The sequence below is a fragment of the Ruegeria sp. CDSB029 genome (assembly GCF_059611125.1).
This window is the reverse complement of the sequence record NZ_JBXWOX010000026.1, coordinates 1-56,802: the sequence shown is the minus strand read 5'-3', so window position 1 is coordinate 56,802 and position 56,802 is coordinate 1. Positions and strand designations below refer to the sequence as shown.

54 protein-coding genes, 1 tRNA gene and 1 pseudogene (1 of these 56 only partly in view) are annotated in these 56,802 nt (G+C 55.2%); 37 read left to right on the top strand and 19 right to left on the bottom strand.

What is annotated here, in order from left to right:
• The 3 genes from AC2FI8_RS21885 to AC2FI8_RS21875 form a co-directional block, all read left to right on the top strand.
• Positions 1–674, top strand: partial view of a 5-oxoprolinase subunit C family protein gene (locus AC2FI8_RS21885; RefSeq protein WP_496780944.1) — the 3' portion only. It extends 325 nt beyond the left edge of the window; the window shows 674 of its 999 coding nt (coding positions 326–999); the start codon falls outside the window, past its left edge; its stop codon occupies positions 672–674.
• 12 nt (positions 675–686) lie between these two features.
• The gene (locus AC2FI8_RS21880; protein WP_496780943.1) at positions 687–1,448 is read left to right on the top strand and encodes a LamB/YcsF family protein; all 762 of its coding nucleotides are present in this window, start codon (positions 687–689) and stop codon (positions 1,446–1,448) included.
• A 145-nt stretch (positions 1,449–1,593) separates the two neighbouring features.
• Positions 1,594–2,841, top strand: a complete 1,248-nt coding sequence (locus AC2FI8_RS21875; protein ID WP_496780942.1) for a hypothetical protein — start codon at positions 1,594–1,596, stop codon at positions 2,839–2,841.
• A 59-nt stretch (positions 2,842–2,900) separates the two neighbouring features.
• Here the strand turns inward: AC2FI8_RS21875 and AC2FI8_RS21870 are convergent, their stop codons facing one another.
• Positions 2,901–4,286 carry a D-alanyl-D-alanine carboxypeptidase family protein gene (locus AC2FI8_RS21870; protein WP_496780941.1) on the bottom strand — a complete coding sequence of 462 codons (1,386 nt, stop codon included), beginning with the start codon at positions 4,284–4,286 and terminating at the stop codon, positions 2,901–2,903.
• Positions 4,287–4,567: 281 nt separating this feature from the next.
• Entirely contained in the window at positions 4,568–5,269 is a 702-nt protein-coding gene (locus tag AC2FI8_RS21865) for an HAD family hydrolase (protein WP_496780940.1), read from the bottom strand.
• Positions 5,270–5,360: 91 nt separating this feature from the next.
• Here AC2FI8_RS21865 and clpS point away from each other — a divergent pair, with 91 nt between their 5' ends.
• The 4 genes from clpS to hemF are packed head-to-tail and all read left to right on the top strand — an operon-like array spanning position 5,361 to position 8,428.
• A complete protein-coding gene (gene clpS, locus AC2FI8_RS21860; RefSeq protein WP_058271961.1) occupies positions 5,361–5,702 on the top strand; it encodes an ATP-dependent Clp protease adapter ClpS in 342 nt (113 codons plus the stop codon).
• A gap of 32 nt (positions 5,703–5,734) precedes the next feature.
• Complete coding sequence (locus AC2FI8_RS21855; protein ID WP_496780939.1) at positions 5,735–6,700, top strand: class I SAM-dependent methyltransferase; 966 nt, start codon at positions 5,735–5,737, stop codon at positions 6,698–6,700.
• 37 nt (positions 6,701–6,737) lie between these two features.
• Positions 6,738–7,538, top strand: a complete 801-nt coding sequence (locus AC2FI8_RS21850; RefSeq protein ID WP_058271963.1) for an SDR family NAD(P)-dependent oxidoreductase — start codon at positions 6,738–6,740, stop codon at positions 7,536–7,538.
• Between the two features lie 5 nt (positions 7,539–7,543).
• Entirely contained in the window at positions 7,544–8,428 is an 885-nt protein-coding gene (gene hemF, locus AC2FI8_RS21845) for an oxygen-dependent coproporphyrinogen oxidase (RefSeq protein ID WP_496780938.1), read from the top strand.
• A gap of 4 nt (positions 8,429–8,432) precedes the next feature.
• On the opposite strand, the gene AC2FI8_RS21840 is transcribed toward hemF, so the two are convergent.
• The gene (locus AC2FI8_RS21840) at positions 8,433–8,843 is read right to left on the bottom strand and encodes a hypothetical protein (protein WP_058272063.1); all 411 of its coding nucleotides are present in this window, start codon (positions 8,841–8,843) and stop codon (positions 8,433–8,435) included.
• Between the two features lie 180 nt (positions 8,844–9,023).
• On the opposite strand from AC2FI8_RS21840, the gene AC2FI8_RS21835 reads away from it, so the two are divergent.
• Together AC2FI8_RS21835 and AC2FI8_RS21830 are read left to right on the top strand one after the other, a co-directional pair.
• Positions 9,024–9,536 (top strand): toxin-activating lysine-acyltransferase, encoded by a 513-nt coding sequence (locus tag AC2FI8_RS21835; protein ID WP_058278492.1) that lies wholly within the window; start codon positions 9,024–9,026, stop codon positions 9,534–9,536.
• 1 nt (position 9,537) lies between these two features.
• On the top strand, positions 9,538–10,431 hold the full coding sequence (locus tag AC2FI8_RS21830; protein WP_496780937.1) for a Hint domain-containing protein: 894 nt from the start codon (positions 9,538–9,540) through the stop codon (positions 10,429–10,431).
• Here the strand turns inward: AC2FI8_RS21830 and modC are convergent.
• Genes modC through modA form a run of 3 tightly spaced genes read right to left on the bottom strand, consistent with a single transcriptional unit; the run spans position 10,428 to position 13,061 of the window.
• Positions 10,428–11,525: a molybdenum ABC transporter ATP-binding protein gene (modC, locus tag AC2FI8_RS21825; protein WP_496780936.1), complete on the bottom strand. Its 1,098-nt coding sequence runs from the start codon at positions 11,523–11,525 to the stop codon at positions 10,428–10,430. The two genes, AC2FI8_RS21830 and modC, sit on opposite strands and share 4 nt — an antisense overlap.
• Complete coding sequence (modB, locus tag AC2FI8_RS21820; protein ID WP_058278495.1) at positions 11,522–12,214, bottom strand: molybdate ABC transporter permease subunit; 693 nt, start codon at positions 12,212–12,214, stop codon at positions 11,522–11,524. Before modB ends, modC begins: the two co-directional genes overlap by 4 nt.
• A gap of 4 nt (positions 12,215–12,218) precedes the next feature.
• The gene (gene modA / locus AC2FI8_RS21815) at positions 12,219–13,061 is read right to left on the bottom strand and encodes a molybdate ABC transporter substrate-binding protein (protein WP_496780935.1); all 843 of its coding nucleotides are present in this window, start codon (positions 13,059–13,061) and stop codon (positions 12,219–12,221) included.
• Positions 13,062–13,254: 193 nt separating this feature from the next.
• Between modA and AC2FI8_RS21810 the strand changes: the two genes are divergently transcribed.
• A tRNA-Val gene (locus AC2FI8_RS21810) sits at positions 13,255–13,330 on the top strand.
• Positions 13,331–13,464: 134 nt separating this feature from the next.
• Here the strand turns inward: AC2FI8_RS21810 and AC2FI8_RS21805 are convergent.
• From AC2FI8_RS21805 to AC2FI8_RS21790, 4 genes are all read right to left on the bottom strand, one after another.
• The gene (locus AC2FI8_RS21805; protein ID WP_496780934.1) at positions 13,465–15,315 is read right to left on the bottom strand and encodes an amidohydrolase family protein; all 1,851 of its coding nucleotides are present in this window, start codon (positions 15,313–15,315) and stop codon (positions 13,465–13,467) included.
• Positions 15,316–15,384: 69 nt separating this feature from the next.
• Positions 15,385–16,563, bottom strand: a complete 1,179-nt coding sequence (locus tag AC2FI8_RS21800; protein ID WP_496780933.1) for a carbohydrate porin — start codon at positions 16,561–16,563, stop codon at positions 15,385–15,387.
• Positions 16,560–17,324, bottom strand: coding sequence for a DUF3299 domain-containing protein (locus AC2FI8_RS21795; protein ID WP_496780932.1), 765 nt, complete (start codon positions 17,322–17,324; stop codon positions 16,560–16,562). Before AC2FI8_RS21795 ends, AC2FI8_RS21800 begins: the two co-directional genes overlap by 4 nt.
• A gap of 26 nt (positions 17,325–17,350) precedes the next feature.
• On the bottom strand, positions 17,351–18,748 hold the full coding sequence (locus tag AC2FI8_RS21790) for an amidohydrolase family protein (protein ID WP_496780931.1): 1,398 nt from the start codon (positions 18,746–18,748) through the stop codon (positions 17,351–17,353).
• Between the two features lie 132 nt (positions 18,749–18,880).
• On the opposite strand from AC2FI8_RS21790, the gene AC2FI8_RS21785 reads away from it, so the two are divergent.
• From AC2FI8_RS21785 to AC2FI8_RS21770, 4 genes are all read left to right on the top strand, one after another.
• Positions 18,881–19,891, top strand: coding sequence for a helix-turn-helix domain-containing protein (locus tag AC2FI8_RS21785; protein ID WP_496770651.1), 1,011 nt, complete (start codon positions 18,881–18,883; stop codon positions 19,889–19,891).
• 400 nt (positions 19,892–20,291) lie between these two features.
• Positions 20,292–20,633 (top strand): copper resistance CopC family protein, encoded by a 342-nt coding sequence (locus tag AC2FI8_RS21780; RefSeq protein ID WP_496780930.1) that lies wholly within the window; start codon positions 20,292–20,294, stop codon positions 20,631–20,633.
• Positions 20,634–20,635: 2 nt separating this feature from the next.
• Positions 20,636–21,502, top strand: a complete 867-nt coding sequence (locus AC2FI8_RS21775; RefSeq protein WP_496780929.1) for a CopD family protein — start codon at positions 20,636–20,638, stop codon at positions 21,500–21,502.
• A 184-nt stretch (positions 21,503–21,686) separates the two neighbouring features.
• Positions 21,687–21,875, top strand: coding sequence for a hypothetical protein (locus AC2FI8_RS21770; protein ID WP_496725946.1), 189 nt, complete (start codon positions 21,687–21,689; stop codon positions 21,873–21,875).
• A 410-nt stretch (positions 21,876–22,285) separates the two neighbouring features.
• On the opposite strand, the gene AC2FI8_RS21765 is transcribed toward AC2FI8_RS21770, so the two are convergent.
• Positions 22,286–23,002 carry a helix-turn-helix transcriptional regulator gene (locus AC2FI8_RS21765; RefSeq protein WP_496780928.1) on the bottom strand — a complete coding sequence of 239 codons (717 nt, stop codon included), beginning with the start codon at positions 23,000–23,002 and terminating at the stop codon, positions 22,286–22,288.
• An 88-nt stretch (positions 23,003–23,090) separates the two neighbouring features.
• On the opposite strand from AC2FI8_RS21765, the gene AC2FI8_RS21760 reads away from it, so the two are divergent.
• Both AC2FI8_RS21760 and AC2FI8_RS21755 read left to right on the top strand, forming a co-directional pair.
• A complete protein-coding gene (locus AC2FI8_RS21760; RefSeq protein ID WP_496780927.1) occupies positions 23,091–23,324 on the top strand; it encodes a RidA family protein in 234 nt (77 codons plus the stop codon).
• A gap of 349 nt (positions 23,325–23,673) precedes the next feature.
• Positions 23,674–24,186 (top strand): carboxymuconolactone decarboxylase family protein, encoded by a 513-nt coding sequence (locus tag AC2FI8_RS21755; protein WP_496780926.1) that lies wholly within the window; start codon positions 23,674–23,676, stop codon positions 24,184–24,186.
• A gap of 110 nt (positions 24,187–24,296) precedes the next feature.
• Here AC2FI8_RS21755 and AC2FI8_RS21750 read toward each other — a convergent pair whose 3' ends face one another.
• Together AC2FI8_RS21750 and AC2FI8_RS21745 are read right to left on the bottom strand one after the other, a co-directional pair.
• Positions 24,297–24,713 carry an acyl-CoA thioesterase gene (locus AC2FI8_RS21750; RefSeq protein WP_496780945.1) on the bottom strand — a complete coding sequence of 139 codons (417 nt, stop codon included), beginning with the start codon at positions 24,711–24,713 and terminating at the stop codon, positions 24,297–24,299.
• Positions 24,714–24,937: 224 nt separating this feature from the next.
• Positions 24,938–25,816, bottom strand: a complete 879-nt coding sequence (locus tag AC2FI8_RS21745) for a LysR family transcriptional regulator (RefSeq protein ID WP_496780925.1) — start codon at positions 25,814–25,816, stop codon at positions 24,938–24,940.
• 75 nt (positions 25,817–25,891) lie between these two features.
• On the opposite strand from AC2FI8_RS21745, the gene AC2FI8_RS21740 reads away from it, so the two are divergent.
• The gene (locus AC2FI8_RS21740; protein WP_496780924.1) at positions 25,892–26,809 is read left to right on the top strand and encodes a DMT family transporter; all 918 of its coding nucleotides are present in this window, start codon (positions 25,892–25,894) and stop codon (positions 26,807–26,809) included.
• A gap of 208 nt (positions 26,810–27,017) precedes the next feature.
• On the opposite strand, the gene AC2FI8_RS21735 is transcribed toward AC2FI8_RS21740, so the two are convergent.
• From AC2FI8_RS21735 to AC2FI8_RS21720, 4 genes are all read right to left on the bottom strand, one after another.
• A complete protein-coding gene (locus AC2FI8_RS21735; protein WP_496739001.1) occupies positions 27,018–27,797 on the bottom strand; it encodes an IclR family transcriptional regulator in 780 nt (259 codons plus the stop codon).
• A gap of 11 nt (positions 27,798–27,808) precedes the next feature.
• Complete coding sequence (locus AC2FI8_RS21730; protein ID WP_170561336.1) at positions 27,809–29,167, bottom strand: TRAP transporter large permease; 1,359 nt, start codon at positions 29,165–29,167, stop codon at positions 27,809–27,811.
• Positions 29,167–29,832, bottom strand: a complete 666-nt coding sequence (locus tag AC2FI8_RS21725) for a TRAP transporter small permease (protein WP_058276699.1) — start codon at positions 29,830–29,832, stop codon at positions 29,167–29,169. The genes AC2FI8_RS21730 and AC2FI8_RS21725 overlap by 1 nt, the downstream gene beginning before the upstream one ends.
• A gap of 66 nt (positions 29,833–29,898) precedes the next feature.
• The gene (locus tag AC2FI8_RS21720) at positions 29,899–31,137 is read right to left on the bottom strand and encodes a TRAP transporter substrate-binding protein (RefSeq protein WP_282169735.1); all 1,239 of its coding nucleotides are present in this window, start codon (positions 31,135–31,137) and stop codon (positions 29,899–29,901) included.
• A gap of 109 nt (positions 31,138–31,246) precedes the next feature.
• Between AC2FI8_RS21720 and AC2FI8_RS21715 the strand changes: the two genes are divergently transcribed.
• The 14 genes and pseudogenes from AC2FI8_RS21715 (at position 31,247) to AC2FI8_RS21650 (ending at position 47,483) form a co-directional block, all read left to right on the top strand.
• Entirely contained in the window at positions 31,247–32,842 is a 1,596-nt protein-coding gene (locus tag AC2FI8_RS21715; RefSeq protein ID WP_496780923.1) for a GMC family oxidoreductase, read from the top strand.
• Positions 32,843–33,627: 785 nt separating this feature from the next.
• Positions 33,628–34,497, top strand: a complete 870-nt coding sequence (locus AC2FI8_RS21710) for an AfsR/SARP family transcriptional regulator (RefSeq protein WP_496780922.1) — start codon at positions 33,628–33,630, stop codon at positions 34,495–34,497.
• A 318-nt stretch (positions 34,498–34,815) separates the two neighbouring features.
• The gene (locus AC2FI8_RS21705; RefSeq protein WP_496767331.1) at positions 34,816–35,748 is read left to right on the top strand and encodes a hypothetical protein; all 933 of its coding nucleotides are present in this window, start codon (positions 34,816–34,818) and stop codon (positions 35,746–35,748) included.
• Positions 35,745–36,236: a hypothetical protein gene (locus AC2FI8_RS21700; RefSeq protein WP_496725934.1), complete on the top strand. Its 492-nt coding sequence runs from the start codon at positions 35,745–35,747 to the stop codon at positions 36,234–36,236. The genes AC2FI8_RS21705 and AC2FI8_RS21700 overlap by 4 nt, the downstream gene beginning before the upstream one ends.
• A complete protein-coding gene (locus AC2FI8_RS21695; protein WP_496725933.1) occupies positions 36,233–37,048 on the top strand; it encodes a hypothetical protein in 816 nt (271 codons plus the stop codon). Before AC2FI8_RS21700 ends, AC2FI8_RS21695 begins: the two co-directional genes overlap by 4 nt.
• Positions 37,049–37,060: 12 nt before the next feature.
• Positions 37,061–37,462 (top strand): hypothetical protein, encoded by a 402-nt coding sequence (locus AC2FI8_RS21690; RefSeq protein WP_496767340.1) that lies wholly within the window; start codon positions 37,061–37,063, stop codon positions 37,460–37,462.
• Positions 37,463–37,528: 66 nt separating this feature from the next.
• Positions 37,529–38,146 (top strand): helix-hairpin-helix domain-containing protein, encoded by a 618-nt coding sequence (locus AC2FI8_RS21685; RefSeq protein ID WP_496780921.1) that lies wholly within the window; start codon positions 37,529–37,531, stop codon positions 38,144–38,146.
• Positions 38,147–38,148: 2 nt separating this feature from the next.
• On the top strand, positions 38,149–39,909 hold the full coding sequence (locus AC2FI8_RS21680; protein ID WP_496780920.1) for a S8 family serine peptidase: 1,761 nt from the start codon (positions 38,149–38,151) through the stop codon (positions 39,907–39,909).
• Between the two features lie 101 nt (positions 39,910–40,010).
• On the top strand, positions 40,011–41,246 hold the full coding sequence (locus AC2FI8_RS21675; RefSeq protein ID WP_496780919.1) for a tyrosinase family protein: 1,236 nt from the start codon (positions 40,011–40,013) through the stop codon (positions 41,244–41,246).
• A gap of 29 nt (positions 41,247–41,275) precedes the next feature.
• Positions 41,276–41,365: pseudogene (locus AC2FI8_RS21670) on the top strand (IS5/IS1182 family transposase); the annotation flags it as partial.
• Positions 41,366–42,093: 728 nt separating this feature from the next.
• Positions 42,094–42,843, top strand: coding sequence for a Tll0287-like domain-containing protein (locus tag AC2FI8_RS21665; RefSeq protein ID WP_496780918.1), 750 nt, complete (start codon positions 42,094–42,096; stop codon positions 42,841–42,843).
• A gap of 14 nt (positions 42,844–42,857) precedes the next feature.
• Positions 42,858–45,545, top strand: coding sequence for a response regulator (locus AC2FI8_RS21660; RefSeq protein ID WP_496780917.1), 2,688 nt, complete (start codon positions 42,858–42,860; stop codon positions 45,543–45,545).
• Between the two features lie 18 nt (positions 45,546–45,563).
• Entirely contained in the window at positions 45,564–45,929 is a 366-nt protein-coding gene (locus AC2FI8_RS21655; RefSeq protein WP_496725926.1) for a response regulator, read from the top strand.
• 6 nt (positions 45,930–45,935) lie between these two features.
• Entirely contained in the window at positions 45,936–47,483 is a 1,548-nt protein-coding gene (locus tag AC2FI8_RS21650) for an adenylate/guanylate cyclase domain-containing protein (RefSeq protein WP_496767350.1), read from the top strand.
• Between the two features lie 609 nt (positions 47,484–48,092).
• Here AC2FI8_RS21650 and AC2FI8_RS21645 read toward each other — a convergent pair.
• Positions 48,093–48,995, bottom strand: a complete 903-nt coding sequence (locus AC2FI8_RS21645; protein WP_496725924.1) for a LysR family transcriptional regulator — start codon at positions 48,993–48,995, stop codon at positions 48,093–48,095.
• A gap of 122 nt (positions 48,996–49,117) precedes the next feature.
• Here AC2FI8_RS21645 and cuyA point away from each other — a divergent pair, with 122 nt between their 5' ends.
• Positions 49,118–50,131: a D-cysteate sulfo-lyase gene (gene cuyA, locus AC2FI8_RS21640; protein ID WP_496780916.1), complete on the top strand. Its 1,014-nt coding sequence runs from the start codon at positions 49,118–49,120 to the stop codon at positions 50,129–50,131.
• A gap of 3 nt (positions 50,132–50,134) precedes the next feature.
• On the top strand, positions 50,135–50,851 hold the full coding sequence (cuyB, locus tag AC2FI8_RS21635; RefSeq protein ID WP_496725922.1) for a cysteate racemase: 717 nt from the start codon (positions 50,135–50,137) through the stop codon (positions 50,849–50,851).
• 143 nt (positions 50,852–50,994) lie between these two features.
• Here the strand turns inward: cuyB and AC2FI8_RS21630 are convergent, their stop codons facing one another.
• Positions 50,995–51,879, bottom strand: coding sequence for a LysR family transcriptional regulator (locus AC2FI8_RS21630; protein ID WP_496780915.1), 885 nt, complete (start codon positions 51,877–51,879; stop codon positions 50,995–50,997).
• A 267-nt stretch (positions 51,880–52,146) separates the two neighbouring features.
• Between AC2FI8_RS21630 and AC2FI8_RS21625 the strand changes: the two genes are divergently transcribed.
• The 4 genes from AC2FI8_RS21625 to AC2FI8_RS21610 all read left to right on the top strand — a co-directional run bounded on the left by AC2FI8_RS21625 (position 52,147) and on the right by AC2FI8_RS21610 (position 56,536).
• A complete protein-coding gene (locus tag AC2FI8_RS21625; RefSeq protein ID WP_496780914.1) occupies positions 52,147–53,112 on the top strand; it encodes an ABC transporter substrate-binding protein in 966 nt (321 codons plus the stop codon).
• Between the two features lie 96 nt (positions 53,113–53,208).
• Positions 53,209–54,273, top strand: coding sequence for a quaternary amine ABC transporter ATP-binding protein (locus tag AC2FI8_RS21620; protein WP_496738984.1), 1,065 nt, complete (start codon positions 53,209–53,211; stop codon positions 54,271–54,273).
• On the top strand, positions 54,270–55,820 hold the full coding sequence (locus AC2FI8_RS21615) for an ABC transporter permease subunit (RefSeq protein ID WP_496767366.1): 1,551 nt from the start codon (positions 54,270–54,272) through the stop codon (positions 55,818–55,820). Before AC2FI8_RS21620 ends, AC2FI8_RS21615 begins: the two co-directional genes overlap by 4 nt.
• A complete protein-coding gene (locus AC2FI8_RS21610) occupies positions 55,817–56,536 on the top strand; it encodes an alpha/beta fold hydrolase (RefSeq protein ID WP_496725917.1) in 720 nt (239 codons plus the stop codon). The genes AC2FI8_RS21615 and AC2FI8_RS21610 overlap by 4 nt, the downstream gene beginning before the upstream one ends.
• The last annotated feature ends 266 nt before the right edge of the window (positions 56,537–56,802 follow it).

Sequence of the window (56,802 nt, the reverse complement as noted above, 5' to 3'; positions counted from 1 at the left end):
GGACCTATGGCTACCTGCATGTCAGCGGTGGGATCGCGTCCGAAGCCTTTCTGGGATCACGCTCAGCGCATTTGACCGCCAAGATCGGAAGCACCATTCAGACCGGAGATACATTGCCTGTCGCCGACGGATCAGGCGTGACGGGCATGAAGCTTAACCCGGATGATCGCTTCTCGGGTGGCGTTCTACGCGTGATCGCCAGCTTTCAGACCCCCCTGTTCGATCAGGAAACGTTGGACCGCTTTGTGCAAACCGAGTTTCGGCGTGGCAGTCGGGCCAACCGAATGGGGATGCAGTTGGATAGCGAGGGCGAAGGTTTCGCGGCTCAGGGTCAGCTGAACATTCTGTCCGAGGTCATTACCCCCGGTGACATACAGATGACCGGAACAGGCAGCCCCTTTATCCTGTTGCCTGAATGTCAGACCACTGGAGGTTATCCCCGTATCGCGACGGTTCTGCCTTGTGACCTTCCGCGCGCGGCACAAACCCCGGCGGGCGGGCGGATCAAGTTCGAATTCGTGTCACTGGACGAGGCCACAGCCCTGCAAACCGCCCACAATGCCGAACTTGCCCGGCTACCTATGCGAGTCGAACCGCTGGTCCGCGATCCGCATGACATCCCGAACCTCTTGTCCTACCAATTGATCGGCGGAATGATCTCCGCCACCGACTAGGGAGTACCACGTATGCCAAGCGTCGATCTGAATGCCGATATGGGCGAAAGCTTTGGCCCCTGGAATATGGGCGATGATGAATATCTGCTTAAGATTATCACCTCTGCCAATATCGCTTGTGGCTTTCACGCCGGCGACCCGGATGTGATGGCCAAAACGATGACACTGGCTGCGGAAAACGGCGTCGGGATCGGCGCGCACCCGGGCTTTCCTGACCTGCAGGGATTTGGCCGGCGGAATATGAAAGTTCCCCATGATTCCTTGCGCAATCTGGTTCGTTACCAACTGGGCGCTGCGATCGGCATGGCCAAGGCCGTTGGCACCAAAGTGCGGCACCTGAAACTGCACGGGGCGCTGGCCAACATGTGCTCGATCGATATCGACATGGCCCGGGCCTGCTATCAGGGCGCACTGGATGTCGATCCGGACATCATCATCATGGTTCTGGCTGTTACCAAACAAGAAGAAGCCGTGCGTGAATTGGGGTGCAAGTGGGTCGGCGAGATCTTTGCGGACCGGGCCTATAACGACGACGGAACCCTTGTCGATCGCAGCCTGCCCGGCGCGGTTATTCATGACCCCGAAATTGCCGGACTACGCATCCTGAACATGGTGCGCGAAGGTGCCATCATCACCGAAAGCGGATCGCGACTGGAAACGTCGATCGATACGATATGCCTACATGGTGATGGCCCCACTGCGGTGCAGATTGCACGTTCGGTTCGGGCATGTCTGATCGAGGGCGGGGTCGAGGTAACAAAATTCATGCGGTAGAAAGAAGGCCTTAAACCTGACGATCTATCCTATGACTGTTGCCTGCACGGAATTCAGACCCTAGCATGACCAGCAAGTGCATGTTCTGAATACCACAATTCCAAGCAACGCCATGCCGAACCGGTATAGGCAAGGAGGTTGGCCAATGTCTTTCGATCTGATGAATTACGAACCGCGCGGCGACAAAAAGAACTCTGAGTTTTTCCACCAATATCTGCCGATGATCTACGAACGCCGCCAAAGCTCGGGCGTGGCCGACCAGGTTGGGGCGATGCAGGCGATCGTCATTCAGGTTGAACCGGACGCGTTGTTCGACACGCTGATCGAGCTTTATGTCATGACACCCTACCGGCATACGGCCAGCTATCTGGGCCAGACGCACAAATTTGCGGTGCTGCATTCGCACTCCGATTATCCCACGATGATCGTCATGGCTCCGCTCAGCGCGACCTTCGAAGACTTTATCCCGCGCATCAACCGTATGTACCCGCTGGCCCGCAACACCCCCCAGACCCGCTATGTCGGAGAGGTTTATGGCGCCACGGACCTCAAGACCCTGACCAAAACGCTTGAAGATCAGAACATCAGGTTTGAGTACAAGGGAGACACCGAAAACCCGTTCTACACATCGGACGGGTTCAGATTTACGTCTCCGTCCGATTTCACCTGTAACAGGGTTGGCTACTCATCCTTGGATTTCAACGACACCGACAGCCTTGGTTTGGGTGACCGGATATTGCTGAGCAATGACGAACAGGCGCGACTGGATCAGGCGGCGGCATTCGGGGCAGACAGCAAAATCGCGCCTTTGATGCTGGGGGTCGACCACCTTGCAACACGCATTCTGGCTGGTGAGCGTGAGGACGCGATCCTCGAGTTTTTGACCATGGTGCCCTATTACTTTTGGGGCGCGTACAACATCTTTGACATGAACTCGTCGACCAATGTGAACCGGAACGCGAATGTCGACGATGATAAGAAATCCCCCGCCAAGGTCTTCACCGCGAACAACACGCCCTCTTTCGTCAATTCCTTTGAACAGTTGCCGATGCCGACCGAGGATTTCGTGCGGAACTTTGGCCGTCGCCTGCACCACATGGCGATCGAAATTCAGGACGGCGACCACGGCGCGGGTGAAAAGAACGTCGATTTTGTAGTCAACACACTCAAAGATGAAGGTGTGCCGTTCCTGGCCCATGTGGTGGGCGAGTGTAAGGATGATCCGAACCTCAAGCAGATCTTCTCAAAGCATTCGAAGTACACGCTGTTGATCACTGAGTATATCGAGCGCTGCCACCACTATGACGGGTTCTTTACCAAGGATAACGTTGCCGCCCTGACCGCGGCGGCAGGTCAGGATGAACAATACGAACACGGCCACGTCTTCGACTGACAAAAAAAGGCTGCGAGTTTCCTCGCAGCCCAGATCCATTCAGGAGAGTATGCCGAGCCTTATGACGGCCCGATCATGAAACAAGTGACATTCCGGGCCTGCAACCGGCGACAAGCCAGATCGGCCTGTTCGCGGGTCATGCCCTGGAATGTCGCGTCGAAGCCGCGCGAGCTTTGGTTTACCTTGCGCAGCGTGCCTTCCAGAGTGGTCATTTCCGACAGAGCGGTTTTCAGTAAGATCTTTTCCGCCTCATATCGGGTGGTATAGCGGCCTACGTTCACACCCCATAGTCGCCCGCCCGATGTGGACAGGCGGGTGACGATCTCTTGCTCGGGTTCAGGCTGGGCTGCCGGATCAGTCGAGGCCAGAACCAAATCAGCCGGCCGTGCCGCGGGACGGGTTGAGTCCCCGTCACCAGACGGTTGGATGTCGGCCGCCGCAATCGCCGCGGCGATACCATCCTTGATACGCGTGCCATTTTTGGCAGCCGTCTCAGCCACGGCGCCAGCAACCTGAACTGCAGCACCCGGTCCGGGGCGCAGAACGGGGCGCAGGCTGGATTTTGGCGCATTGGTCAGGGCCGCGACGGTTGCGCCCAATCCCGCATTCCCGGCATAGGTGGGGCGGGCCGGCTTGCGGATCGGGGCACGCGAGGGGGCTCGGCGGAACCCCATATCCAGCAATTCGGCCACTCGGGCGTTACGCGATGCACCGGACTTGCCACCAAAGACAGTTGCGATAATGCGTTCGTCCTTGCGTTTGGCCGATGCAACCAGGTTAAAGCCAGCAGCCCGCGTGTATCCGGTCTTGATCCCGTCCGCGCCCTTGTAAGCTGCCAACAGACGACGGTTCGTGTTTGGAACCGTCTTGATCCCGGCATGTGTGGATTGGCGCGAAAACAGGTTGTAGTACTGCGGGTAATCATAAAGCAGATGGCGACCCAACGTGGTCATATCCCGCGCGGTCGACAAGTGACCTGATTCCGTCAGGCCATGCGCGTTCTTGAACGTTGTGCGGCTCATACCCATCGACTTGGCCGTGCGCGTCATGCGACGGGCGAATGCCGCCTCGGAACCGCTGATCGCGATACCAATGGCCGTGGCGGCATCATTGGCCGACTTCACCGCAGCTGCCCGGATCAGATATCGGAACGCAATCGTTTGCCCGGTACGCAGGCCTAACTTAGAGGGGGGCTCGGAAGAGGCCTTTTTTGTGATTCGAACCGGCGTGTCCAAGGTGATCTCACCGTTCCGCACCGCCTCAAACGCGATGTAGAGGGTCATCATCTTGGTCAGAGATGCCGGATGCAATCGGGTGTCGGCATTGCGCGAATGCAGAACCTCGCCTGTCCGCGCGTCGATGACCATCGCCGCATATGGTGCCGCAAATCCCTGCAACGGCGCGAAGGAGAGCAGCCACAATAATGCTAAAAGAAATAAGCCCATTCGGGCCGGAACTGTCCGCCGAACCTGCACGATCTTTGCCTCTGTCTACCTCAGGCCGCCGGGTTTTCCCGGTCAGCGCTCATTATATTTTATTACTGACAAGGCTAACACAGAGACCCCATGAAATAAACCGAAAGCGTGCAAATTCGCTGTTTTGTTAAGAGTCCGAAACGGCACTACATGTAGACACGCACAGTCCGTGACCTACCACATCCACGCAAATTGAACCCCTTAACGTAAATCCTGTCTCGTTTTTTGAAAACTGAGGCCAATTGGCAACATCAACTTAGGCGCTGAACCAGATCAGCAAGTTCGCCCAAGTCCCGCAGTTCGCTATAGCGCGGATTGTCCGCAGGGGTTTCGGCCTTCTCAATCTCCCAGACCAACCCATGGGGCACATAGACGCCCCAACACCCGGCCTGAATTGGGGCGACAACATCGGATCGCATCGAATTGCCCACCATCATTGCAGAATCACAACCTTCACCATGTCGCGCAAAGATTTCACGGTAGGTTTGAGCCAATTTTTCGGACACGATCTCGACCTCGTCGAACAGCTCACCCAACCCCGATTGCGCCAGCTTTCTCTCTTGATCGATCAGGTCGCCCTTGGTGATCAGAATCACCCGATGCGTATCAGACACCGCTTCGATGGCCTCCCGCGCGTGAGGTAACAGCTCGATCGGGTGGGCCAGCATGTCCTGCCCTGCTTCGACCAACTGGCGGATCACCGAGGCAGGAACACGGTCCTCGGTCACCTCAATAGCGGTTTCGATCATCGACAGGGTGAAGCCTTTGATTCCGTAGCCGTACTGCCGGATATTGCGTTTTTCCGCAGCAAGCAGCCGATCCAACAGGTGATCGCGATCGGCGTGATCGGCCAGCAATTCTGTGAAATGCGTCTGTGTCAGTTTAAAAAACCGCTCGTTGTGCCAAAGCGTGTCATCGGCGTCGAACCCGATTGTGGTCAGCGCTTTTTCCATTTCGATTACGTCCTGCTGGCTCTTTTCTCTGGCCCCATGCACGTTATATAACCGATCAGACAAACCGAAGCCTGAATCGGACAAAGGCGCAATGACTGAACACAAATGGATGATGTCTGACCAACCGGACAACGACGATGATCCGTCGCTGTTGGTGCAGACGCGCCCAAAGACCAAGCGCCCGCCGTTGTACAAGGTACTGCTGCTGAACGACGACTACACCCCGATGGAATTCGTGGTGCATGTGCTGGAGCGTTTCTTTGGCATGACCCATGCCGAGGCGTTCGAAATCATGTTGATCGTCCACAAGAAAGGCGTCGCCGTGGTTGGCGTGTTCAGCCATGAGATCGCCGAAACCAAAGTGGGCCAGGTCATGGACTTTGCCCGCAGGCACCAGCACCCCCTGCAATGCACAATGGAACGGGAAGAGTAAGGCCGCCTTAGCCTTCTCTCTCATATTTACCGATGTCCCCTCGTCTTGATCTTGCCCTGCAAAGCGGCCTTGAGCTGTCGCAACCACTCAGTGTGCTTGGACCGACATCCGACAGCGATCTGTCGGCCTTGCCGCGTGAAACGCAGGTGGTGCAGCCATTCAAACCGTTTCACGACCACTTTGCCGGCCAAGGCTTTGCCGCCGTGCCGGAAACCTACGACCCTTGTCAGGATGCCATCGTGATCCTGCCCCGCGCCAAGGCGCTGGCGCGCAGCATGGTGCATCAGGCCTGTCAGCGTGCTAGCGGACTGATTGTCATAGACGGTGTCAAAACCGGCGGTGTCGACAGCCTGCTGAAGGACATCCGCAAACGCGTCGACGTCGAGGGGCCCATCGCCAAGGCACATGGCAAGATATTCTGGTTCCAATCCGCGCCCGAGGCTTTTGCCGACTGGGCCGCCCCGGACAACCAGACAGTCGATGGCTTTCAGACCGCGCCCGGCGTGTTCTCTGCTGATGGGATAGATCCTGCCTCGGCCCTGCTGCTGAATGCATTGCCCGAAAAGCTAGGCGCAAGGATCGCTGATTTGGGCGCTGGCTGGGGGTATCTGTCGGCCGGTGTGCTAAAGGCCGCCAATCCGCGCGCGTTACATCTGGTCGAGGCCGATCAGATTGCCCTTACCTGCGCACGCGTCAATTTGGCCGAGACCAGCGCTCAGTTCCACTGGGCCGACGCCGTCACTTGGAACGCGCCGGAACCGTTGGACACGGTGATCATGAACCCTCCGTTTCACACATCGCGCGCCGCCGACCCTGAGCTGGGTCAGGGCTTTATCAAATCCGCAGCTCGAAACCTGACCCGGAGCGGCAATCTGTGGATGGTCGCAAATCGCCACCTGCCCTACGAGGTCACGCTGGCCGAGAATTTCGTACAGGTTCAAGAGGTGTCCGGCGACAATCGGTTCAAGGTGTTTCACGCCTCTCGCCCTCGACGGTGATCCCGGTTAACCTCTGCCGCAAATCAGGAGACAACGCATGTCCTTTTCCATAGCCGGCAAGACCGCCATTGTCACAGGCAGCGCCAATGGTGTCGGACTGGCCATCGGGCGCCACTTTGCGGATGCCGGGGCCAATGTCATGTTCGCCGACATGGACGAAAAACGGCTGTCCGACGAGCTTGGCGAACAGGCCGATGACAGCAACATCCGGTTTTTTGCTGGCGACCTGCGGGAAAAGCTGACCATCGCGAACCTGCTGTCTGCCACGCTTGATGCGTTTGATCAGGTGGACATCCTGATCAATGGCGCGCGCCAGGTGATCCCGTCCGATCCACTGGACGCGGACGACGATTCCGTGCGCATGCTGCTCAATCAGAACCTGATGCCCTCGCTGCGCCTAAGCCAGGCGGTCGCCAAACGCATGATAAAACAAGCAGGTGACACTGACGAAGGCCCCGCCGGGTCGATCATCAACCTGTCTTCAATCGCGGCGCGGCGCACGCACCCTGATCTGATGGCCTATTCCGTATCCACCGCCGCACTGGATCAGATGACACGTTCGCTGGCCGTTGCACTGGCCCCGAAACGAATCCGCGTCAATTCCATCGCGCTGGGATCGGTCATGAGCGCCTCGCTGCAGTCCACGCTCAAGGAAAACCGGGACTTTCGCAACGATATCGAGAGACATACGCCCTTGGCCCGGATCGCAGCCCCGAACGAACTGACCGAAACGGCACAGTTCCTGGCCTCGGATGCAGCCGGCTTTATCACCGGACAAATTCTGACAATTGATGGCGGCCGCACCTTGCTGGACCCCGTCGCAGCTCCGGCTCATTAATCCCTATGTTCGATACCGAAAAATCAACCGCCGCCGCGTGGTTCCGCCAATTGCGCGATGAGATTGTCGCCGCGTTTGAGGCACTTGAAGACACCCACAGCTCTGGCCCTTTTGCAGACGCAGCACCTGGCCGGTTCGAGGTCAAGGAAACCAAACGCCAATCCGAAGACGGCAGCGATGCGGGCGGCGGGTTGATGTCCGTGATGCGTGGCGGGCGGGTCTTTGAAAAGGTCGGCGTCAATGTTTCGACCGTATACGGCACTTTGGGTGCGCGAGCGCAACAGGCCATGGCGGCGCGTAAGGGGATTCCGGGGATGACCGAAGATCCGCGTTTCTGGGCGTCGGGAATTTCTCTGGTCGCGCATATGCAAAACCCGCATGTACCGGCCGTTCATATGAACACCCGCATGTTCTGGACCCCGCACGCATGGTGGTTCGGCGGTGGTTCAGACCTGAATCCTTGCATCGAATATGATCAGGACACAGCGCATTTTCATGCCACCCAAAAGGCGCATCTGGATCCGCATGGTCCCAGCCATTACCCCCGCCTGAAAGACTGGGCTGATGAGTATTTCTATCTCCCCCACCGCAAGCGCGCGCGAGGCGTAGGCGGGATATTCATGGATGATTATTGTACCGGAGACTGGGCCGCAGATTTCGCGCTGACCCAGGATATCGGTCGCGCGTTCCTGCCGGCTTTCCTGCCATTGGTGGAAAAGCGCCGCATCCAGGGTTTTGACGAAGCGGCCAAAGACACGCAACTGGTGCATCGGGGCCTTTATGCCGAATACAACCTCGTCTACGACCGGGGCACAAAATTCGGGCTGGAAACCGGCCATGACCCGGATGCGGTGTTGATGAGCCTTCCTCCAATGGCAAAATGGGCCTGATAGATTAGCGGAACCCAAAATCCAGGAAGTTGTCAAAGCAATAGCCCTGCGCGGACCCCGCCGACATGTTCTCACCCACACGTTTTACGGTAATCGAATATCCCGGCGTGGTATCGACACCATCGGGTGGGGTGAGTGAAAACTGCACCGTGCGCACGCCTTTTTCGTAGGCCCGAACTATATAGATACGCTGGGTTGCTTTTGTTCTCAGGCTGCGAATAGCAAAGTCGCCTATCCCGCACCAATACGCGACCGGGGCCGAAGACCCACTGACGGCGACCTCGTAAACACCGTTGTTCATAGGAGTGACTGTGGTTTTAAAACCCGGGTAAGCGCCGATTCCGATCCCAATTCCCTGTGCAAATAAAGGCGACACCGCAAATGTTGCCAGGGCCGCTATTTTCAAAACTCGCATAATGGCAATTCCTGTTTCGAAACACTTTTTCAAGATCATACCGGACACGTGGTCCGAGTAAAGCGGCACCATTTTCGGGAATTCGGCCGACAGGACCCCGACACAGCACATACAGGCAAATCAGTATCATTTTTGATTATAAGCAATTAGGATCAAGGCATATATTGGCTGGGGTTTGTTTTGAGCAAAGCGTTTCCAAATGACTGGTTTGATATCCCGTCCGAAAAATACGCAGATTTCGGCGCCATGTTCTATCTTGCATCGCTGACCAATACACACAGGCCACGCACCCTCGGGCAGGTGCTCTATGCCTTTGAAACGCCTTTTCGGCTGAACCAGTACCACATTTTCCGGCAGAACGGTTTCCCACGCGGGTTTGTGACCTTCGCCGGCCTCAGCCCCGAAGCCGAGCGTCGGTACGCCATTCAGGAAAAACCGCTGAAAGATACGGACTTTGCCAGCGGCACGTCCTTCTGGATCGTCGACCTTGTGGCCCCGTTTGGACAGACCAACCAGATCGTCGAAATACTGAAAAAAGAAATCCCCCACCCTCGGGTTCGAACCAATCGGATGGACAGCGACCTGACCCGAAATCGCATCGTGGAGTGGACCCGCGACGACGCGGGGGACGTACACATGAAGCTTTACCGGAAGAAAGAATTTCGTGAGGTCCTGAAAATGGAGGGGTCATGAAATGGTATCGATCGTAGGGACAACAACTGGCTTTGTAACCGGAGATCCCCCTAATCAGGCCAGTGGCGATCTTGGCTTAACCGGCTTTCCTCGGACGCAATCCTGGTCGATCTCTGATCAGCCATCACTGGGCGTGGCCTCCATTAACCCAAATACCGGCGAATGGACCTACACGGTCAATCAAAGCGATTTTGACGATATCCCGTTCGGGACTACGGTCACTGATACCTTCACGGTACAGGTCACCGGATTGGACTTTTTATTCCAACCATATGACCTGACCCAAGAGATCACCATCACCCTTGAAGGCGTGTGCTTTACTGCAGGCACCTTGATCCTGGCTGAAAAAGGCAATCAAAAGATAGAAACCCTGAGCGTTGGCGACAATGTGATGACCGTAGATCGCGGGCTGCAACCGATCCGGTGGGTGGAAAGCAGCGCCTTATCGCCGGACCGATTGCGAGACAATCCGGCCATGCGCCCGGTTCGGATCAAAGCTGGCAGCCTTGGCGCAGGACGGCCCGAACGCGATCTGCTGGTATCACAGCAGCACCGCATTCTGGTCAGCGGACCAAAGGTCGAGCTTTTGTTTGGCACGCCCGACGCGCTGGTTGCGGCCAAGCACCTTTGTTCCTGGCCAGGTATCGCGATTGACACCTCGGATGACCCGGTCGAATATTTTCACATCCTGCTGGATAACCACGAAATACTGACAGCCGAGGGCGCACTGGCTGAAAGCCTCTATCTCGGCGAGGAATCCCTGTACACACTGTCCTCGGACGCATTGCAGGAGCTCGCTGCCATTTTCCCCGACACAGCCACGCCGAATAGGATGGGCTTCGGCCGGGCAGCCCGCCTGATCCTGCGAGAATTCGAAGCCCGCGCGCTGGCTTAGACCCCGCGCAAGTGCCCGCCCACGTCCTGCGGTGCCAGTGCGACCGTTTTGATGACCGCAAAACAGGGTTTGTCCGGTTCCAGCCCCAACGCTTCGACTGAGCGGCGGGTGACGCGGGCCAATACAGAACCCGCGGGCGTTTTTACGGACACAATCGCACCCGGCCCCTCGCCCGCGCGGATCGTGTCGACTGCTCCTTCCAGAACATTTAAGGCCGAAAGACCCTCGGGGCGTTTGCTGGACAGAATAACCTCTTGCGCGGGAATGCGGATGCGCAGTTCTTCCGCAATTTGCAGGGGTATCCGGGGCAGAAACAAGGGCGACCCGCCTGCGTCCAACTCGGTCAGCCCGTCCGAATGATGTTTGACGACCCGAACCTGCAACACTGCACCGACGGCCCGCACGCCAGCCGGTGCGACTGACGGATCGGCCAATACTTCGGAGGCAGGGCCATGCCGTAAGACCTTACCCTCTTGCAGAGCGACAACCGATGTCGCCAAGCGCGCAACTTCTGCAGCCGAGTGTGTGACGTACAGAATCGGCACCGAAACCTCATCCCGCAGCCGTTCGAAGTAAGGCAGGATCTCGGCCTTTCGTGCGTCGTCGAGAGCCGCTAGAGGTTCATCTGCCAGGATCAGGCGCGGACTGGCCAGAAGGGCGCGCCCAATGGCAACACGCTGTTTTTCCCCACCGGACAACCTCGAAGGGCGCCGGTTCAACAGGTGCCCGATCCCCAGCATTTCGATCACTTTGTCCGGGCTTTCGCGGCGCGCGCTCTTGGGTGCAAACCATTTCCCATAGAATAGATTCTGGCGCACGGTGAGATGTGGAAAAAGACGGCCTTCCTGAAAAATGTACCCCAGCCGTCTTTTGTGCGGCGGTAACCAGAGGCCTTGCGCGGTGTCGAACAGCTCCCACTCGTCTACAGCAACCCGACCGGCCATGGGTTTCACCAAACCGGCGACTGCATTTACAATGGTTGTCTTTCCAGACCCGGACCGCCCAAACAGAACCGTCACACCGGGTGGCGCATCAAAACTCAGATCCAGCTTGAGGTCGGGTAGATCGTGCTGCAGGCGAACGGACAGGCTCATGATCCGGCCACCCGTGCAGCGACACGCCGCCCAATGAACTCGGACAACAACAGCGCGCTCATGGCAACCACGATCGAAATGACCACCAAACGGGTGGCCGCTGCTTCGCCGCCCGGGACTTGCAGGAAAGCATAGACCGCTGACGGCAGGGTTTGCGTCTGACCGGGGATGTTCGACACAAAGGTAATCGTGGCTCCGAACTCTCCCATCGCTTTGGCAAAGGCCAGAATCGCGCCGGCGATCACGCCGGGCAAGATCATCGGAAGGGTCACCGTTGCAAATACAAACAGGCGCGATGCACCCAGTGTCGCCCCGGCCTGTTCCAGTTTGGGGTCCACGGCTTCGATCGACAGGCGTATGGCCCGCACCATCAGCGGAAATGCCATAATACCCGCGGCAAGGGCAGCCCCGGTCCAACGAAACGCCACGACAATTCCGATCTCTGCCAGCAACTTGCCCAGCGGCCCCTGAATTCCAAAGGTCAGAAGAAGCAGATAGCCGGTCACCACCGGTGGCAAGATCAAGGGTAGATGCACCAGCCCATTCAAGACCTGCCGACCCGGAAACCGCCAACGGGCCAGCGCGTAGGCAACGAATATGCCCAACGGCAATGTCACCAACGTTGCCCAAAACGAAACGCGCAGCGACAGTTTCAGTGCCTCAAGCTCTGCAGGTCCCAACCACCCCATGCCGCTATCCGTTCGGCAGGGAGAAACCCTGCTTTTCAAACACGGCCCGCGCGGCCTGAGATTGCAGGTACTTCAGAAACACCTGCGCGCCGTCTGCACCTGCTGTCGTCACTGCTGCAGGGTAGATGATGGGCGGATGCAGGCCAGGCGAAAACTCGGCGATGACCCGAACTCGTCCCTCGACCTGCGCATCGGATCGGTAGACGATCCCCATAGGGGCCGCACCAGTGGCAACCAGTGCAAGGGCTGCACGCACATTATCCGTTTGCGCGACCTGAGCCTGAACACCCTGCCACAGCCCCAAGCTCTCCAACGCCGCCTTTCCGTAGATCCCTGCCGGCACGGCATCAACCAGCGCCATGGCCAGGTATCCACCATCCAGTGCGGAGGCCAAAGCGACTCCGGGCCGCATTTCGCCAATGTCAGCCCCTTCGTCCCCAGCGACCAGAACCAGGCCATTGCCCAGCAGATCTACACGCGTAGTGGGGTCAATCAGGCCCTGTTCTTGCAGCACATTCATCCAGTCCACATTAGCGGAAATGAACAGATCTGCCGGGGCACCCAATTGAATTTGGCGCGCAAGAACGGACGACGCCGCGTAAGAGACGGTTACGCCCTGCCCGGTTTCGTGCTCAAAATCAGATGCCACCTCATCAAGCGCAGTTTTGAGGCTGGCCGCTGCAAACACCAAAATCCCCTCGGCCCCTGCGCGGAGCGGGGCCAGCGTCAAAGCGCCCAGAACCAGGGCCGCGATCAGAACTCGGCGCGCGTGGGACAGGATCGGTTTTCTCCCGCCTGGAAAGTTGCAGTTCCTTTGGGGATAGCTGAGGCGGTAGGTGACACGCAAGCGCCTTTGCAATCACCTACGAGGCAGAACGTAAAACGACAGGCCCCACACAATCGAAACGACCCCACAACACAAGGCACGGCGAATTTCCCGACGGATTGAATTACCAAAGGCGAACAAATCAGATTCTGGGAAAGAAAAACTGCCGGACCCTCTTGCACCCGGGCGCAGGCTTGGCTACATGCACCGTCACGGGTGATTAGCTCAGTTGGTAGAGCGCTTCGTTTACACCGAAGATGTCGGGAGTTCGAGTCTCTCATCACCCACCAATTCATCCGTGCAATGCATCAAGGACTTATGCGACTAGCGCTTATTGCTGTGCCGCCCGTAGAACTGTGTTCGCTGCGCATCGTCTCTGCATTCTGGTAGGTAGTTTGCTCTGTGTTTCTCTATTAGCTCGAGTTTATTGCCCCCCAGCTTTAGACAACATAGCCTTCGCATAATCACGTTTTGCTGTTGCGCGGTCCTCGAAGCGAGCATGCACGACGCAAAAGAATAAGTTGCTGTCATCTAGACCGTTGCGAGGTGTAAACCAATCAAAGGGGTTGGTCGGCTCTACCGACGCAAACTGATTAGTCGGTGGCGCGACAGGTGTTAAATTGGCTTCACTGTTCGTGATATCTTCGAGCAATGTTGGACGTGCAGTGCCGGTATCCGGTGTGAGAATACCCATGATCTGTTCGCGACCAGCCGGAACGAAACGCCCGCTCTCCTCGACTGGAAACCGGATCGGCTGTCCGGCATAAACATCTCGTTGCACTTCGCTGTTCCTAACAACAATTGTGCCGTTAACAAGCACGTAAGGAATACCCTCTGACGGAAGACCTTGCTGACCGAGCGTATAATTCGCCTTTTCGGTCACTGATACCGGATCGAAAATCGTGATGTCCGCGACCATGCCTTCCTGCATACGCCCACGCACCTGCATTGCGCGCAACCCTGTGTCACCCAATCGTTTCGCATGGATGTAACTTAACTGAGTGAGTGTGAGCATTAGCGGCACATTCGCTTCACGTGCCAGTCTCAAAACAAGCGCGTGGCTGCCTGCTGACCGAGGATGCCCAGCATAGTCTTCGTAGGGGGCATCCCAACTCATCAGATTGCCATCGATATCTAGCCCGGCCATACCGTCGCCCGAGATGCCATAGCCCGCGATAGTGATCCAATCGTTTAGCCATTGCTCTCTTGGAGGGCTAAAAACAATGGCCGTCCGTCCCGGCTCATTCTCAGCGAAACTCAAGAATTCGTCTTTTGTCACAAAGCGATCAAGTTGGGGGTCAAAGATGGTGTCTTCGTATTTGTACCCCATCGAGCCTTCCCAGTTTTCGGGGGCGATAATCGAGGCTCCGTAGTTTCCCGACCCGGCTGTCCAAGGATAGTAACTAGACCAGACGTTGTAGCCTTGGTCGCGGGCCATCTGGAGCTTTTCCTGATTTTCCCACCAGCCATAGTCATTGTCATGGTGCATGTGGAGCGGTGCGCCAAGCACCATCGCGTTGACCAAGATTTCATTTACACCCGTCTGTGTTTCTGTCGGCGTCGAAGCACTCGGATGAAATCGGTGATGGACGGAGGTCAATCTACCGTAACGCGCCGCAGCCCGCTGCGCTTCGAACATCTCATAGGTTGTAATACCTTCGCGGGCGTAGCCGATGGTCGACCCCACTCCGAGGGCCCCTAGACGTAGTCCCTCATCCAGCTGGGCAGTGATTTCGTTGATCTGCTCACGGTTGCTTGGAACAGAAGACCACCCCTCGACGCCATCTTCCACGGATTGTGCCCTGAGTGCGAAGAAGTTCCGGAAGTCTATATCCCCACCTTCAAGCACGAGGCCGTCATGAACCCGCATCCGTGCGAATTCTTGCCCAACGACCGTACCATAGTTTGCCTGTGTTGCGCCTTCGCGCGCACTATACCATTCGTCGATGTTCGCTGCCCCAACCTCAAAATCCATTTGAGTCGTAACGCCATCACGAAGGTTTACCTTGATACCCCAAGGGTCCAGCCCATGCTGCTCGAGATCGATAAACCCGGGGGCAACAACGTGCCCTGTCGCGTCGATGGACTCGCTACCATTAATTTCTTCGTCAGTAATTTCAGTGATCCAGCCGTTGCTTATTCCCACGTTAGCGATCTGATCGAACCCGGTTTCCGGGTCCATTACCCGTCCGTTGAGAATGACAACGTCGTAAGTTTGCGCGACGCACAATGTCGAACACACAGACAACGTACCAGCCAGAAACAAGGTACGCATGGATAGATCCTCCCTTTTATCGACAAAACAGAATGTATCATTGTTATTGGCGTCTGCTTTCGACCCAAATTAGAAAACGATCCGAGTTCTTAGGCCGAACAGCGTAATGCTGTCCTGAGTGGGGTTTTGCAGCGGATCAGAAACAAACTGCAGTGACGGCGTTATTTGCAATCCGGGTGAGATTGAAAAACGGTAGAACGCTTCCAGAGTGAACTGATCGCCATCTATGCCTCTTGCCTCGGCCCAGTTCAGGCCCAGCCCGGCCAAATCGGTATTGCGACCGTAGTAACCGAGACCGGTAGAAACGGACCGATCATAGAGTGCTGCTGTCCCTTTTGAGGCCCCTGCCCGGAAGAACGGCATCCATTTATTGCCAACAAACCATGCCGCCGAAAACGCAGCGCCGTAGTCTTCTGGACGGCTACCATCGTCAGCCGCATCCGCATGCCAAAGGGTCAGATGGATATTGTCGAAGTAGATGCGATCAAAGCCGGAGGTGTAACCAAGTTCAAGTGATTTGAAGAGATTGCCATCGCTGAACACATCAAAGTTTGGATCAGACGGGTCGGCGTTTGCGTCCGAGACGCTCGCAACAGCATAAATATTTTCGCTAAGTTTTACGCCACCAGCAATGCCAAGGCCTTGATTGGGCGTGTTAATTGTCGGATTGGTATTGAAAGACAGGTTTTGGAAACCGCTGTAGGGGCTTACCAACCCATAGATATCCACAAAGTCCGTTACATCAATCTGCCCGACTTGCAGCGTCCACGAGCCGTTCGCGGCCCTTTGGGTCCAAAACAGGTTGGTCAGCAGCAAACCATTATCGTTGAAGGCTGTCCCTGTGATCGAAAGGGCTCCACCATCCAGCCCGAGAAATTGCGGGGCAACATCAGTATAGCCGTGCCGGTCTTCGATCTTGAATGTCAGGGAACCGCGTTCAGTTGCCTGCCAACTACCGTAGAGGCGCGCAATTCCGCTGGCCGCTTCGCTGGCACCCAGATCAGCATTCGTAGTTTGGCCCAATGCCAAGTAATCAATGTTGAAACGAAACCCACCTTCAGCCAGCCGGTCTTTCCACTGAAACCAACCCGGTGCGATGTTGCGTGGAAAATCCGAACGATACTGCGGATCGGTCAGCCCATCTCCGGGGTCGAGGTCAGCTTCGACCGAAGATGGCCCAGATAGTCCCTGAGCCGACGCTGCGCCAGCAATGGAAATACTCAATACGGCAACCAGAAGTCTTATCATTCAGACGCCTGTGCCCCACCGGTCTTGCGATTTCCTGCCGCGCGGATGCGATCAGCAGCACGCTGCTTCCATTCCAACCTGTCTGCCTCGGTTTCCAGAGTTTCGACACGTTCCGCCTCTAGCTGGAAAGTCGCATTCATAGGCATGAGGCCATCCACAACCATCATATTATGAACGGAAGGATCGATAGTCAGCGTGCCTGTCAGCCGAACGGGTTCGTGGAAATAGCTAGGCGCCCAGTCCCCGTTCAACCGCACACGGATCATCTGGTTAGGCGGAGGTGGAGGCATGTGGCTGCACATCCCTCTTTCTGGCACCAAATACGCCACAGGCCGGCCGTCCGGATCGCTTGGAGCAGGAATGGCAAAGCCCGCGAGTGTGATTGTTCTGCCGTCGAATTGCGGGTTTCCGCTCGTTCCAGCCTTTCTTCGACGTTCAGTCACAACCTCGCGCTGATCGAGTAACCAGTCGACGTCAATTCCGTCTGACACCAAGGCGTCTTCGGTCTCTGCTAAAAGCAATTGCCATTTCTGCCGTTCTTCGGCGCTGCCAACCTCCTGCTGCAACCTGCCGCGTATACGCACAACGAAAAGAACATCGTCGAACTGTTCGGGGCTGAGTTCACGATAGGGGTCATCAAAGACCTGCGCAGACGGATCTGGCAGATCTGCCCAGTCCAACGCGGTTCCAGGCGTCGCCGCAGCATCATAACCGCACAAAACCAACCCTGCGAATACTGCGGAGCAAAACCAATTTCGCATGAATGCTCTCCGGCTGCTTTATCTGGTCAATCCAGTGTGTTTTTGTAGATCACACCGTCCTTCATGATCAGGCGGATTGTTTCCGGGCTGTCCGGCCTCGGGTCCGCACCGAACCACTGATCGCCTGTTCCAACGACAGAGAAGTCTTCGAGGGGGTTGCCGTCTATCAGCAGGATGTCGGCATAGGCGCCTTCTTCGATCACACCCAGTTTGCCTTCCGGATAGGGGTTCATGAAATCACCGCTAAGTGCCGCGATCTCGCCACCTACCGAAGTTAGGGTTACCATCGACGCATAGGGGCCGAAGAAATGGTTATTCAGATGTTTCTCGTAGGCGATCTGGATGTTGCACGCTTCGACCGAGCCGACGCAATCGGTTTGGAAACCGCGCGGCGCCGGGCATTCCTTCATACTTGGAATGTAGGCTTCGAAGGTCGCCGAGGCCGATTTGGCCTTCCTCAAACTGTTGGGGTTGTTTTTCACGGAAGGAACATCAAGTAGGCCTGGATCAAATGCTGTGATGTTCGTCGTGATGTACGCTCCTTTTTCTTTCATCAAAGCAGAAATCTCGCAGTCAAAGTGAAATCCGTGTTCAATGGTTCTGACCCCTGCATTCAGGGCATTGATGATCGCTTCTTTGCGGTAGGAATGTGCCATGACATAGGTGCCGTACTCGTTGGCAACCTGAACAGCGGCCTCGATCTCTTCTTTCGAACCGGCGAGCAACTGCCATGGATCGAATGCCGAAATCACCCCACCTGATTGCATGAACTTCAATTGCGTGGCACCCATGCGCAGGTTGTTGCGGCCATACATGTAAATTTCGTCAACACCGTTGACCTGTTGGGCCATATTCAGAGTCCCAAAGTTGGTCACCCCACCCGGCGGAGATGTGAAGGATGCGAAATCGGCGTGACCACCACGTGTTCCGAGAAATGCCCCGGAAGGATAAAAGCGGGGGCCGACGATCTGGCCGGCGTCAATTGCGCGCCGCAGCCCGCCGCCAGCGCCCCCGGCATCGCGAACGGTCGTGAAGCCCTGCATCAGGTACATTTCGGCCATCCGGGTCCCGTGGATGGCGAAATCCTCCCAGGTCGAGTTGGTTTCCATCTCGGCAATCGATGGCCCCATGAGCATCAGGTGCGCGTGATTCTCTATAAAGCCCGGTGTCAGAGTGCGCCCACCGCCGTCGATAACCGTCGCGCTCGGCGCATCAATGGCATCGGTTGAGACGGACTTGATCAGATTGCCCTCGACCAGAACACTGGCATTTTCAATGCGTTGCTCATTCACACCGTCGAAGACATGCACGTTGGTAAACAGCGTTTGGGGTTCTTCTTGATCCTGAGCCTGCGCGGACGCTGAAAAAGCAAGTCCTGCCGCGACAATTGCCGTCGAGCAAAGAGACATTCGTAAGCCGGACATAAGTACTCCCTTCATATTCATGTTTTGCCAACTATAGTCTGGAATTCATTGGCTCGGTTGCCCCTTTTGAATTAGGATGTACGAATGTGACTGCAAAAATGGCCACTTCTTAAAGCTAATCCAACAAGGGTTATGAGCTTGCCTTTCAACTCCACCTCCCGAGAGCATAGCGAGGGCTTTGTTCGCCTCTCTTTAGCCGCTCCCTTTCTGCAATATCTCACCGAACGTAAGATCAATCCGCAACCAGCATTGGATCAGGTCGGCTTGAAAGCTGAACTGATGACTAACCCATCCGTGTTCGTTCACTCCGAGTTGGTTTACGGCTTGGTAAATGCTTTCTCAGAAGTATCAGGGGATCGATACCTAGGACTGAATGTAGGGGAAGCGTTTGACCTACAAGGATGGCCGCCCTTCGCTCAAGCCTTGCAATCTACAAAAACGCTGTTCGAGTTTTTTACCCGCTTTGTTGAGCTCGTGCCGCAGGAGTCCAATTCTGTGCGGCACAGCCTTGTCATCGAAGCAGACAAAGCGACTTATCGTATCGAGAGGCAACAGGAGCCAACTGTCCCACCCATTCAGGTGACCGGTTTTGGTGCCGCAATCTATGTACGCCTATTGCAGACCGTCGTCGGAGAGTCCTGGGACTCTTCCCGTGTGCGATGGGAAAGCAGATACATCAATGGGCTGCCTATCGACTACAAAGGGATCGAGGTTGGCCTTGGGACTGATCCCGGAATGCAAATTAGTTTTCCTGTGGAATGGTTGTTTTTGCACCACGTCTCTGAGGGTTCTGCCAAGCCCATAGCATCACTTCGACAAGATGAAGAAGTAACCGTGGTGGCAGCTTTGCGATCTGTCTTACACGACAAACTGGATGAAACCGATTTGGGACCAGAGATGGTGGCTGGAATGCTGGGGCTACAACCGGAACGGTTTCTGAAGGCGCTTCAGCAACAAGGCACAACGTTACCCCGCGAAATCAAACGGTTGCGTGTCGATGTCGCCAAAGAGCACCTCAAAGAAGGCCAGATGACAATTGCGGAGATTGGTCTGATGCTCGGCTATTCCGACAAGTCCCATTTCACTCGCTTTTTCCGAGGTCAGACCGGAATGACACCGACCAAGTTCCGCCTCGGTGTATAGTTACGTTGCAAATACTTGGGCTGCTTTTTCACTACATAACAAGTGCAAGCCGACAAGAATTTGCAACACACTTTTTGGAGCCAGTATCTAAGGATAACAGAGGGACAATTGCCCCCATAGCCCTGCCGCGGTGCATGCCGCGCTGCGCCTCCGCTGCACCAACTCTTTGTTTTAGTTCGATCAGCGACAAACCTGATCTCAACAAGTTGTCATATGATCTTGATGTGCCCAGAAGACCGTGTGACCATCAAACCACTGACAACACGAAACATCTCTCGAAGATAGCGCTGTTTGCGGCAGTGAAATACAGCACCATGTTGCACGTGCGGAATAGGGTAACCGCTGAGAATTGGACGATGAGAAAGACAACGTTCCAACGGAATATATTGAGGACAGCACCATGAAAAAGATCATAACGTTCGCACTTGTCGCTGCTCTTCCCAGCGGCGTACTGGCGCATTCCAAGGTCGAAGAAACAACCCCTGCCGACGGAGCCACAATAACCGCTGTGCCCGCTGAAATTGGCCTCAACTTCTCTAAGGACATCCGGCTGACACGGATAGAATTGGCACATCAAGAACATTCCGCGGCAAGCCTAGAATTGGGCGACCAGAAAAGTTTTGGTCAGGAGTTCAAGATCCCACTGCCGAGCAATGGAACGGGCACCTATGTCATTGAATGGCGCGGTCTTGGTGAAGACGGTCATGCGATGCAGGGCGAGTTCTCCTTTACCGTGGAATGAGCATGCCAGACATTTGGGGCATTGCGGCAATCCTCGCAAAGCTAGGGCTCTACATCGGCTTTGCGGGCTCCACCGGGCTTATGATAGTTAGCTGCCTCTATTCCGGCTTTGTCGCACCGATAAACCTTGTGATGAAACGCCAAGCAAGGGCCTTAGCTTGCCTTGCTCTCGCCGCAACTGTAGTTGTCTTCATGCTTCGTGGGGCCGCCTTAACGGGCGGAGTTGACGGCATGGTCGACCCGGAAATGCTTGGATTACTTTGGCAGACCCCCGTGGGCGACGTACTAGTTTACCGGCTTGTCGGTGCAGCATTGATCCTTGTGGGATTGTCTATTCCTCGATTTGGCCACTGGATCGTACTCGTGGGTGGTACATTGGCTTTGTGGTCCTTTGCGCAGATAGGACACGTGCCGGAACTAAAGAGTGTCGGTGTTCAACTCTTGCTCCTATTGCACCTGCTTTGTGTGGCCTTCTGGGTGGGCATCTTTAGCCCGCTAAGGAATATGGCCCTAATGCCTGAACACCTGACCAATGCTGCTGAATTAGGGCATAGGTTTGGGCAAGCTGCTACATTGGTTGTACCGGTATTAATCGTGGCAGGTCTCTGGATGGCTTGGTTGCTTGTTGGCAATCTCCAAGGGCTCTTGCTCACCGGCTACGGGCAGGCATTGTTGTTCAAGGTGTTCCTTGTGGCGCTGCTGATGATCCTCGCCGCTGCAAACAAGCTCCGATTTGTTCCGGCTATGCAGGGTGGAGAGGCAAAGGCAGCGCAACGCCTAGCCCGATCCATCGAAGTCGAGGCAATAATCGTATTAGTTGTGCTGGCGACAACGACGACACTCACGAGCGTGCTAACGCTTCCGAGTTAAGGTAGGGAGAGATGAACAAACACCTGTGCGCGCTGGCTGTATACAGCATTGGCACCAACGTCGCTACAGATCATGAGTTGACAGACAGAGACCTAACGAATGGGCTGGAACTCTACGCAGTGCACTGTGCTTCATGCCATGAAGTTAATCTAGAAGGCTACGACACTGCCGCGAGGTGTTCCTAATGCTCGACAACTTCGAAACACCAGCCAACGCAGCCGAGGGTGCTCAGGACGATGCACAGTCTGAAGACTTCCTATGCAGCGCGACACAGGTAATGACTGCTAACAAATCACTAGACCTGACCTACTACTATCACACGATGTACGACCGCACTGTGCACATGGTTGATCTCAAACAAATTGACTTCTAAGCGGTGGGTGACGCGATGATAGTCTTGCCTATAAGTGGCAATCGCGAACCCCCAATCGTCGACATGACATCGACCAATTAATCAGATGCGCACTTGAGCCACGGAAACAATAGAGTGGAAACGTGGCCCTAGACCTCAGCCCAAATGTACTAGTTGCTCATATGCAAGTGTGACACACTATAAACCGCCACACTACAATCATGTTCACTATCAGTGCATCAGTCGCTCGACGGTGATTCCTCTAGGCTCCACCAAATCCTGACGGATAATCCGCTACCCGTAGTTCTTCCTTTTTCGCAGAAGAAATATCCTTTGTGGCCGAACCGGACCTTAGTTCAAAATACTGATAAGGTCAGCTGCGCCCATGTTAGTCAATGCTACGCGTTCGACGGACAACCGCTTTGCCGATCCTACTGCAATTCGCTGTAGGGGCAGACATCTTCTTCAAACGGAACGTAGCGGCGGGAAAAATTGCTACCTTCTACGGCTTCCGGACGGCTAATCCTATCCATCCGGAAATGCCGAAAGTCCTCCCGCTGTGGGTCCCAGCCAACGAGGTACCACAAAGGGGGCAGAATCAGCATTGCCTGTGGCTCCACTTTACGGTGGGTCTGCCGTCCTTTTGCATCGCGATACGCAAAGGAGATGAGCTGGCGCCCAAGGAATGCCGTTTCAAAAGCGGGTAGCAACTCAGCATCCATTTTGCCCATGCCCGAAAGGTCTTGCTGCGGGGACAATTGACCAATGTGTAAGCAGTCCAAGAAAGCGCGCAGGTCGCGCACTTTGTCTGCGGGCAGGGCCTTTTCGATCTTGGCTAGTCCGGCATCTGCCAGTTCCGAGAAAGGAAGGTTTCCCGCCGCCCGCATGGCTGCCACGCTGATGAGCAGTGCAAAGACCTCTGGCACCGATAGCTTGGCTGTTGTCTGCATGGATTGCGGATCAAGCTGCAAGCCGCCACCGCGCCCCACATCGGAATGGATCACATAGCCTTCATCCCGAAGCGCGCTGATATCGCGCAGCACGGTGCGGCGGGACGCGCCCACCTCATCAGCAAGGGCATCAATAGTGGATGTACCGGTTCGGCGGAGGGTCCGCACAATCGCTTCATGTCTGAGTCGAACATTCATTCTGACAGGATAGCACAAATGGTGACAAGTTTTGTCACCGTTTTGATCTACACCTGGTCCAGCAACGCAACAAAAAGGAGAATGCGACATGGAGCGGACAGCCGTGAACCCATGGGAGTGGTCGCTCAAGCTGGGCTACAATCAGGCTGAGGTGACCAAGGGCATGACACATCAGGTCATTTGCGCCGGGCAGACAGCTGTGGACGAGAACGGCGCACCCCAGCACCCAAACGATATGCGCGCGCAGATCGCCTTGGCCCTGGACAATCTGGAAGCCGTAATCAAAGGCGCCGGCATGGATCTGAGCAATGTCGTCAAGTAGTCAACAATAAGGAGGGCCGATGTCCGCTATGCGGAGAGGCTGTGTGAAAACTCGGGCCCACGAACTCTCTCGTCGCGCTCGTTTTCAGCGCCTGTGCGAATGGTCTCTCATAAGCGCGAGAGAATGCACATAAAAGGAGTTTTCGGCATGTTTCGCCGAACGGTCAGAGTTTTCACACAGCCTCCGGACTAAGCAGTCATTTGTCGATCAAGCGAATACTGTTAGACTTAAATCCATGCGGCTATCCGGGCAACACGTACGCCTAGGCATCATTGTTTTTAGAGGTCATCAATTGAAGAGGCTATTTCCATCCCTTCCCGAGGACGCAACGCTTGGCAGCGTCTTTCAAATGTTTCCGGACAAACTTTCACTCTGGTGCCAGTACGAGAGCCTTGTGATGCGAGGAGCGAGTGAGCTTTCCGCCTCCGAACGAGAGTTAATTGCTGCATACGTTTCCGGGTTGAATGCCTGCTCCTATTGTCACGATGCGCATACTGTATTTGCCCACGCCTACGGCATTGATCCAAAACTGGTTGAAGCGCTGATGGAAAACCTTCATTCAGCGCCCGTCGATCAACGATTCAAGCCCGTCCTGGCTTTTGTAAAAAAGCTCACGCTATCGCCTTCCCGTATGACCGAGGCGGACGCACGGGCAGTCTATGAAGCCGGGTGGTCGGAGAGTGCGTTGTTTGATGCGGTACAGGTTTGTGGTGTGTTCAACTTGGTGAACCGCCTAGTTGAGGGGACAGGTATAAGCAAAGTTGCTCGGGACCCTGAAACGATTGATGGGGAAACCGTCGCAAAGTTGACCAGTACGTCATTCTATACTGACTTCGGCAGGGCCAACGGGCTCGATATGTGACCAAATGGGTTGGCTTGGGGCTCCGAACCGGAGCTTTGAGAAAACCCAACCGTACGTGATGCGAGTCCAGCAAAGGATGCAAAGTTCGGTAGTGCCGATGGTTCAGAAGTTTATGTCTCTGGTTCCAACCAATGTGCCGCTGTTAAACGGACCTCGTCTGGAATCTCAGCAGCTCTCCGGGTCTCTAGGCTCAATAGAACACATTTGAAAACTGTCTCGAAAGCGATGGTTTCTCCTTCTGACCTGATAAGCTGATGTCTAAATGTCATAGACTTGGAGCCAATCTCGATGACAGATGTCTCCAACCTTATCGCATCACCTGCAGACAGTTCGGCACGAAAGTCGCTTTGTGCGTTGACGACGGCAAATGAAAGTCGTCGACCGTCTCGCATATCATTTGCCGTCAGTCCCATTTCCGATTGGATGGCAAAAACACCGTCTGAGCAGGCAGCAAAGTAACGGGACACGTTCATGTGACCGAGAGAATCACAGTCAGACGGGTCAACTACAGAGCGAAAGGAAATCATCGCTGGCATCAACTCACTCCCAGATATAGTTCGGGGATCATACAGTCCTGGAGGCCTCCGACAAAGATCAGTTCTGGGCTCACAGCAGACATTCGATAGTCAACAATGAGGAACACCGATGTCCGCTGTGCTGGGCAAACCTCTAGTTCACGAGGTGTTTTCTTATGTTCGAATTGAATCAAAAGTTCAAATCGAGATGTCGCTTCTTTCCCTTGCACACGTCGTCAAAGATCGTCTCTACTTTCTTTTACGACCTCAACAAAAGCGACCGCCGCAGGGGATGGCGTTGCGTGCGGATGCATCGCGAGACCAATTTTTCGTGTCCTGACTGAATTCAGCGGTTTGCTGACCCAGCCCTCTTTACCATTCGTTGGCGGCAAGGCCATCTCGGCCACGACCGAGACGCCTTGGTTGCGCGCCACCATAGTCAACGTACTTAGCATCTGCGATGTCCGGTACCGCACATTTGGACTAAGACGGGCCTGCGTGAACAAACGGCGAATGATCCGGGCAGAACCAGATTCCGGCATGATGAATGGCATTTCGCACAGTTGCTCCAATCGGATTGAAGATTGCCTGGCCAAAGTATTATCGGCAGCAACCAAGGCGACAAACTGGTCCTGTGCCACAGGCCAGGTCCGAAAGCGTTCATCTGGTAACACGACAAAACCAAGATCAATGCGCCGGTCTTCGATCCAACGGATAATCTCATCGTCAGCGGCTTCTTCAATCAGTACTTCGATACCAGGATGGGCTGCATGAAATGCTTCGAGAAGGCGCGGCAATATCTGCAATGATGACGTGGCACCAAAAGACCCAATGCGCAGTCTGCCGGTCTGCACTCCACGATACTCCGAGGCCTCCTGATGCATAGCGTCGGCCAACCCAAGAATTTCACGTGCGCGGGATAGAAGTCGTTCGCCCAACGGGGTTAGTTCGATTGGGGATACGGTGCGATTAAAAAGCGTGATGCCAAGCTCATCCTCAAGACTCTTGAGGGCATGAGACACTGCGGGCTGACTTATCCCAAGTCGCAATGCAGCAGCCGTAAACCCGCGCGTTTCGGCAAGAGTGACAAAAATATCAAGCTGACCAAAAGTCATAAGTAAATACTCATTTGACTATAACATAGTATAACTGAAATTCGGCATGGGCAATCCGATGTTTTAGGTGTTTCCATGTCCCAAGCCCTGTCATATCCCATAGCGTCGCAGAACGCTTTGCTTTACGTCCGGCTCTCAATGGTGGCCTTCCTGTGGGGCGGCACATTTGTTGCCGGCCGCGTCGTTTCGGGTGAAATGCCCCCTCTGGTCGCGGCAACCGCTCGGTTTGGCCTGGCAACTCTGGTATTGCTTTATCTTGTCTGGAAAGCGGAAGGTGGTTTGCCTCGCCTCACTTGGCGGCAGAGCGTGTTGATGGGGCTTCTCGGACTGTCCGGCGTCTGCCTTTACAACCTGTTCTTCTTTGCCGCTCTGGCTGAGATGCCAGCTTCGCGAACGGCACTGTTTGTTGCCTTCAATCCGATAGCCGTGGCTCTAGCCGGGGGGCTGATTACGCGACGGCTCCTACCGATTGCGCAAGTTGCCGGGATTTGTGTGGCACTAGCCGGGGCCGTGATCGTGATTAGCGGAGGGGACGTTGCCGGACTGATGACTGACGTCCGGCAGAGTTTTGGGCAGGGAGAACTGTTCATGCTGGCAGCGGTGGGTAGTTGGGTGGGCTATACGCTTCTTGGACGCAAAGCCTTAGGAAGCCTCTCGCCACTGGCGGCAACTACCTGGGCTGCACTAATTGGGTTTGTGTTTCTGGTATTGGGGTTGCCGCTTGCCGGTCCCGTGCAACTGTCGCATTTGCCCACGTTCACCTGCACTTTGGCCATCATCTATCTGGCCATTGGTGGAACAGTCGTGCCATTTGTTTGGTACTATCGGGGGGTACACTCGCTTGGACCTGAGCGTACGGCAGTATTCACCAATCTCGTCCCCGTCTTCGGGGTAGCCCTTGGGGCGGCTATCTTGCGCGAACCGGTTGAGGTTTCCATGCTGGTGGGCGGTGCGCTGGTGATAGCCGGAGTTTCACTCACCAACCGAGGATGACATTATATATGCCAAGAAACAGGCGGCTAGACAGTTTTTCGTAGATTGATTGCTGGCTGTCGCAGCGGACCTCAACGTGTTCAAACATCCGGGGCAATAACGGTAGATCGTTGCTTGGCCGAGGGCCGAAATCTCCCAAAGGGTAATTGGCAGAAGAAACGATCAGATTTGTGTCGCTTCAAAGGGCAGCTTAAATCCCGACGCTTTTCTATGACGAAAGCAATCCCGATAATTTGCTTGCTCCAAACTGCAAGAGCGACAGAAACTGCACTAAACTTTGCATTTCGTGACGCTGGGTTGGCGCGTGAACAGACAATGTTGCCACAAGCCGATTGTGTTTATCCAGGACGGGGACAGCTATTGCGGTCATCCCGGGCATGAATTCCTCGTCGTCCGTTGAGTATCCTTTTTGGGCGATACCCAAGATTTCTGCGCGCAATGCTTCTGGGTCAGTTATTGTTTTTTGGGTGTTCGGGTTCAGCTTACGGGCGGAAAGAAACCCATCCAGCGTGTTTTGACGAAGCGTGGACAGGTACATCTTTCCGCTGGCAGTGCAATGAAACGGAACCTGAGTGCCAATCGGCAATTGAATCCTCAAGGGCCATTCCGTTTCCACCCGGTCCAGATAAATCATTCCTTCCCGATCCGGGATGGCGAGGTTGCAGGTTTCGCCAATTTCGTCGGCGACGCCCCGAAGGATCGCGAGACGAGCAGTTCGAAGATGCTCCGATGACACCGTGTTTACCGAAAGCTCTCGCAACCGTGGTCCGGGTCCATACGATCGGCCATCGAGGTCTCGTTGAAGGAACCCTTCGGCCTCGGCCGTTTGCAGCAACCGATGGACCGTTGGTTTTGCCAGACCCAATGATTCAATCAGGTCTGACGGTTTGACTGCGACACCGCGCCTTGCAACCTCTTCAAGGAGAAATAGCAAACGCAGGTTCGTCGGGATTTGGGTTTCTTTCTCTCGTGTATCTGCGTTTGCCATTCCGCTAAACTCTAGTTGTTTGGCAGAAGTATCAAGGCCAGATCAGGCACCAGAGAAACCAAAATCCATACAGAGAGCAGAGCCACAAGGTACGGAACGGTGTAGCGCAGCAACCGGAAGTACGGCACGCCTGTCACACCTGACGCAACATAGAGGTTCAGACCATAAGGCGGCGTGATAAACCCAATCGATGCACCCACAAGGAAGATCACCGAAAAGTGGATCGGGTCCACACCCACCGACGCAGCTATTGGTGCGAGGATCGGCGCAAGGATAATCGTCACGGGCAAGCTTTCCAGCACCATGCCTGAGAAGAAGACAATGACCATCGATGTGAACAGAACCGCGTAATATCCCCCCATCGAAGTCACGAAATCTCCGATCGTTTGTTGTGCGCCAAGCAACGACAAGATCTGTTGCATGACAACCGAGATCGCAATCAGAGGGGCCAGAATGCCGGTGATCTGGGCCGAACGGATCACGATCGAAGGTATCTCAGGGATCGTAAATCCTTCTACGACGAACATTTCAGCAAAGCTCTTTTCGGTGGGTGAAACATCGTCGCGCGCACCCATTATTCTGTTGATCGGATAACTGACCAATCCGGCGATCACACAGAAGCCAACTGTGACGCCCGCAGCCTCGGTGGGGGAGAATTTGCCAGTATAAATGCCCCAAAGCACAAGCCCGATGGCAAAGAACCCAAGCCAGGCGCCAAAGGCGGTTTTTAGGATCCGGTTCAGTTGCAGCGGGATCAGGTGGCCCCAGCCGTTGATCCGGCAAATGATCCAGCATGCAAACTGCATGCCAAAGACCATCAGCGCGCCAGGCAGGATACCGGCGACAAACAGCTCGGAAATAGGAAGGTTCATCAAGAACCCGTAGACGATAAAGATGATGGATGGCGGGATGATGATCCCGACCGTACCGCCCGCCGCCGCCGTGGCCGCGCTAAAGCGTTCGTCGTAGCCGCCTTTAACCATCTCAGGGTGCAGCATTGAACCGATGGTTGCGGTCGTTGCAGAGTTCGACCCGGATATCGCCGCAAACAATCCACATGCCCCAAGCGATGCCATAGCCAGCCCGCCGCGTATCCAGCCTAAACAGGAATAGGCAAAATCACTCAGCCGCCGCGCGATCCCCGACTTGTTGATTAGGTCCCCGGTCAGGATGAACAGCGGCATCGCCAACAGGGCGAAGCCTTTGTTGAACACGTTCAGCAGCTCTGCACCCATGTTGTCGAGTGTCAGGCCCAGAACGAATGAGCATCCGATCACCCAGTATCCGATGACAAGCAGTACCGGTACGCCCAACATGAACAGAAACGTCACGCCCAGCGAAATAAGTGTAACTAAAGTTCCGTCTGTCATCAGTCTGCCCCTATCACGGCCTGCTTGATCAGCGGCTCTCCGGTTTTCCAGTTGTGCAAGTCGTCAGCAAGGTTTTGAAACACTCGGCCAACCATCAGAAAGAAGGACACGGGCGCGGCCAACAGAAACCACCACTGCATGATGTTGTCTGTCCCAAGCACGATCTGGAAGTTCGAGGCCGACAGCGCCACGAGGCGTGTTGTGGTCACGATGACGATTACTGCAAAGATGAACCACAAAATGGCATCCAAAAACAAACACGCCAGTTGACCGCCGCGTGGCATCGCAGTGCGAAACTCGCTGAAGCTAAGATGCGTGCGCAGGCGGACATTATAGGACGCACCAAACCAGGCCATTATCATGAACAGAAGCGGAGGAATGGTGGTGGACCAGGGTTCCTGGTCGTTGAAGACAAAGCGGTCAATCACACCCCAAAAGATGATCAGCGCAATGGCAAGGTAGGAATAGACCATGATCGACCGTTCGAAATGGCGTTCAACAAAGGGCACTTTGCGATAGATCAGCATTACAAGAAAACCGCCGAGCGCGGCGGCAACAGTGCCGACAACCCAGGCGGCGTCAGATTCCAATGCGGATTGGATTTCGAATGAATCGCGAGTGAGCAGGGCGCTGAATATTGCCCCGATATCTGCCCATAGTGACATGAACCCCGTCCTCCCAGTCGGTGCTTAGAGAAACCGGCCCGCTAGGGGCCGGTTCGAAATGTTAGATCAGGCCGCGCCTTTCCACCAACGGCGGGGCTCAACGTTTTCGGGCAGTGTGTCTGCCGGGATCTGCCGCGCGATGTCGTAGATTTCCTGATAGGTGTCGATGCCACCGGCCCATTTGTTCAGCCGCTCGCGCCACTGCGCCCAGGGTTCAGGATTAAAGTTCGGCGCACACATTTCCTCGGCCAGTTTGATTTGATCGTCCGGCAAGAATGCTGCACGTACACCGTTTTCCGCAAAGATGGTGTTGGGCAGCTGTGGTTCCGAGAAACCAACCGTGTTCAGCAATGCAGCTTCGTTTGCACCCTGAATAAGGGCCTGCGTGAAATAGGACGATTCCATTACTGCGTCCTGAAGTTCACCGCCAAGACCGTCAAACACTTTGGCGGACATTGACGTATGTTCTGTGCCGCAGAAGAATTTGAGATTGACGGATTGCGAGACGACCGGAGCCATGTTTGCGTAGGCAACGGCTGATGCCCAGGTTTCCGCTCCGTCGATCAGGCCGGTCTTCAGTGCGTCCAGTGTTTCTTCCCATGCCACCGGTACCGGATTCAGGTTCAGTAGCTGCATGGCGATCCGGCCAAGCTGTGTCCCCGTCACACGGTTCTTTGTCCCAAACAGTTCTTCCAGTTTGGTGACTGTAGGTTTGTCAGAGAAGGTCGAGCCCATTTGCAGGCCGCGCAGTTCACAATGGGTGAACAGGAACTTCAGCCCGTGGCGCTTTTCGAGGGGGTCTCGCAGAATGCGCTGGCTTTCGGGACTGTAGAAGAAATGATACTGGGCCGCCCTGCTGGGGAACATATAGGCATAGTCCAGCACGTTCAGATATGGCGCACCGCCCGCAGAGTTCTGTGTCGACGCCGCATAGATGTCGACGATTCCCTGCTGCGTCTTCTCAACACAACTCAGCTGTCCGCAGATCTGGTTGTCGCCAATGAACTCGATCCGAATCTCACCGTCTGTGCGTTCTTCCAGATCTCGGGCGAATTCGATGGCCCCTGCCCGTTCGATCAGCAGGTTGCGCGTATTGAAACCTGATGCACCGAATTTCAGCGTGTGCTTGGGTTCTTTCGAGAACCTTTTTTCATAAGTTGATTCTGCAGCTTGCGCCAAATTGGCCAAACTCATTGCGCCGCCGAAGCCACCCGCTGCCAGCAGCGTTGAACTCATGCCATAGCGCCCGGCTACACGGAAAAAATCCCGCCGTGAGACACCGCTTAGTTTCTTACCGATCTCCATTGCTTACCTCCCTGATCGCAATTATTGAGACGTTTTGTATCAAAAAATGCTAGTATAGTTCCAGCAATTTGCATAGTGTTTTTTTCAGTTACCTTGGGAGGAGACCGTCATGGAGGTGGATTATGCAGTCGTCGGAGCAGGCTCTTCGGGCTGTGTCATTGCCAATCGGCTAAGCGCTGACCCCAGCACAACAGTGGCATTGTTGGAAGCTGGCGGACCTGACACCAACCCGTGGATTCACATACCGGTTGGATACTTCAAAACCATGCATAACCCCTCATTGGATTGGTGTTACCGCACTGAACCAGATCCAGGTTTGAATGGACGCTCGATTGATTGGCCGCGCGGAAAGGTTCTTGGGGGATCATCCTCGTTGAACGGGCTTTTATATGTTCGCGGTCAGAAAGAGGACTACGACCGCTGGCGTCAGATGGGCAACGTTGGCTGGGGATGGGATGACGTCTTGCCTCTGTTCAAACGCAGCGAGGATCAGGAACGCGGCGAAGACGCGTTTCACGGTACGGGCGGCCCGCTGTCGGTATCCAACATGCGCATTCAGCGACCAATCTGTGACGCCTGGGTTGCCGCCGCCCAAGAGGCGGGTTACCCGTTTAATCCTGACTACAACGGGGCCGATCAGGAAGGCGTTGGCTACTTTCAACTGACCACTCGTAATGGTCGTCGTTGCAGTGCCGCCGTTGCATACCTCAAACCGATCAGGAACAGGCCGAACCTGAACATCATTACCCGAGCATTGGTGACCAAGGTCGAACTGGACGGAAAAAAAGCAACCGGACTTCTTTATCGCGACCGGTCGGGTGAAGTGAAGTCGATCAAAGTGCGCCGCGAAATCATCTTGTCCGGTGGTGCCATCAACTCACCTCAGATTTTGATGTTGTCAGGCATCGGAGACCCGGATCACTTGAAGGCCAACGGCATTGAACCCGTTCATTCGCTGCCCGGCGTCGGCAAAGGGCTGCAGGATCACTTGCAGGCACGCCTGGTCTTCAAATGCAACGAGCCAACGCTGAATGATGAAGTGCGCAGCCTGTTCAATCAGGCACGGATCGCGCTGAAATACGCGCTATTCCGGGCCGGACCTATGACAATGGCGGCCAGCCTTGCCACAGGATTTCTGAAAACCCGCCCCGAAGTTCAGACTCCTGACATTCAATTCCACGTTCAACCCTGGTCTGCCGACAGCCCCGGAGAGGGCGTGCACCCGTTTTCTGCCTTCACAATGTCCGTCTGTCAGCTCAGGCCGGAAAGCCGCGGAGAACTGCGTCTGGATGGCCCCGATCCGGCCAGTTACGTCAAGATCATTCCAAACTATTTGTCGACGGAAACTGATTGCAGAACGATCGTCGACGGCGTGAACATCGCGCGGGACATCGCCCGGCATAATCCACTGGCTTCTAAGATTTCAGAAGAGTTCCGGCCAACCTCTGATCTGTCCCGCGATGACTACAAAGGCACTTTGGATTGGGCGCGCTCGAATTCCGTCTCGATCTATCACCCGACAGGAACCTGCGCGATGGGTACCTCGGAAAGCTCTGTTGTGGATCCAAACCTGAAGGTCAAAGGAATCGAAAATCTGCGCGTTGCCGACTGTTCAATCATGCCGGAAATCGTCAGCGGCAATACCAATGCGCCAGCGATTATGATCGGAGAAAAAGCCAGTGAGTTGCTAAGCGCAAACAAGTGAGTTTTGGGCACTACGTATCGTTATGCCGGTCCGACATAGGTAAGTTCCGCAAGTTGGGACACGTCGCAGAAATCGGCCCAAACACGCACGTTGATCGGGGTACAACGAAAGTCTGCCTTGAATCGTTTAGCTATACGGATCAAAAAGCGGCTTACTTGTTATACAGAAATACAGAGATGGCATTGAGAATGCCAAGGTCGGCCTTTTGACCAATATGGTTGGAAAGTTAGTCACGCTGTACTGCTCAAGATCGACGACAATGGGTAATGGCTGTCTGCAACCGGCTGAGACTTATTTCTTTGGGTCGCGACCGTAGGAAAAGAGCGCGGTTGGAATGTAACAGTTTTTAAAACGAAAGCTGGTGAAACCGAATTGCGGAATTTCGAGTTTCCTTAACAAGATCAGTATCTGAAATGAGTGAGTTATCGCTGAAGTCAGATTGCAAAATTGATATCGCACAAACTTTACGGTAGGGATGACTACAATAATTGAATGAGGTCTGCAGGTGTCGGGAACCCATCCATCTCCGACTGGTCTCATAAAAAAATTTCCAACAGTCCGGACTATCGAGGGCTGAGGCTTCCGTAAACGTTGCACTTATTTTGACGACGATCCGCAAACATCGTTCAGCTTTGCTTTACTTGGTTTTTTGAAGCCCAGTTCCCAACCAGCATCAGATTGAGTGCCGGAACCAATGGGACATTTGACCTTTGGATATGGCTTCGCTCTCACCGGTTTTTCGCCTCGTTGATAGGTCCGGAGGCAATAAGAAGTAGAGTATTGTCATGTCTGGCATGGTTCGTGTTCTCGGCCGCGTAGAGATACAAGCTCAAGGTGGTGAAAACCTACCAATTACCAGTATCCGCTCGAAAGAGCTGATTGCGGCCTTGGGGAACCGCCCGGGGCATCCGGTTGAGCGCCGTCAGGTAATGTCCTGGATCTGGCCTGACAAGGATCCAGACAAAGCACGGCGCGCGTTGAACACCGAGGTCTGGCGCCTGAAGAAAGTAGTGGAAACGGCAGGTAGTGACCCTTCTGCGCTTATTGATTCAACACCTCGAACACTGACTTTGCGCAATGATGCCGGCTATATCGTTGATATCGACATGCTGGCCCAGGGCGGGAACACTGCGCTTGAGAGTCTTCTTGCAGGTGAAATCCAGATCGGGCGTTTTGCAGAAGGGGTGGAAGCTGAGTGGGTAGAAGAGTTGCGCCACGAGACGCAGGCGCGGATATTCAGGTTTCTGAAAAAGACGATCGAGGCCGCGTTGGAAACCAATCGACTGGCAGAGGCTCGATGGGTCGCAGAGAAGTTCCAGCGCGACAATCCCTATGACGAGGCCGCGACGCGCTGGCTGATGAAGATTGACATGATGTCTGGCCAGAATGGCAACGCGATCCAGCATTTCAACATACTCAAAACCGTTCTGAGCGATGAGCTTGGTGTCGTCCCGTCACCGGATACGGTGGCTTTGGCGCAAAAGCTTCAATCGGCAGATCTACCGGTGCCCAGGCCAGGTTTCAGGTTTGAGCCGGCAACTGATCCGCGTATCAGAGCGGCCTTGCGGCGCGTTGATGCGCTCCACGGGTTGGTGAGCGAGTTACGGCTAGAGTTGTCAGCGTTGACAGACGAGTTAGACCGCCTGGACGAGTGAAACTGCCCTGGCATACTTTCCAAACCTCTTTTGCTGCGAGATATCGACCCCCACTCACAAATTAAACAACGTCGTCTCGAAGTCGCCAGTGTTGAGGCGATGCAGGCCAGTCCCGAAAAGGCTGATCTGCCTGCTCTGAATGCCTGTGCCAGCGGCCGTGTCCTTTTTTCCGCCCAGCTCCTTCGCTCCCACTGAGGTTTTTTCCCAAACCTCCTTTTGTGATCGTTTGCTTGATTGCGTCGTGATTGGCCTGTGATTGCGCCATGCAATGTCTGGGCAGAACGGCAAACGCTGCGCAAGAGAGCAAGGGTGATCAACATGTCCCGCGATGCACGAAACCGGTTTTGGAATGCACCGGCTGAAGACGATTTTGAAGACTTCTTTGACGAAGAGTTCGCGCCAGAGTTTATCGATGCTGATAGCGCGTTCCCGGAGGAAATGGAAAGCGACGCCGAGTGGGGCGCGATTTTCGACGCAGGCTTCTCGCCGGAAGATGTCGCGCGCGAGGCTTTTGCCGAGATTGCTGATGCCGACGACACCGAGGTCAACGAGTTTCTTTTTCAGATGACCGAAGGCATGAGCCCCGAAGAACTGGAGAGCTTTTGGCGGGGTCTGGCCCGGTTCGGGCGCAAGGCGCTCAAGGTTGCGGCACCAGTCGTACGCACCGTCGCCCCGGTGGTTGGCACAGCGATCGGCGGCCCGATCGGCGGTGCTGTTGGTGGATTGCTTGGTCAGGGCGTAGGCGCACTTGCCGGGCAGCTCGGATCGCGTGGGCGGTCCAGACGTGGGCGCAGACGGCCTTCGCGGCGTGGGCGTTCGGTGATGACGCGCAGACCTGCGCGTGGTCGAGTCCGTCGCGCACGTCCCAGAAGACGCGGACGCCGCAGAGCAGGGTTGGCATCGATCGGTCAGCAGGCAGGAGCCATTCTACGAAATCCACAGATTCAGTCGATTTTGGCGGGCCTCATTGGCGGGCGCTCGCGCGAAGTCGTAGGCCGTTCGGGCGAGACGATGTCTGGACCCGTTGCAATCGCAGGGCTTATTGAAGGGTTGACCGAGGCGCTAAGCGAAGCAGAAGCCGCTGGAATCGACCTTGATGATTTTTCCGCAGATTTCGAAGCGGAGGATTTCGAAAGCGCTGCAGATGCATTTGCGCTTTTGGTGGAAATGATTGGAATTGACGAGGACGCCGGCGAGCGTGCCGGCCCCTGCCCCGAGACCGGTGAAGCCATTTGCCGGTGCAACACATGACCGCGCTCAACGAAATACTGCTAAAGGCGCTGACGAGTTCGGGTGAGATCGACCAGGCAGAGATTCTGGCGCATCTCACCGGGGCTGCTCAGGCAGAACAGCCTCACGAAACGCCTGCAGCTATTGATCTTGATGCTTGGCGCGAAGAGGCTGCCCGATCCGAGAAGGTGATCGAAAGCATGAGTGCACAGCTCGACATGCTGGCCTGTGCCTTAGGCGCGTGCCCGTCATGTTGGGGCGACAGCGAAGACTGCGAAGACTGTGGCGGGCAAGGTGCCGGAAGCCCCGGCACATTCCTACCCGACCCTGATTGTTTCAGGGCTTTGATTGTCCCGGTTCTCGAAGTGATGGTGGACCAAGGAAACCGTCGCCGCCGTCCCAGACGGCGTGCGAGGCGGCGTCCTTCGCCTCACGTCTCCGACAAGGTGGCGCATCCATTGACCATAGACGCCACGGTCATTCAACAGAAGGAAAGGTCTGACCCATGAGCTCATCAGGATTGATGGAACAGGACGATCTTTTGCGATTTGCGCTCGCTCAGAGCCAAGTCGCGGAGTTCGACGACGATGATGATGAAGATTTCGACGATGATGACGAAATGTTCGAGTTCGACGACGACGATGATGAAGATTTCGACGACGATGACGAAATGTTCGAGTTCGACGACGACGATGATGAAGACACCGACATGCTGGACATGGCTGATGACTTCGAAAGCGACGGCGAGGACTTTCCTGAACGCCGTCGCCGCCGTCGCCGCCGCCGTCGCTCCTTCCGTCGCCCGCGATTTCGCAGGTTCAGCCGCCGGCGTCGCATGGGCAAGGTCAAGGGGTCACGCTCGACCACAATGCGTGGGCGAAATGGCCGCCGCATGCGGGTGCGCTTTGGCAAGAGCTTTGCCACATCGGCAGAGGTAAACAAGCTGATCGCTTCTACCAACAAACGGTTTGCAGCCGCCATGAAGGAGCGAAAGGCGAACCACAACGCTCTATCCAAGCGAATAGCGTCTGCCACGAAGAACTTAGACGGCAAGGTTTCGTCGCTGCGCAAGTCGGTCAAGACGCTTGAGCGGCAAGCCCAGACTTCCAGCCTCTTGGGGCTGTTAGGTGGTGCACCAAAGGCCGAAAAGATCAAGCTTTCGGGTGCAGCGGCAGGGGCTCTTGCTGGTCAGGAGATCGATGCCGAGATCACGTTCAAGAAGCAGGACATCCTGTTGCCGATCCTGGCTTCCGGCGCGTTTGGCAAGTCAGGCGGCGGGGATGACACGCTGATGTACGCCCTTCTCTTGGGCCGGAACTAAGGGGGTGAACAAATGCGACAGAAAGCACTACTGAATATCGTAGCCACACGCGATCTGATCCCGGATCTAACGACCGAGGCATTTCTGGCCTCCCGTGATGGGGTGCTCGGTGTCATGGGGCTCCAGCGTATCGCAGAAAGCCACGCCGAAGTGACCAAGGCGCGCGACACCGCCCTTGGAGAGGCTTCCAAATGGTACAAGGCATTGGAGAATGGCGTGAGGCTGCTTGAGCAGATGCCCGGTGGCACAGCGGTCACACCAGCTCAGGTAGATGCGCTTGTTCAGCGGCTCGCTGAAACAGTGGCGCTGGATCCCGACAAACGGCCTGACGGTGTTGGAGATCCAGACGACGACGATCCTCAAAACCCACCTGCTGGTGGCCCCGGAGATTTATCCAATCCCGATCCTGATTGATTATCAAATGCTTTCAGACAGGGCGGCGCTGTCGCCCTGTCTTTCTTTTACGCAGGAGGACCGGCCATGTGCGGGTGTCAGTTGATACGTCTGGAGGATGTTAAACCGGTTGCACGGCACAAGCCCCTGAAACCTCGTGACTTCGGCGGGCCTTTGAAATCGTCGCCGCCAGTGCCCAAACCGCTTCCAAAAGGTCGGTTCTTTAGCTCGGGAAAATTGCCCAGGCCGCGCGCGACAATCGAGGCCGTGGCCACCGCTTTTCGTGCGCGAGAGGCCTTCGCGCGGGTGATGCAGCTTTTTCGTCAGGACAAGATCGAAAACGATGATGTTGACCAGGTGGCCCGCGCCATTTTGGCGGTGCCCGAGATGAGCCGCGACGAGATTGCAAAGACTCTTGGTGTTTCGGTCGATCAGATCGAAGAACTAAGCGCGGGCCTGAAAGCCCACGAGACAGCACTTCATGACGCATTAAAGAGTTTGCGAGCGTCAGAGAATCAGTTGACGACGATTAAAGGGATAGGCCCGAAAATTGCCAAACGGCTTCAGGAACAAGGCGTCAAAGATTTGCGCCATCTCGCAGGCATGGACGATGCCGCTGTCGAGGCATTGGATCGGGATATCGATGCGCCCACTCAGGCCAAAAGTTGGCGCAACGAAGCGCAGCAGATCCTCGAGAAACCCTAGCCATGGACCCGGCGCTGCGTGAACTTCTGGGCAGCGGGCGGCGGCGCGACAGCGTCGAGGCGATCCTCCGCCTGCACCCTGGCGCCAAAGTGCCTGAGAAATGGGTCATACCAGTGACTCGGTTCGGCGACATTCTGACGGTTCGGCTCAGGCGTGGCGATATTTTCCAAGTTTGGTCGCACCCATCGGTAAAATCACTAAAAGCAGCGCGTGTCTTTGGGCAAAGTCGAGAGACACCTCCAACGCCAGAGGTGTTTTCGCGTACACGCGCACCTACCCGTCAGGCCCACCCGCGCCACCGTGGGCAAGGCGTTGTGCTTGGAGTGATCGATTGGGGGTTTGATATTGCTCATCCGGCCTTTCGAGACGCCGCAGGTCAAAGTCGGGTACTGGCATTGTGGGATCAACGTGAACCGTCGCGCGGCGTGCAGCCGAAGCCATACGGATACGGTCGCGTCATTACCCGGCGAGAGATCGACCGAGCACTTACAACGTCTCGGCCCTATGAACGCCTTGACTACCATCCCGGTGACGCGGATCGGGGGCGGGGCGCGCATGGAACGCACGTTGCGGATATTGCTGGCGGTTCGCCGCGTTCAGATGGTGAAGGCGGATTGGCCCCAGAGGCTGATCTGGTGTTCGTACATCTCTCGGCGGCGCGTCTGGGCGGGCTTTCAGATCTTGGAAATTCTGCGCGGATCATCGAAGCGGTGGATTTCATTCGTCGTTTGAGCCGGGGGAGAGGTTGCGTCATTAACATGAGCCTCGGTCGACAGGGAGGAGCAAAGAACGGCACCAGCCTGGTGGAACGCGCACTTGATGCCTTTGTCACTGAGCGGGACGATGCAGTTATTGTGCAATCTGCAGGCAATTATTTCCTGGCCAATTGTCATGCCGCAGGAGTGCTGCCTCCGGGTCATATGCGCCGGATCGGGTGGGATATTTCCCGTCACGACCCAACCGACAATGAGATGGAGATTTTTTACTCGGCGCGCGACCGGATGCGTGTAAGTCTGCGGCCGCCAGGACAAGAGGCGATTACGGTCCCCTTGGGTGATACACGCAGCCTTCGCGATGTATTTGGGCGTGAAATTGCGCGGGTTTATCATCGCGCGCTTGAGCCGAACTCGGGTGATCATCACTGCGATATTTTTGTCTACGCGAACGCGCCTGGCGGGCGCTGGACAGTGGAAATCAGCGCGGATGTCGTAACCGACGGGCGCTATGACGTCTGGATCGAGCGGGACGGCTCTGGTCCGCGCCGTCAGTCCCGATTGGCCCCCGGCGAAGCTGATCAGACCTGCACCATCGGGTCGATCGCTTCGGGCTACCACTCAATCGTGGTCGGCGCAGCGCAGCAAGGCCGGGTAGGCGCTCGACCTGCGCGTTTTGCCTCGGCTGGTCCCACCCGCGATGGCCGGACAAAGCCGGACGTTGTGGCACCTGGTGTGGCGGTGCGGGCCGCCCGAAATACACCGCTTGGCGAATCCCACCCGCGACCACGTCATACCCATATGTCTGGCGCAAGCCAGGCTGCCCCGTTTGTCGCGGGTCTTTTGGCAGCCTGTTTATCGGCTGCTGGCCCGGGGCAAGGCATTCACGATTTACGCAGAATGATCATTGGTACCGCCCGCCCGCAAGCGGCGCACAAGCTGGTTGACCGTCTGCGTCTGGGTGCAGGTCTGGTCGATCCGCAAACCGCGCTTCGTGTTGCTGAGCACAGTTCCTCACACCCCATAAGAGACAGAGGATTGGTACGATGAAATATGACGGAAGTTCATTCGGACATCGCAGACGCACCTATCGGCGCGGACGAATGCGAACTGCCGAGGCCGGTGGCCATGCTCATCATGGGGGGCACTCCATGACCTTTTGGGTTGATCCCAATCTTATGCGAGACAGGCCAGCGGAAGTGCGGGGATTTGAAGAATCCGGGCCACGCCAATTTACCCATTCGCGATTCAGAAACGATAGCTTTCTGGCCCAGATCCTGAATGGCCGACGTACCATGCGGCGCGGGGCACGAGGCGCGTCTGTTCGCAAGGTGCAACAAGCGCTGATCGATCTTGGATTCCAACTTAGGTTCGGCGCAGATGGTGATTTCGGACGCGAAACAGATCGAACTGTCCGAGCTTTCCAGACAAATGTCAGAGCGCACAATTCCAGCTTCCTTGTCGATGGAATCGTGGGCGAGAATACCATTGCGGCCCTTGATGCCGCAATCAATCGCTTGCGGTTGCGAAAGGATGTCACCGCGCTGACCGCGACGGAGCAGGCCGCACTTGTTGGAGCGCTTCAAGCGCTGAATGCTGCGGATGAACGCAGGCAGTTCGTCGTTGACCATGCAAGGAGGGCTATCCATGGAAACGCAGGGTTCCTGCCCTGGCACAGGCAGTTCATCCTGAATTTTGAAAGCCGTCTGCGCCGCCATGATGACCGCGTGTCGCTGCCTTACTGGGACTGGTTCACTGACCCGGGGCAACGCGGAGGTGTGCGTATGTGGAACCGCGCGATGGAGCGCATATTGGGTGGCGATGGAGATCGGACCAGACCGGGGAATCGCCGCATCGGCTTTCCTGTCGTGTCAGGACCAATTGGGAGTGGATGGTCAAGCTTCACTGCGACTGGATCAGTCGATGAACCTTTTCTGCGAAGGGTATTTGGGGAACATCGCGGACGACCAAGCGGAGGCGTAACCCGCACCCGTGTGATGCGGGAAAGAGTGTACGACGTGACGCCATTCGACTCGAGCGACCGGCGCGGCTTTCGGCATGTTCTTGAATTTGGCCCGCATGGTGCCGGACATATGTGGACCGGTGGACAAATGGCCGATATCACGCTGTCGCCAAATGACCCGGCGTTCTTCTTCCATCACTGCATGGTGGACAAAGTCTGGGCGGACTGGCAAGCGGGGAAACCGGCGGCTGCGGGCTATTTACCCAATACTCCTGTGGGTTCGGTGCCGGGGCGGAACACTTCTATGGAGGTGTTTGAAACCAATCGGCCAAGCCCTGGCAGCGTGACGCCTGCAGCGACACTGGATCTCACCAACCAAAGCGATAATCTGGGAAATACAGGGCTCTTGGTTCGGTACGTGTGAAAGCCGCATTGAGTTCTTGGATTATGTATTGGAGGCGAATGGCAACCCGCTATGCCCGGTGCACCAAAACCTTCTTTTCTGCTATCGCTCTCGCGGCAACCGTCATCTATTGGGCATGACGATTGATCGTAGTACGTCGAATGTGTCTTGAGTTCAGGATGCTGCACCGTGGGCCAACGTTCGACATGGAAACAAAAGCATGGGTCCAAGCCTCCAGTTGAACCTTGCCGCCTCTTCGGACACGCCCCACAGCTTTGTTATGACCGCTTATTCGTCAGCGTGGGGATGCAGAGTGCCTTTACCCCCTTGAGATCAGGCCTGAAAGCGATGCAGAGCGATTTAGCTTTTTTGATTTCGTTGCATTTTCAGTGACCGATGAAATGTTTGCTCAACATTGCGATCATGAAGATTCTGAGGGTGATTGGCTTCAAATCTTTTCGAAGTCGTTCTTCATAACATTTGTGGAACGAAGTACTAAAGCGACGCCAGAATTCCCCGGCAAATTGACACACTATCAGATCAATACACTTGATCACACGATTAACATCACAACATCACACGATTAACAGCACAACGCCCTACTTTCCTAAAATTCTCAAATCTGCACATTGAAGCAAGGTAAGTTCGGACCCGGTGCAGACTTTCACCAAACTTCGCTCACCATCTGATTTGCGGACAAAGTTGTTTGGCTTACCAGCGGCGCGTTTACCAGATCGACCGTCGCCCATTACAATCCAATTTTGGCTGTACAAATCCTGGCGGGCCGAATTCCTAGGACAGTTTGGAGTTTTTTTGCTAACCTAGCTTATTGTCACTGCACTTGGCTTTGCGTGGGGGCGCTGGTCTATTGAAAAAACCAATTTTTACGGCAGCGGTCATTTTGAGTACATTTTGTCCGCTTAGTTCAGATGATGTAGCGGCGCAAACCGCAGAAGAAGTTGAGACGGGCAACCGACTAGCAGCGGTATTGCGAGCCGGTAGAAGTGTCGTGTCGAACAGTCAGGACCTAATCAACAATCCGGATGTCACGGACAAAGGGCTGTCCGGTGAAGTGTTTTACGAGAAAGTTATTGAGGCCTACTCGGAGGCTAACGGTGAACCACCGCTGCATGATGGGCTGGACCCACTAGAGCGTAAACTTACAGAAACGCAGCTGGACGCTATGGTCACGGTAATCGACGCAAACCAAGAGATAATAAATGCCGAGGGAGTGGCATTTAAAGGATTTATTCCAGCCGTATTTGCGCGGCTGGTAAATGAACAGTTCGCAGATGAAATTGGCACGTCTGCTGTGGTAAAGGTAACGGCACCCTCGGAACTTGTCCGCAATCGCATGGCCCGTCCGGATTCTTGGGAAAACGCGGTCATCGAGGAAAAGTTCAAGGACTCCTCTTGGGCCGAAGGGCAGCCATTTTTCGAAGAAACTGACGTTTCAGGAACACCCGCTTTCCGTATGCTGATCCCCGAATACTACTCTGAGTCCTGTCTTTCATGCCACGGATCGCCAGCGGGTGAAACGGATGTGACCGGTTTCCCAAAGGAAGGTGGGCAACTTGGGGATCTGGCAGGTGCAATCAGCATAACCCTTTTTAGATGAAACAAGATTCTGGTTTGAGTAACAATTGGAAGTGGGTGTCCGAAAACACTATTCCGGTGCGCATTGGGTCACTGTCAGCGCTATTGTTAATCGCTTTGGTCGTGAGCACCATTGTGATGGTCTACGATCTGGCGCGTAACCAAGCCCGCATACAAGACGCAAATACTGAGTTTCACCGGCTGGAAATAGCTGGCCAGGCCGACCGTCATTTTGGCGAGATGAGGTATTGGCTGACGGATCTTTCTGTCAGTTTATTGACCCTTTCGGAGCGGCGCGCGAACGAAGCAAGGACGATGCTCAATAGCAGCCTCGAACAGCTCGCCGCTTTTGCACCAGAGTCCGCAGCCAGTGTACAAGAGCAGGCAAACTCCTATTACGAAACTTCTATGCAAGCAGCCGATGCTTACACAGATGGTAACCGGGTGCTGGGAAACACTCTACTGGCACAGGCCCGAGTGGCCAGTGATGCCGTCGACAAGACGTTGACGCAATTGGTCGATGACCTATCTGACAGCGCCGACCGAACCAGAAATGAAGCAACGGTTGCCGCCAAGGCTGCGATGAACCGAGCGATCATTGCGTGTGTCGTCATTGTGATATTGGGAGCGCTTCTTACGTGGCGCGCTCTGAGGTCGATCGTTGTGCCGCTGCATGCAATCAACATCGCGATTTCAGGACTGATCCGGGGTGAACGGGATGTTACTCTGCCGCCCGAAGGCCCTGATGAGCTGGGCCGGATGTCCCAAGCGCTAAGAGCGCTTCGCGACAGCCAGGACAAACGGCGCGAACTAGAAGAAGAAGCGCGAGCGCAGCGCAATACAATCCTGACAGCTATTGAAACAATTCCAGATGGATTTGCGCTGTTCGACAACGAAAACGAGCTCATACTCTTCAATGACCGGTTCCGCAGCATTTTCGCACATGTGGACGACATACTTGTGCCGGGCACGCGGTTCGAGGACATCTTGCGCCTACAACTGGAACGAAAATCGGTTGATACCAATGGAGTGCCTGACGAAGAGTGGATTAGCAGTCGGCTTGCACGACATCGCAGGCCTGACGGGGATCGCCAAGAAGTCTTGCTGGGTGGCGCATGGATTCAGGTGTCGAAACGTCAGACACCCGACGGGGGCACGGTCGCTGTTTACAGCGATATTTCTGACCTTAAGTCCAAACAGGAACAACTTGAAGAAGCCAACGCGCAGGCGATCGCGGCCAGTTCAGCCAAAAGCCAGTTCCTGGCTTCCATGAGCCACGAGTTGCGTACGCCGTTGAACGCAATCATCGGCTATAGCGAAATGCTGTCCGAAGATGCGCAGGATATGGGGTTCGAGACAGCGACCGATGATCTGGAGAAGATCATGGCATCCGGGCGACATCTGCTCTCGCTCATCAATGACGTTCTTGATCTGTCCAAGATCGAAGCGGGCAAAATGGAAATGTACCCGGAACGCTTCGCACTGCGGCCCTTGTTGGACGAAGTCGCGTCGACGGTGGTTCCCTTGGTGAGCAAGAACAGAAATGAACTGGTTCTCTCTTGTGATCTCGCAGACACTGACGAGATCGAAACTGATAAAACCAAGCTCCGGCAGAACCTTTTCAACCTGTTGTCCAACGCGGCGAAGTTCACCGAAGGTGGTAAGATTGAGCTTCTCGTCTCTAAACTCCGGAAAAATGATACAGATTTCTTTCGATTTGCGGTGCGAGATCAAGGTATCGGAATGACGCCGCAGCAACGCGACAAGCTGTTCCAAGCGTTCGTGCAAGCTGATCAGTCTACTACGCGGAATTTCGGAGGCACAGGGCTAGGGCTCGCCATTGCGCAGGAATTTACGCGTATGATGGGCGGGCATATTACTGTCGATAGCAAAGAGGGTGTTGGATCGACCTTCTCTTTCGAAATCCCAGCCCGCTACGATACCATTTCTACGTCGACTAACGAATACAGCGAAACGTCACCGGACACTGCTTTGGGCCGCGTTCTGATAGTGGATGATGAAGAAGACGCACGGAACGCGGTGGCAAAAATCGTGCGCGAGGAAGGGTATGATGTCTTGCTGGCATCGAACGCAGCGGCGGGCATGGAAATCGCGCGCTCGCAAAAGCCTGACGTCATTCTTCTGGATGTTATTATGCCCGAACGCGACGGCTGGTCTATGTTGAAAGAACTCAAGGCAGACTCGAAGCTGTGCGAGACACCCGTCGTCCTAGCCACAATTGTCGCGGATCGCGACATGGGCCTTGCCTTCGGAGCGATCGAACACCTAATTAAACCAATTGATCCAGCGCGGCTGATCGCAACGTTGGATGCTATCGCCTCCGGACGCGACAAGGACGTGCTGATCGTTGACGACGATATGTCAACGCGAAACCTGTTTCGCCGCATCCTAACGCGCAACGGATGGACGGTACGCGAGGCGGCAGACGGTCACGGCGCGCTCAGCCAATTGAAATCCAAAAGACCGACACTGATGGTATTGGACATTATGATGCCGAATGTGGACGGTTTCGATGTTCTCAAAACGGTTCGCACAACTGATGAGCTTGCAGATTTGCCGGTTATCGTAGCCACGTCCAAGGACCTGACGCGGGACGAACTGGATTGGTTGAAAGCCCATTCAGATGAGGTCATCCGCAAAGGAGATACCGGTCGAGGTGATCTGATTGCGGCACTGAAACGCCAGTTACAAGATTATTCATAAGTCGGAAAGATTAAGGCGATGGCAAAGATACTTATTGTGGAAGACAACGATATGAACCTCGATATGCTGTCGCGCCGGCTGCAGAGAAAAGGCTACGAAACCGTATCTGCCCGCGATGGTCAGGCCGGCGTTGAACAAGCCCTATCGGATAAACCGGATCTGATTTTAATGGACATGAGCCTGCCCGTAATCGACGGGTGGGAGGCGACCAGACAGATAAAAGCAAACCCAGATACAAACGCTATCCCAGTTGTCGCTTTGACCGCCCATGCGATGCAGAGTGATCGTGACAAGGCCATGGATGCCGGTTGCGACGAATTCTATACCAAACCGATCGAACTGCCCGGGTTGCTGGAAATTATTGAAAAACTGCTGGACGGGTAGCGCGGCATGGTTTCAGAGACCCGAAAAGACAAGTTGGCATTAGCCACCCGCATTTCCCAGAACCTCAATGGGCCGTCAGAAGCGATTGTTGGGTTTCATAATCTGCTGATCGAGGAAGTACGCAGATCAGGACCAGAGGCTGCGCTAGAGGATTTGCAAAAGATTGGCGCCGCCGCCAGCAACCTTGTTCAGTTGGTCGAACTGTTAGGGAAAAGTGCGCACCAAGTCACCGCCGACAAAGACGCGCAGGCAAAATTACGGCATGATTTACGCTCTCCGATCAATGCGATCATTGGGTATTCGGAAATGGTTCTGGATGATTTCGAGGCAGATCTGAAGCCTTCCGCTTGCAGCGACATAAACGCGATCCTGAGCGAAGCGCGCAAGCTGGCGCTACAGATCGACAGCACCATCAGTGATGCAGACATTCAGAATAACGCTGAGGACAGTGACCGGGATCAGGAAATTGCGGCCAACCTTGAACGCAGCCTTGCGAACTCTGATGCCGGTCGCGAAGCCCTGACCGGACGTATCTTGGTGATTGATGACGAGGCGGCCAATCGGGAAATCCTGACCAGGTTACTAGAGCGCAGAGGGCATAGTGTGCGGTCCGTCGGCTCGGCCAGGGAAACTTTTGAGGCACTAAACCGCGAGGGATTCGACCTTGTTCTGTTGGATATTCTTATGCCAGAGGTGAATGGCATCGATGTCCTCGAAAATATGAAAAAAGATTCGTCTTGGCGCGAAATACCCGTAGTCATGGTTTCCGGTCTTAACGAGACCGACGCAATCGCCAAGTGCATTAGTGTCGGCGCCGAGGACTATTTGCCAAAACCTATCGACCCAGTGTTGCTGCATGCGCGCGTCGATGCCTGCATGGAACGCAGCCGCTGGCGCGCTAAGGAATTGGCGCTCGCAAATGAGATAAAATACGAACGTGACAGGGCAGACAAATTGCTACACTCGATGCTGCCCGCGCCAGTTATCAAACGCCTAAACGATGGTGAGACGAACATCGCTGATCGCTTCGCTGGCGCAACCATAATATTCGCGGATATCGTAGAATTCACTCCGCTGGTTGCCCGCATGGACGCTGGTGACTTAATCCGGGAATTGTCAAAATTGTTTACTGCATTTGATGACCTGGCAACCCTGCACGGCATCGAAAAAATCAAGACAATTGGAGACGCCTATATGGCGGCATCGGGGATCCCCGTGCGACGCGAAGACCACGCGCTGGCGGCAGTAGGCTTTGCACGTGACATCCTAAGGAAGATGTCTGACAGCACAGTAAGCAGCGCGGGGCTGCAAATCCGCATAGGTGTCCATACCGGACCAGTCATTGCCGGTCTGATCGGGCGAAAACGGTCAATTTATGATGTATGGGGAGAAACCGTGAACCTTGCCAGCCGTCTCGAGGCCACAGGCAGGTCGGGGCACATCCACATCTCTGCCCAAACCAAAGATGCGCTGGGTGACCATTTGCCCAACGCGGAAGCGCAAACTCATTTTGTCAAAGGAGTGGGTGAGATAACATCCTACTTCGTATCCTAAGGCTTGTAATGCAGCATTGCGTCCTAATCGTTTCGGCGGTTTGATAGTTGAAAACGTCGAATTGGAACTTCGCCGTTCGGCCCAATTTGTGCTGCTAAAATGGGATGATTGCGGTCCAAAACCCTATGCTCAGTATCCACTGAATACCGTTAGGCTTCATTATCCCCGCTTCGAATTTCGAGCGGTGAACATGACTGATCCTGCGATCCGCCATACCCGCCCACAACGACAACCCGACAGTGACGCGAGACACTTTCACTGAATGCTTCCTCACCCCTGAGGCCCGCTTTGAGTCCAAACTAACGGCTTCTACGGTGTGAACGAATTGGCGCAAACCATTACGATTCAGACATTCAAACCTTTAGCCCTGGCCGGGAGAACACCCGCTGTTAAAATGATACAGTTCCATTTATTCGCCGCATTTCTGCGCGTCAGTTCAGGGCGCTCCAGGTACCCCAAGTTTTTGTACTTTTCAGCGATGTATTGCCATCCATTCACCCGAATTTTTCGACCTCTATTATCCGTTCTTATTAGTTCCATTTGTTGCGCCGACGATCCCGGTATTCTGACGTACATCTTGCGCAACGAAATTTTTCGTCTACTCGATCGTCAGTTTCCCACTGTCGGGAGTTGTAGATGTTGGGCAAGACGCTGCCATGCCCGTTCAGCATGCTCGGACTGCGCCTCGCGGAGACGTACCAGGCGAATGATCAGAAGTTGCGACGGTAAGACGTCGTCGATCCGCACCAACCGCCCTTGTGAAAGGTGTTCGACAATCAAGGAGTGCGGCAGCCAGGCAACCCCAATATCCGTTAGCACCAGTTGCAACACCGCCAGTGTCAGGGCGGTTTCGGCGACCATTGACACGGTGGTGTCCTTGGGCAGGCGCGGATTGATCATCCGGGCGAAAACCTGCCCCAAAAAGACCTCTGACGGGTAGCTAATCGTTGGCAGAACCGCTGAATTGGCCTTGTTGCGGCCGTTCGGCGTTGCGACCGGGATCAAAAGGTCCGTTCCAAGATCCACCGTTTCAAAGGCATTAACTGGTACGGGTGCATCATCACCCGGAAGCGCATACATGATCGCAAAATCGACCTCTCTGGAGATCAAATGCATCAGACATTCATCCTGGTTGCCCGAACGCACCCGTGTCAAAACGTTACCATCCGTACTTAACGCCAGAACCACCTGTGGCGACACTGTGGTGGTCAGCGCATGCTGGCAGACAAAACCCAGTGATTTCGAAGCCTGATCGCTTGCGGTCTGCATGGTTTGGCGCAATTTGTGCATTCTTGCACTGAGATCACGTAACTCGGGCTCAAGCGCCCGTACGCCGGGCAACAGGGTAACCGGTTTGCGGCGGCGATCAAACAGTGCCGCGCCTATGCTGTCTTCAATGAGCCGCACCCGGCGAGTAAAGGCCGACTGCGTCAGAAACCGTTTTTCTGCCGCACGCGCCAAGGAGCCGCCATCAAGCACAGCTAAGATATCGTCTATCCATTCAAGCCGCATGGAACACAGATAGAGCAACCCACAATAACTTGCAATTCTTGCAATATATGGTCGGTATTTCGCATTAGGAGCCGCAATTTTAGACGGATATGTTGAGGAAAGCCAAAATTAGGAGTCTTCTTATGCATCTCGCCCGCTTTCCCCGGCTGCATCTTGCCCATCTGCCCACACCGCTTGAGCCGATGAAACGGCTTTCCAAAGAGTTGGGTTGTGAAATCTGGATCAAACGCGACGATTGCACCGGCATGTCAACGGGCGGCAACAAGACCCGAAAGCTTGAATTCCTCATGGCCGAGGCCGAGAAACAGGGCGCCGACATGGTGATGACGCAAGGCGCGACCCAGACAAATCATGGCCGGCAGACCGCTGCTTTCGCGGCCAAACTGGGTTTTGATTGTCATATCCTACTCGAGGACAGGACTGGCTATCAGGACGGGAACTACAACACCAACGGCAACGTCCTGTTGGATCACCTGCATGGTGCCACAACCGAGAAGTTTCCCGGTGGTCACAACATGGTTGAAGAAATGCAGAAGGCCGCCGAGAAGAAGCGTGCCGAAGGACGCAACGTTTACGTTATCCCTGGCGGTGGCTCAAACCCGACTGGTGCGCTTGGTTACGTAAATGCAGCCTTCGAACTTTTGTCTCAGGCTAATGAGCGGGGTCTTCGGATTGATCGGCTTGTACATGCGACAGGGTCTTCAGGCACTCAGGCCGGGCTGGTGACGGGCATGTGCGCGATGAATTCCATGGTTCCTGTTCTGGGCATAGGCACGCGGGCACCGCAAGCCAAACAGGAACAGATGGTTTATGATCTTGCCTGCAAAACAGCAGAAAAGCTGGGCTGCGCCGGCATCGTCAAGCGTGAAGACGTGATGGCCAATACCGATTATGTTGGCGAAGGCTACGGGTTGCCGACGGAAAGCGGCATTGAGGCGATCCGGATGTTCGCCGAGTTGGAAGGCATACTGCTTGACCCCTGCTATTCGGCTAAGGGCGCAGCGGGCCTAATCGACCTTGCTCGCAAGGGAGAATTCAAGGATCAGCGGGTTGTATTCCTTCATACCGGTGGCGCGGCGGCCCTGGGCGGCTACGAATTTGCCTTCGACCACGCAAATCGCTGGGTTCATATCTAAGCCATGGGCGCGCTACGTCCTGTAGGCATACTTGGCGGCATGGGCCCCGAGGCGACAATCCTCCTCCAACGCAAGTTGGTGGAGGCCGTCCCGGCGCGGGATGACAACGACCACATTCCCCTTTTGATCGATATGAATCCGCAGGTCCCGTCGCGGATTGCCCACCTGATCGAGGGGACAGGCATTGATCCAGGGGACACTCTGGCAACTATGGCGCGTCGGCTTCAAACCGCCGGGGCCGAGGCTCTGGCGATGCCCTGTAACACTGCGCACCACTATGCCGGGGCAATCACAGAAGCAGTGGACATCCCCTTACTAAACATGGTCGAACTGGCGGCGGATCACGCCGCACAAAAGCTTGGAGCCGGAGGTTGTGTCGGCATGCTTGCCTCACCAGCGGTACGCCACACCCGACTTTTCGATACCGCTCTTTCAGAACGCGGGCTGTCTGTTGTCTGGCCTGCGAAAGACGATGCCCTGCTGGCGGCCATCCGTACGATCAAGGCCAAGGGTCCATGCACATGTGCCCGTGACTCGGTGTTCGCAGCTTCGAAAGATCTTGTCAGCGCCGGAGCGGACCTGCAAATCATCGCCTGCTCAGAATTTTCGCTTGTTTCCGACAGTGTCGCTTGGGATGCCAACGTCAGCGATACAGTCGACCTCTTGGTCCAGGCTATCATCGAGGCGGCAACGGCCGACAGCTCCAAAGACATTGGGTAGCGAACGAATGCCTGCTTGATTCCAACCGTTCACCGGGCGCCGAATTCGCCTGCGTCGAAGCTGCATGAGCGCGTCATGGGCTCAATGTTGAAATTCTCATCTCCGCTGCCCGCCGAAACAACAGCGCGTAATATGCAGTTCCGTTAAAGCAGGTCCCACAATTTGCGTGCGGTCGCATCAAAGGCGTCAGGGTTAGACAGGGCAGATATGGTTAAAGAGGTGCACCACGTATCGTCGCCAACCGGCACCAGTACTCCATCGGCAAGTTCGGTCGAAATCGCAGTTTCTGGCATCCAGGCAAATCCACTGCCTTTCAAAAGCCGCCGCTTGATCGTTTCGACCAATCCATCGACGTAGATCGTCTCGGCATTCAGCATTTGCCGTTCGACTGTGTTCTCAACCACCATTCCCAGAAACGATGATCGCTCATACGCCAGATGTGGAATGGGCGGGCCGTCTGTCTTGCCAAGATCCCATCCGTTGGCCCGGGCTGTTTCAGCGGCGGCGACAGGGACAAGGCGGTCTATTAGTAGGTCTTTTTTTTCGAATGCCGCCTCATCGATCAATGGCGAGACTGAATGGTGATAGTAGCACAGCAAAACGTCGACCGCCCCTTCAACAAGAAGCTCGCAGCAAGTGCTGAGGGAATCAGACACCACACGTGTGCGCAATTCGGGGATTTGCAGCTGCAATTCTTCAATTCGCGTTGCGAGATAATTGACCGAAATTGTGTGAAGTACCGAAAACCGGATGAACCGGCTGTCCCCGCGATCCGCATCCCGTAACAATTGACGGGTCTCGGACAGTTGTGAAATCGCGGCCAAGGCCACCGGCAAAAACTGTTCTCCGGCGTCGGTCAGACGCACAGGATAGGTGGCACGATTAACCAAAGGAAGTCCAACCCAGTTTTCCAAGGCTCTGATTCTTCGGCTGAAAGCCGATTGCGTGATGTTTCTCTCGTCCGACGCCCGGGTAAAATTCAGGGTTCGGGCAAGGCATTCAAAGTCACGGAGCCAATTCAAATCCATTGTGCGTCCCAGTCTGTCTGCTGTGGTTGACGAGTGTAATCATAACTATGCAATGTTGGAATAGTTTGATGAAATGTTCGAATTGGCCTGCGGAATTCGCTTTGCTCTAGACTTTCAAGCAGGAATCGAAGGCCCGGCCTTGCATCGGACCACTGTCCAACAGCCATGAGGAGGTAATTGCTTTCCGGTCAAAGCCATGAGTTGGAGGCACAAAGAGATCAAAAAACTGACGTCGGAACACGGCGCATCTCAACAGAGGAGACTACCATGAGAACCAAACTGAAAACACTGGGTCTGGCGGCTGCAGTCGGCGCGTTTGCGATGCCTGCTCTCGCCGCCGAAGAGGTCAAAATCGGCGTGCCCTCCTGGACTGGCGCACAGGCGATTGCTCATCTTCTGGGTGCTGTGGTTGAAACGCGCATCGGTGGTCAGGTTGAATACGTACCGGGCAACAACGCGACGATTTTCCAGGCGATGGATCAGGGCAAGGGAGACATTGATGTGCACCCCGATGTCTGGCTGCCGAACCAGGAAAGTTTCACCAAGAAATACGTTGACGAAGCGGGTACCGTAACCTTGTCGTCCAACCCCTATGAAGGAAACCAGGGCTTCTGCGTTTCGCAGGACTTCGGCAATAAGATGAACATCACCGATATTGCTGATCTGGGCCGCCCGGACGTCGCCTCAGCGATGGATAGCGATGGCAACGGCAAGGGTGAGATGTGGATTGGCGCCCCCGGTTGGGCTTCGGCCAATGTCAACGAGGTTAAGACCCGTGACTATGGCCTTCTTGATTTCATCGATCCGATCCGTGCCGAAGAAAGCGTCAAGACCGCGCGCATCAAGGACAGTATCGCCAAAGGCGAAGGTTATGCTTTCTACTGCTATAAACCGCACGCGGTTTGGTACATGTTCGACGTCCAGATGCTGACCGAGCCGACCTTTGATCCGGCCAAATACGTGATGGTACAGCCGTCGGATGACCCTGATTGGTACAGCAAATCCTCGGTTGCCACCAAGGACGCTCTGAAGAACGTTCAGATTGCATGGTCAAATTCGCTTGAAGATCGCTCGCCTGCGATTGCGGAATTCTTTGCCAACTTTGCTCTGACTGCTGATGACGTCAGCGGTTTCGCCTATGAAATCAGTGGCAATGGCCGTGATCCAGCCGAGGTTGCCCGTGAGTGGGTTGAAGCCAATCCCGACCGGGTCGACGCTTGGTTGGGCCTCTGATCCGGCGTCTGTTAGTCATGCCGACACCGTTGATACCATTCGGTGTCGGCTTCTTTCCCCTTTCGCTTTTGCCCCTCAAACTTTGAGATGTCTCGCATGTCCTCTGAACCTGCCGATACCGTTGTCGAAATTTCGAATGTCTGGAAGATTTTCGGCGCGAACCCTCAAGTCGCTTTGCAGGCGATCCGTGACCGAGGCCTCAGCAAGGCCGAGATTCTGGCAGAGTTAGGCGCGGTGGTTGGCGTCGCCGATGTCAGCTTGTCGGTGAACCGTGGCGAAATCTTTTGCATTATGGGGCTGTCGGGCAGTGGCAAATCCACGCTGGTCCGCCATTTCAACCGCCTTTTGGAGCCTACGGCAGGTAAAATCGAAATCGAGGGCACCGATGTCATGGCCCTTGGCCCGAAAGAGCTTCAGGAATTTCGTAACCGAAAGATCGGTATGGTGTTCCAGAACTTTGCCCTGATGCCGCACCGTTCGGTTTTGGACAATGTGGCGATGCCTCTGGAAATCCGTCAGATTGCCAAGAACGAGCGTATGCGACAGGCGGCAGCCATTCTCGATATCGTTGAGCTGGGCGCTTGGGGATCAAAATTTGCTCATGAATTATCAGGCGGCATGCAACAGCGTGTCGGCTTGGCCCGCGCCCTGGCAGCAAACCCAGATGTTCTATTGATGGACGAGCCATTTTCGGCTCTTGACCCTCTGATCCGGCGCCAGTTGCAGGACGAGTTTATTCGCCTGTCCAAAATTTTGAAAAAGACCACGATCTTCATCACCCATGATTTGGATGAAGCGGTTCGTATCGGTGACCGGATAGCAATCATGCGCGACGGCAAGATGGTGCAGATAGGCACCGCTGAAGATATCGTTATGAATCCCGCAGATGACTACGTTGCCGATTTTGTCGCCGGGATTTCGCGGCTTAAAGTCGTGCATGCCCACGCCGTAATGCAACCGCTTGAACAATATACCGCCGCCAACGGACCGGTTCACAGCGATGCTCCACGGGTCGAAGAAGGCGAAACCCTTAGCAATCTGATCAACATGGCGATTGACGACCAAAAACCCATACTCGTGCAGGACGGCGACAGGGACGTTGGCATCATCACACGCGCCGACTTGCTGCGCACCGTGATCGAAGGGACAGAAGTATCATGAGCGAGCTCAACGATCTTGGCGTCAACCCACTTGAAGACACAGAAAGCGAAGCTGCCCTTGCCTATGCCGAGGAACGCCGCGACAACATCCGTGCCTTTGTCCGCACCAGCCCGGATTACTATATACGGAATTTTGATAAGATCGGTGCCTCATCCCGCTTCACACCGACCTTCAACATTATGGCCGGATTATTCGGTCCTATCTGGTTCGGCGCGCGTGGATTGTGGAGCTGGGCGCTGCCGTTCCTGATCATTGAAACCCTGGGCTTTGTTCAGATCGCGCGTGGTTTGTTTGGGGAACTGGCCGCCGACGCCATGCAGCGTATAGCATCCATTGAAGGCACACTTGAGCTGCGCCGCAAACAGCTTGCCGCAGCAATCGAAAGCGGCTCGGACAAGATCGACGTCTATCAGCGCACGGTTGAATCCCTTGAACAAAACATCGGTGGCATTCGGGCCGAAGCCGATGCGCTTGCCGCCCAAGGCCCTATGATCGTTCTAACCGGGATCGTGATCTTGTTGCTGGTTAAAGCAGTGCAATCCATAGTGGCCAATTGGGCGCTTGAGGCGCGGTTTTCCGATTGGCTGTCGGATCGTTCGATCCGGTCGGCAATGCCAATCACTCATATTGTGTTTAGCGCGGTTTTCATGTTTCTGATCGTCACCGCCGCAATGCTGCACTACAGCTTTCCGGGCCGTTTTTCCCTGCTCAGCCATTTTCCCACCGATCCGGCAATTCGCCTGACCAGCATCCAAGGGGTCGAAGACTTCATCGCATGGTGTGTACGCAACAGCGAGGCGTTTTTCGACGGGTTGACCTTTGGCATTCGCGCGCTTCTTGACGCGCTTGAGGTCATCCTGGTTCAGACGCCGTGGATCGTGATTGCCAGCCTGATCGTGCTTTTGACATGGCTCACGGCAGGCATCCGCACGGCCATCTATTCAGGGGCTTTTCTGGCCTATATGGGGCTTTTGGGGTTTTGGGAGGGGGCGATGACAACGCTGGCCCTATTGGGTACGGCGGCCTGTCTGTCCATTGTCATAGGGATTCCCTTGGGCATGTTCGCCGCACGCCGCCCACGTTTTTACGCCTTTATCCAGCCGATCATGGATTTTATGCAGACTATGCCTGCCTTTGTCTTCATGGTCCCGGTAATCGCATTTTTTGGTGTCGGCAAACCGGCAGCGGTGGTTGTCACTATGATTTTTGGTGGCACCCCAGTAGTGCGTTTAACCGTCCTGGGCTTGCGGGGTGTGCCCGAAAGCGTGCGTGAGGCGGCAATCAGCTTTGGTGCTAACAAATGGTATCTGTTGACCAAGGTTGATCTTCCTCTGGCGTCCCCATCAATCCGCGCCGGGATCAATCAGACAATTATGCTGTCACTGGCAATGGTCGTCGTGGCTTCGTTGATCGGGGCCAAGGGATTGGGTGAAGATGTCCTAGAAGCATTGCAATATGCCAATGTCGGACAGGGTATACTCGCTGGCTTCTCGATCCTGTTCTGCGCTATGATCCTTGATCGTATCGTGCAGGGCGGGCGCAAATGACACCGGTCGTTTTTGTGCATGGCTTCATGGGCGGAAGCCGACAATGGCAGGGGCAGGCCGATTCAGCAGTCGGGCACGAGATCATCAGCTTAGATTTGCCGGGATTTGGCGAAAATGCTTGTTGGAAAGCGCTGGACAGTATTGGCGACTATGCTGAATGGGTCCTAGGCCAACTGAGCACGCGCGGCATCGGGCGTTTTAACCTGGTCGGCCATTCGATGGGCGGGATGGTCGTGCAAGAAATGGAGGCGCGCGCGCCAGAGAGAATAGGGCGATTAGTGCTCTACGGTACCGGCGCCACAGGAGTCCTTCCGGGCAGGTTCGAGACCATCGGTACATCCAAACGCCGCGCTCAATTGGACGGACCGCAGGCCACCGCCAGACGGATCGCAGCGACCTGGTTTCTAAATCGGGAATATGCCGATGGCTACAAAGACTGTGCCGCCATCGCCGAGCAATGCAGATTGCCGACCATGCTAAATGGGCTTGACGCGATGGAGAACTGGAGTGGTGTCAAGCACCTGGAGAACATCGAGGCCAGAACACTGGTAGTCTGGGGTGACCGTGATCGAACCTACTCATGGAGCCAGACCGAACAATTGTGGCAATCCATTCCCAACGCCAACCTTCTGGTTATGCCGGAATGCGCCCATGCTGCGCATCTGGAAAAGCCTTGGCTCTTTAACAGTGTATTAAAGGATTTCTTTTCGATCTGATGTGGTGTCGATATGGACGCTGTGTGTAATCAAGCTGTCATTGACGCAATCACGGCGAAAGTCTGTTTCGTCTGCATCGAGTGTTCGACCTTTCTGGCTGTTACGCCTGCAGCCAATGTTCGGTTTGACCGGCCGCAGCGCGTCGTGGGTTTGGTGTGGCAAAGGTATGAAAAGGGCCGCATGTTCAACAGTGTCCGTCTTCAGAGTTTTTCGGAGAGCTGAGGCGTTTTCGTAACGGAGGCTCTGGTTCGATTTCTGTTTGAGTT

Excerpts from the sequence above, each read along its gene's own strand:
- modC (WP_496780936.1), bottom strand. The coding sequence starts at position 11,525 with ATGAGCCTGTCCGTTCGCCTGCAGCACGATCTACCCGACCTCAAGCTG.
- AC2FI8_RS21855 (WP_496780939.1), top strand. The coding sequence starts at position 5,735 with ATGTCCCCTCGTCTTGATCTTGCCCTGCAAAGCGGCCTTGAGCTGTCG.
- AC2FI8_RS21725 (WP_058276699.1), bottom strand. The coding sequence starts at position 29,832 with ATGTCACTATGGGCAGATATCGGGGCAATATTCAGCGCCCTGCTCACT.
- AC2FI8_RS21830 (WP_496780937.1), top strand. The coding sequence starts at position 9,538 with ATGGTATCGATCGTAGGGACAACAACTGGCTTTGTAACCGGAGATCCC.
- AC2FI8_RS21775 (WP_496780929.1), top strand. The coding sequence starts at position 20,636 with ATGCCAGACATTTGGGGCATTGCGGCAATCCTCGCAAAGCTAGGGCTC.
- AC2FI8_RS21645 (WP_496725924.1), bottom strand. The coding sequence starts at position 48,995 with ATGCGGCTTGAATGGATAGACGATATCTTAGCTGTGCTTGATGGCGGC.
- AC2FI8_RS21690 (WP_496767340.1), top strand. The coding sequence starts at position 37,061 with ATGCGACAGAAAGCACTACTGAATATCGTAGCCACACGCGATCTGATC.
- AC2FI8_RS21610 (WP_496725917.1), top strand. The coding sequence starts at position 55,817 with ATGACACCGGTCGTTTTTGTGCATGGCTTCATGGGCGGAAGCCGACAA.
- AC2FI8_RS21655 (WP_496725926.1), top strand. The coding sequence starts at position 45,564 with ATGGCAAAGATACTTATTGTGGAAGACAACGATATGAACCTCGATATG.
- hemF (WP_496780938.1), top strand. The coding sequence starts at position 7,544 with ATGTTCGATACCGAAAAATCAACCGCCGCCGCGTGGTTCCGCCAATTG.
- AC2FI8_RS21740 (WP_496780924.1), top strand. The coding sequence starts at position 25,892 with ATGTCCCAAGCCCTGTCATATCCCATAGCGTCGCAGAACGCTTTGCTT.
- AC2FI8_RS21840 (WP_058272063.1), bottom strand. The coding sequence starts at position 8,843 with ATGCGAGTTTTGAAAATAGCGGCCCTGGCAACATTTGCGGTGTCGCCT.
- AC2FI8_RS21615 (WP_496767366.1), top strand. The coding sequence starts at position 54,270 with ATGAGCGAGCTCAACGATCTTGGCGTCAACCCACTTGAAGACACAGAA.
- AC2FI8_RS21745 (WP_496780925.1), bottom strand. The coding sequence starts at position 25,816 with ATGACTTTTGGTCAGCTTGATATTTTTGTCACTCTTGCCGAAACGCGC.
- AC2FI8_RS21850 (WP_058271963.1), top strand. The coding sequence starts at position 6,738 with ATGTCCTTTTCCATAGCCGGCAAGACCGCCATTGTCACAGGCAGCGCC.
- AC2FI8_RS21735 (WP_496739001.1), bottom strand. The coding sequence starts at position 27,797 with ATGGCAAACGCAGATACACGAGAGAAAGAAACCCAAATCCCGACGAAC.
- AC2FI8_RS21675 (WP_496780919.1), top strand. The coding sequence starts at position 40,011 with ATGACCTTTTGGGTTGATCCCAATCTTATGCGAGACAGGCCAGCGGAA.
- AC2FI8_RS21750 (WP_496780945.1), bottom strand. The coding sequence starts at position 24,713 with ATGATTTCCTTTCGCTCTGTAGTTGACCCGTCTGACTGTGATTCTCTC.
- AC2FI8_RS21875 (WP_496780942.1), top strand. The coding sequence starts at position 1,594 with ATGTCTTTCGATCTGATGAATTACGAACCGCGCGGCGACAAAAAGAAC.
- AC2FI8_RS21795 (WP_496780932.1), bottom strand. The coding sequence starts at position 17,324 with ATGCGAAATTGGTTTTGCTCCGCAGTATTCGCAGGGTTGGTTTTGTGC.
- AC2FI8_RS21770 (WP_496725946.1), top strand. The coding sequence starts at position 21,687 with ATGCTCGACAACTTCGAAACACCAGCCAACGCAGCCGAGGGTGCTCAG.
- AC2FI8_RS21715 (WP_496780923.1), top strand. The coding sequence starts at position 31,247 with ATGGAGGTGGATTATGCAGTCGTCGGAGCAGGCTCTTCGGGCTGTGTC.
- AC2FI8_RS21780 (WP_496780930.1), top strand. The coding sequence starts at position 20,292 with ATGAAAAAGATCATAACGTTCGCACTTGTCGCTGCTCTTCCCAGCGGC.
- AC2FI8_RS21630 (WP_496780915.1), bottom strand. The coding sequence starts at position 51,879 with ATGGATTTGAATTGGCTCCGTGACTTTGAATGCCTTGCCCGAACCCTG.
- AC2FI8_RS21695 (WP_496725933.1), top strand. The coding sequence starts at position 36,233 with ATGAGCTCATCAGGATTGATGGAACAGGACGATCTTTTGCGATTTGCG.
- cuyA (WP_496780916.1), top strand. The coding sequence starts at position 49,118 with ATGCATCTCGCCCGCTTTCCCCGGCTGCATCTTGCCCATCTGCCCACA.
- AC2FI8_RS21680 (WP_496780920.1), top strand. The coding sequence starts at position 38,149 with ATGGACCCGGCGCTGCGTGAACTTCTGGGCAGCGGGCGGCGGCGCGAC.
- AC2FI8_RS21760 (WP_496780927.1), top strand. The coding sequence starts at position 23,091 with ATGGAGCGGACAGCCGTGAACCCATGGGAGTGGTCGCTCAAGCTGGGC.
- cuyB (WP_496725922.1), top strand. The coding sequence starts at position 50,135 with ATGGGCGCGCTACGTCCTGTAGGCATACTTGGCGGCATGGGCCCCGAG.
- clpS (WP_058271961.1), top strand. The coding sequence starts at position 5,361 with ATGACTGAACACAAATGGATGATGTCTGACCAACCGGACAACGACGAT.
- AC2FI8_RS21865 (WP_496780940.1), bottom strand. The coding sequence starts at position 5,269 with ATGGAAAAAGCGCTGACCACAATCGGGTTCGACGCCGATGACACGCTT.
- AC2FI8_RS21790 (WP_496780931.1), bottom strand. The coding sequence starts at position 18,748 with ATGTCCGGCTTACGAATGTCTCTTTGCTCGACGGCAATTGTCGCGGCA.
- AC2FI8_RS21625 (WP_496780914.1), top strand. The coding sequence starts at position 52,147 with ATGAGAACCAAACTGAAAACACTGGGTCTGGCGGCTGCAGTCGGCGCG.
- AC2FI8_RS21800 (WP_496780933.1), bottom strand. The coding sequence starts at position 16,563 with ATGATAAGACTTCTGGTTGCCGTATTGAGTATTTCCATTGCTGGCGCA.
- modB (WP_058278495.1), bottom strand. The coding sequence starts at position 12,214 with ATGGGGTGGTTGGGACCTGCAGAGCTTGAGGCACTGAAACTGTCGCTG.
- AC2FI8_RS21700 (WP_496725934.1), top strand. The coding sequence starts at position 35,745 with ATGACCGCGCTCAACGAAATACTGCTAAAGGCGCTGACGAGTTCGGGT.
- AC2FI8_RS21870 (WP_496780941.1), bottom strand. The coding sequence starts at position 4,286 with ATGGGCTTATTTCTTTTAGCATTATTGTGGCTGCTCTCCTTCGCGCCG.
- AC2FI8_RS21685 (WP_496780921.1), top strand. The coding sequence starts at position 37,529 with ATGTGCGGGTGTCAGTTGATACGTCTGGAGGATGTTAAACCGGTTGCA.
- AC2FI8_RS21710 (WP_496780922.1), top strand. The coding sequence starts at position 33,628 with ATGTCTGGCATGGTTCGTGTTCTCGGCCGCGTAGAGATACAAGCTCAA.
- AC2FI8_RS21785 (WP_496770651.1), top strand. The coding sequence starts at position 18,881 with ATGAGCTTGCCTTTCAACTCCACCTCCCGAGAGCATAGCGAGGGCTTT.
- AC2FI8_RS21765 (WP_496780928.1), bottom strand. The coding sequence starts at position 23,002 with ATGAATGTTCGACTCAGACATGAAGCGATTGTGCGGACCCTCCGCCGA.
- AC2FI8_RS21880 (WP_496780943.1), top strand. The coding sequence starts at position 687 with ATGCCAAGCGTCGATCTGAATGCCGATATGGGCGAAAGCTTTGGCCCC.
- AC2FI8_RS21805 (WP_496780934.1), bottom strand. The coding sequence starts at position 15,315 with ATGCGTACCTTGTTTCTGGCTGGTACGTTGTCTGTGTGTTCGACATTG.
- AC2FI8_RS21705 (WP_496767331.1), top strand. The coding sequence starts at position 34,816 with ATGTCCCGCGATGCACGAAACCGGTTTTGGAATGCACCGGCTGAAGAC.
- AC2FI8_RS21755 (WP_496780926.1), top strand. The coding sequence starts at position 23,674 with ATGTTTCCGGACAAACTTTCACTCTGGTGCCAGTACGAGAGCCTTGTG.
- AC2FI8_RS21650 (WP_496767350.1), top strand. The coding sequence starts at position 45,936 with ATGGTTTCAGAGACCCGAAAAGACAAGTTGGCATTAGCCACCCGCATT.
- AC2FI8_RS21620 (WP_496738984.1), top strand. The coding sequence starts at position 53,209 with ATGTCCTCTGAACCTGCCGATACCGTTGTCGAAATTTCGAATGTCTGG.
- AC2FI8_RS21730 (WP_170561336.1), bottom strand. The coding sequence starts at position 29,167 with ATGACAGACGGAACTTTAGTTACACTTATTTCGCTGGGCGTGACGTTT.
- AC2FI8_RS21720 (WP_282169735.1), bottom strand. The coding sequence starts at position 31,137 with ATGGAGATCGGTAAGAAACTAAGCGGTGTCTCACGGCGGGATTTTTTC.